This window comes from Acinetobacter sp. P8-3-8 (assembly GCF_000214135.1).
Classification (GTDB): domain Bacteria; phylum Pseudomonadota; class Gammaproteobacteria; order Pseudomonadales; family Moraxellaceae; genus Acinetobacter.
The window spans coordinates 1-57,671 of the sequence record NZ_AFIE01000006.1; the positions used below are offsets into that span (position 1 = coordinate 1).

Consider the following 57,671-nt stretch of genomic DNA (forward strand, 5'->3'; position numbering starts at 1 on the left):
AAAACCGCAACTCTCTGACGAGTTGCGGTTTTTTATAGAAATTTTACAATTTCTAGATGAAACGATTACATACCACGAGCAGCACGTTTACGATCATTTTCAGTTAAGAATTTTTTACGAATACGAACTGACTTAGGTGTTACTTCAACTAACTCATCATCTTCAATAAATTCTAAAGCTTGTTCAAGCGTGAATTTAATTGCAGGTGTCAATGTTAAAGCTTCATCTGTACCAGATGCACGCATGTTGGTTAACTGTTTCGCTTTTGTTGGGTTCACAGTCATGTCGTCTGAACGTGAGTTCATACCAACAATCATACCTTCATACACTTCTAATTGTGGTTCAGCAAATAGACGACCACGATCTTGTAGAGTGAACAAAGCGAAAGCTAAACATGTACCGTTTACCATTGAAACAAGTACACCGTTTTGACGCTTCGCAACAGCACCTTGTTTAGCAGGGCCATAATGCGAGAAGCTTGAAGTCATAATACCAGTACCAGAAGTAATGGTTAAGAATTCAGAACGGAAACCAATCAAGCCACGTGAAGGTACAGTTGCTTCAATACGCATACGACCTTTACCGTCGACTTCCATATTGGTTAACTCGCCTTTACGGTTACCCATTTGTTCCATTACAGAACCTTGATGCTGCTCTTCAACGTCAAAAGTTACGTTTTCGTAAGGCTCTTGAGTTTCACCATCAACTTCTTTCATGATGACTTGCGGACGAGAAACACCCATCTCGAAGCCTTCACGACGCATTGTTTCGATCAATACTGAAAGGTGAAGCTCACCACGACCAGAAACTTTGAAACGGTCTGGACTGTCAGTATCTTCAACACGTAATGCTACGTTATGGATCAATTCACGATCTAAACGTTCGCGGATATTACGTGAAGTTACAAACTTACCTTCTTTACCAGCAAACGGAGAGTTGTTTACTTGGAAAGTCATCGAAACTGTAGGTTCATCTACAGACAATGGCGGTAAAGCTTCAACATTTTTAGGATCACAGATGGTGTCAGAAATGTTCAACGCATCTAAACCAGTGATACATACGATATCACCCGCTTGTGCAGTATCAACATCAACACGCTCTAAACCGTGGTAACCCATAATTTTTAAGATACGACCGTTACGAGTCTTACCATCTTTATCGATTACTGTTACAGGTGTATTTGTTTTGATTGAACCACGTTGAATACGACCAACACCGATTACACCAACGAAACTATTATAGTCAAGTGATGAAATTTGCATTTGGAATGGGCCATCAGCATCAACAGATGGTGGCTCAACGATGTCTACAATCGTTTCGAACAACGGCGTCATATCTTCCGCTAGTTCTTCTGGAGATGGACCAGCAACACCACGTAAACCTGATGCATAAACGATTGGGAAGTCTAACTGTTCGTCAGTACCGCCAAGGTTATCAAATAAATCAAATACTTGATCGATAACCCAATCTGGACGAGCACTTGGCTTATCTACTTTGTTAATGATCACGATTGGTTTCAAACCACGCGCGAACGCTTTTTGCGTTACGAAACGAGTTTGTGGCATTGGACCTTCTTGAGAATCTACAAGAAGAAGTACGCAATCAACCATAGACATAACACGTTCAACCTCACCACCGAAATCAGCATGTCCCGGGGTGTCAACAATGTTGATGCGGTATTCAGTGTCAGTACGTTTGTCTAACCATTTAATTGCAGTGTTTTTTGCAAGAATGGTAATACCACGCTCAGATTCTAACGCATTCGAATCCATGACACGCTCGATCTCACCCGCGCGATCACCGAGAGCACCAGATTGTTGCAGAAGTTTGTCTACCAGAGTGGTTTTACCATGATCGACGTGCGCAATGATGGCAATGTTACGGAGAGTTTTAATATCAGACATGTAAATTCGATACGCTTTAAATTTGAGGGCAAATTATACAGAAAAATCTTAACTTTTAGTAGTGACAGTTTATTGACAGTTACAAGTTTTTTTCACAAGGACCTGTTTTTTGTTTTGTAATGGCATGTAAAGCGATTAGAATAGCGCCATCTTGCTGCTTCTCCCATTGTGGTCATGTCTGATTTTAATACCCCTCCCAAACAAACTCAGGGTCAAATCGACCTTGTTTATGATCTAAATGATCGTCCAAAACCACTTATCGCTTTTTTTGCGGCCTTACAACATTTATTAGCGATTATTGTTCCAATTGTAACACCAGGTTTACTGATCTGTTTAGCTTTAGGTGTTTCGCCACAAGATACCAACATGATTCTTTCAATGTCATTGGTTATTTCTGGTGTTGCAACGTATTTACAATGTAAAAAAATTGGGCCATTTGGTGCAGGTCTACTGATTGTTCAGGGAACAAGTTTTAACTTTATTGGGCCAATGATCGGTATCGGTTCAGCCATGGTCGCAGCTGGTACACCTGTTGAAGCTGTAATGGCTTCTATTTTTGGTGTGGTCATTGCTGGCTCATTTATTGAAATGGGTGTATCTCGCATTTTACCTTGGGTTAAAAAGCTCATTACACCTTTGGTGACGGGTATTGTTGTTCTGTTAATTGGCTTGACCTTAATTAAAGAAGGTCTGATCAGCATGGGTGGTGGTTATCAAGCCATGTCAGATAAGACCTTTGCCAGTGCCGACAACCTCATTATGTCATGCACTGTACTTGCAATTATCATCCTACTGAATCGTGTAAAAGTTGTTTGGGTAAAAAGCTCAGCAATTTTAATTGCCTTAGTGGTGGGTTATGTTCTTGCAGGCTTTATGGGTTATTTAAACTTTTCTGGTTTAAAAGACGCACCTTTAATTCAAATCCCATCACCGATGCATTTTGGAATTAGCTTTTCTTGGAGCTTATTTATTCCAATGGCTTTTATTTACTTGGTTACCTCTTTAGAAGCGATTGGTGATGTAACAGCAACATCTAAGATTTCTAATCAACCTGTTGATGGTCCTGTTTGGATGGAACGTATCAAAGGTGGTGTTTTAGTGAATGGTGCCAACTCTTTCTTAGCTGGTATTTTCAATACATTCCCAAGTTCTGTATTTGCACAAAATAATGGTGTTATTCAGCTCACGGGTGTTGCAAGTCGCTATGTCGGCATTTGGATTGCCGTATTATTGATCATTCTTGGCTTATTCCCTGCTGTTGCAGGTGTTATTCAAGCCGTTCCTCAAGCTGTGCTTGGTGGTGCTGTAATGGTCATGTTTGGTGCTGTTGCTGCATCTGGAATTAACATTTTATCGGGAATTCAATTAGATCGTCGCGCTCTTCTGATCATTGCAATTTCTTTGGGTCTAGGTTTGGGTGTTGCACAAGTACCTCAAATCTTGGAACATTTACCAGAATTAGTCCGCAATATTTTTAGCTCAGGTGTTGCCACAGGTGGCCTAGCAGCTTTGATTTTAAATTTAGTTTTACCTGAAACTAAAAAATAGTAAATCTATTCTTTATAATGCCCAGCTTAGACTGGGCATTATTGCTCTAACTTTTTATGATGGATGGTGAATATGGAGCCAAGAAGTGAAGTTGTCATTCGACAGCATGACTATCTTTCTGGACGAGTATTATTGGTCAATGCGCCAACGGATGATTTACTTTCAAATTTAGCTCATGACATCGAAGCAAGCGTTTGGACGTGGAACTACAACGAATTACAGTATTTCCAGAATCTAAAAGCAGATGTACATTTTGGTACAGATCTTCCTGAATCTAGCTTTGATCAAGCTGTGATTTTTGTTCCAAAATCAAAAGAGCTCTTGAACTATATTCTGCATAATTTAGTCAGTCGTCTACCTGTCGGTGCTTCTATTTTCCTCGTTGGAGAAAAGAAAGGTGGCGTTGAACGTGCATCAAAACAGCTACAACCTTATGGTCAAGCAACTAAATTGGACAGCGCTCGGCATTGCCAAATGTGGCAATTGACCACCAATACCACAGTTACAGCAAAACCATTACAACAATGGGCTCAACAATACAATGTGGAAACACCTGCTGGTGAACTGACGATTTGCGCTCTTCCTGGTGTATTTAGTCAAAATCATTTAGATATTGGTACTGCTGTTTTACTCCCTTATTTAAAACAAGTGACTTCTGGAAAAATTGCAGATTTTGGTTGTGGTGCAGGAGTAATCAGTGCTTATTTATCTAAATTGAATCCTAAAAATCGTATTTTTGCTTTAGATGTTGATGCTTTTGCATTGGCATCTACACAAATGACTTTTGAAAAAAATAATTTACCTTTAGAACAACTCGAAATAAAAGCAGTAACAGGCATCGAAGATGCACCTTTATTTTTACATGCGATTGTCAGCAACCCTCCATTTCACCAAGGTATTCAGACTGATTACAATGCCAGTGAGACTTTGTGCAAAACTGCACGACGCCATTTAAAATCTGGTGGTGAACTATGGATTGTGGCAAACCGTTTCCTAAATTACCCATTACTCATTGAGCAGAGCTTTAGTCAATGTACGACTAAGGCCGATCAACAAGGCTTTAAAGTGCTGTTCGCCAACACTCAAAAAAATCTTAAGGAAGAACGATGAGCGAAACAGGTCATCCAGAACTCAAGCGAAAACTTGGGGCTCGACATTTAAATATGATCGCCATCGGCGGTTCTATTGGTACAGGTTTATTCCTTGCCTCAGGTCAAACCATTGCAACCGCTGGTCCGGGTGGTGCATTGCTCGCTTATGCACTCATTGGAATCATGATTTATTTCTTGATGACCAGTTTAGGTGAGTTAGCAACACACAATCCGACATCTGGTGCATTCTTTACCTATGGTAATAAATATGTTGAAGAAGGCTTCGGTTTCGCACTCGGTTGGAACTATTGGTATAACTGGGCGATTACAGTCGCATTTGAACTTGTTGCCGTCCAATTCATCATGAAATTTTGGTTCCCCGATATCCCAGGATTTTGGTGGAGTGCCCTATTCCTTGCCATTATCTTCTTTATCAATGCCTTAACAGTTAAAGGTTTTGGTGAAAGTGAATTCCTATTCTCATTGGTCAAAGTCGTTGCAATCATCTTCTTTATTGTGATTGGTTTATTCATGATTGGAAAAATCATGCTTGATCCAACTCAATCTGTAATGACAAACTGGACGCTTGGTGAAGCACCTTTTGTCGGTGGTTTCCAAGCATTGGTTGGTGTAGCCATGATTGCAGGATTCTCATTCCAAGGTACTGAAATGGTTGGGGTTGCTGCAGGTGAATCTAAAGATCCGAAAAAGACCATTCCAATTGCGATCAAACAAATCTTTTGGCGTATTCTTTTATTCTATATCTTGTGTATTTTCATTATCGGAACATTGATTGCGTATACAGATCCAAACCTTGCTTTAGCTGCTGAGGGTGACGGTAATATTACCCTTTCACCATTTACCTTGTTGTATGAAAAAGCAGGTTTAGCTTTCGCTGCAGGTTTGATGAATGCTGTGATTTTAACTGCGATTCTTTCAGCAGGTAATTCAGGCATGTATTCATCTACCCGTATGCTTTTTGGTATGGCTCGTGAAGGTCGTGCGCCGAAATGCTTTGGTAAATTAGACCTACGTGGCGTTCCAATGAATGCTTTGTATGCCACCACTGCGATTGCAGCACTTTGTTTTTTAACCACATTTATTGGTGAAAACCAAGTATTTACGTGGTTACTCAACATGTCTGGTATGTGTGGATTCATTGTTTGGTTGGGTATTGCGATTTCACATTACCGTTTCCGTAAAGGCTATTTAGCTCAAGGTTATAAGCTTGAGGATTTAGCTTATCGTGCCAAATTTTTCCCATTTGCACCTTGGTTTGCCTTCATCCTCTGTACAATCGTTGTGCTTGGTCAAAACTATCAAGCCGTACTCGATGGTAACTGGATGAGTGTCATCTCTACTTATATCAGTATTCCATTATTCCTTGCAATTTGGTTAGGTTATAAATGGAAACATCGTAGCAAACTCATTTCATACAAAGAAATGGATGTACAACCTTTTGATGTTGATAAAGAATAATTTTTAAAATTGATGTAATAAAAGCAGCTTTCGAGCTGCTTTTTTATTGAATTTTCACAGTATCATTATTTAAAAATAAACAACGCCGTTTTAAAAATATTTTTAAATCATTTGACAAACTCTTTTTTATTTATAAAATAGCCGCCATTGGTTCATTTACAACCAAAAGATTTTCATTCACTGTGGTTTAAGCAAACCCCAAAATATAAGGAGTATGACATGCCGAAACAAGAGAGAAATTTTAAATAAGATTAAGCAGTCGTCTACTCACGGGCACTGAATTAATCCCAAGTGTCCGAATGTCAGTTTCAACCTAGCATTCGCTAGGTTTTTTTATGGTCTAAAATTTGAATTTAGTATTCAAATGAAGCCCTTTTAAAACAATATCGGACAATAAAAATAATTTGCTTTGAGAAAGAAAATGAGCATACAAATGATTTTAAACGCCAAAGCGGAATATGGCGTTCCTGTAAAAATTTATACTCAAGATGTGGATGAAGAAAGCTTAACTCAATTGCGTAAAATGGCACAATTGCAATTTATTCACTCCCATATTGCAGTCATGCCTGATGTGCATTTGGGTAAAGGTGCAACGGTTGGCAGTGTGATTCCAACTAAAAATGCCATTATTCCTGCTGCTGTAGGTGTGGATATTGGCTGCGGAATGAATGCTTTACGCATTAGTCTAAAAGCAGGGCAATTACCTGATAATTTAAGCGCTTTACGCAATGCGATTGAAAGAAAAGTACCTGTTGGTTTTGAAATGCATAAACAAGTCAAAGCCAAAGCATCCACCCTTTCACCTTTAGATAAAAAGCTAAAATTAATTACAGATAAACATCCCGCACTTAAACGTATGTTGCGAAGCTTTGATTCAACATGGCAAAAACAACTGGGTACATTGGGCGGTGGTAATCACTTTATCGAACTGTGTATTGATGAAAATGATGATATTTGGGTGATGTTACACTCAGGTAGTCGCGGTCTTGGCAATGTAATTGGTACTTATTTTATCGAACGTGCTAAGAAAGAGGCTCAACATCGTTTTGGGCATGTCCCTGACAAAGATTTAAGTTACTTTGCGGAAGGCTCTACCAACTTTGATGATTATGTTGAAGCTGTAGAATGGGCACAAGAGTATGCTTTTGAAAATAGACGTGAAATGATGCGTTTAATTTTAGAAGCTATTCGCCCTTTACTACCTAGCTTCCAAATGACAAAAGAAGCGATTAATTGTCATCATAACTATGTACAAAAAGAGCTTCATTTTGGTGAGGAGGTTTTTGTAACACGTAAAGGTGCAATTCGAGCAGGATTGGATGAATACGGTATTATTCCTGGCTCAATGGGTGCGCAATCTTTTATCGTCAAAGGTAAAGGAAACCCTGAATCTTTTTGCTCATGTTCACATGGTGCAGGCAGAAAAATGAGTCGAACTAAAGCCAAAAACCTATTTAATCAGCAAGACTTAATTGAGCAAACTCAAGGTATTGAATGTCGTAAGGACAAAGGTGTTGTTGATGAAATACCAAGTGCTTATAAAGATATTCACCAAGTTATGGCCAATCAAAGTGATCTGATTGAAGTGGTGCATACGCTTAAACAAGTATTATGCATTAAAGGTTAATTTCAAATTCATCTCACTTTTCAATGATTTCACTTGAATTGTAGCAACTTAACCCAGACAACTTAACTCAGACTTCATCTCAGTCAATGTTGATTTACTGAGATGAATCATCAATCAACTATATCGAATAGGTTGATGATAATCACCAATGATAATGACTTGTTGGCAAATTCCCTCAGCTTTACGCTGTTGTTCAAATACAGTTACAGACATCGCATCAAAACTATCAAAGAAACAAATTTCCTTTTCATCTATTGAATATACCAAAGAATGGTTACCAACACCGTCCAAAGTATCGTAATAAACAATTGCAAAAAGCCCTTGTTCAACCATTTTTTGAATACCTGAATAAGGCAATGTTTTATGAATTGGAATATTTAAAGAACGAGCTTCAGCATAACAACTGATTTCCTTTTCATGAATATTTAGATCATTATCTGTATAAAAAGTAATATCAAAGCCTAACTTTTTCAATCCTACAGCCAATCCAATACTAAAAGTTCCATCCTCAAGATCATAATGGCAAAGTTTGGTAAGTTGCTCTATTTCAATTTGGATTGAATAATGCTGTAACACCACCCACACAGCAAACATCCCACAATTCGCTTCGAGATCAACCAATTGTTTGGGAAGTTGCAAGCTCATATTTTAGACTAAAACGAAGAAAAAGAAGCATTCATTATAATACGTTTAGGCTTATAGCTTTATATCAAAGTTATTCAAATTACTTTAGCCATCAAATTACTGGATTTTTAAGGTTACAGTCACTCTTCTGTTTTTTGCTCGCCCATCTGCCGTACTATTATTTGCGATTGGTTTTGTTGGCCCTAAGCCTGTTGCAATGAGTTGATCAGGATTCACATGATATTCATTCAGAATAAAGTCTCTCACTCTATTTGCACGAATGATAGATACCTTATTATTCGCTGCTAATGAGCCTGAACTGTCAGTATGCCCTTCTATTTGTAGAATAAAATTTTTATTATTTTTCAATAGCTGTGAAGCAATAGATAAAGTCGGTCGATACTGTTCATCTATTTCAGTCGATTTATTTTTAAAGTAAATTTCTAAACCTTTTTTTAAAGCCGTTGTTTCTTTCGGATATTCTATTTGGATCGAATTCATAGATGGATTGGAAACAGTATTGCTACAGCCATTTAAGCTGATAAAGGCTAAAACGATACAAAGTTTACTTACGATACTGATCAATAAATTTTCATTCATTACTTTTAATTCATTCTTTATTTAGATATTTTAACTATTATATTTGATTTATAAAAAAAAGCGACTCTGACGAGTCGCTTTTTTATTCTCAATAAATTATTGAGTTACAGTACGGCTACCAGTGATCGTCGCGAATACACGACGGTTCATAGCACGACCTTCTTTAGTTTTGTTGTCAGCAATCGGTTGATCCCAAGCGAAACCTTGAGTAGACAAACGAGATGCATCGATGTTGTATTCGCTTACTAGCGCTGATTTAACAGAGTTAGCACGAGCTAAAGATAAACGTTCGTTTAACTTACGTGGACCAGTATTATCTGTGTGACCTTCAATACGAGCAGTCGCATTCGGGAATTCAGTTAATTTTTCAGCTACTTTCGCAACTTCTGGCTTGTATTGGTCTTTGATGTTTGATTTGTTTGTATCAAAGAACACACGAAGTTCCATGTTCAAGTCTTCAGTCAACTGTTGTGGCTCAGGAGCTACTGGAACTGGAGCTGGAACAACTGGAGCAACTTCTACTACAGGAGCAGCAGGCTTCAAGTGACCACCTAGAACTACGTTAAGACCTGCAAGAGCAGTATAGTTCCAGAATTTTTCATCAAAGTTATAAGTACTACGAGCTTCTGTACGAAGAGATAAAGCATCGTTTAAGCGCCAGAAAGCACCAAAACCAGCGTTACCCAAAGTACCTTCTTCATCACTATGGTAAGACATGTCGTCTAATTCATATTTATAATGACCAGCACCTAATAAAACGTAAGGTTTGATTTTGCTATCATAGTCTTTAGTGATCAAATCAGAAGTAACATAGAAGTTACCATTGATTTGTTTTTGCTTATATTCAGAACCAGCAACGCCAGTACCGTCTAAGTCACCTTTAACTTGGTTATATTCAGCTTCAAAACCTAACCATGGAGTAAGCTCAACACCAACAGCAGCACCAACGAATAAATCGTTTTGTAGCTCAGGACCGTTAGTTAACTCGCCCTTGTCACCACCGTTATTGTGTTGAGAATCTTGGAAAGTGTAACCAAGCATTAAAGGTGTAATAGTTACACCAGCGTTAGCAGCAGCGAATGGCGCAGCAACAAGCATTGCAAGTGCGATACGACTCAATTTCATGGATATCCTCCAGAGATAACAATTGTTTTGTTCAAGCTTAGCCTAAAATTTATTGGCTATCCTGAGATAGATTTTAATACCCCAGTATTATTTTTAAGCTATTCATGTTGAATCATACAAGCACTTGATTCTTTTTCCAAGTGCTTGATAACTTTAATCAAGTAAATTATTGACAAAATTACTTACAATTTCCGTTGTAATTCGGTAAATTTTTACTCAATTTTTCTTCATGAATCGCTTATCTTTTTGCTACTTTTATTTTAACAGCAAAAGAATACGATAGTAATAAATATTTTACTACAATTACCTTTGAGACAAATTTAAAAGAAAAAACATTATTTATCAAATAAAAACACACAACAACAGAAGATTTTATTATGTACTTTTATTGTAAAGATAACGGGTTTACCCTGTTTGAACTGATTGTAACTATTTCAATAATCTCAATTTTAAGTTTAATTTGCTTTCCTTATTACCATAATTTAATGCAAAAGCAAGAACTTAACTCGATCAAACCTTTGACTCAACAATATTTATCATTTGCAAAAAGTCAAGCCTTGCTACTGCATCTGCCTGTCGTAATCTGTTCATCGGAAAATTTAATACAATGCCAAGATAACCAATGGAATAACGGTGTTGTGATCTTTACCGATAAAAATCGGAATAAATCAGTCGATGCGGATGAGCATATACTCTTTAAAACTGAACATAACATTAAATATGGACGCTTGACTTGGGTCGGTAGTTCAAGCAGCACCTATGTACTCACATTACAAGGTGATACAGGATTACCCAGAGGCGCACCGGGAAGTTTTTATTATTGCGGTGCAGCTCATCCAGAAAATAATCTAAAACTAAATATCGGTAGAATGGGAAATATCCGCCCTGAGCCAAATCGTAATTGTTAAAAACTGGTCACTACAGTCTACTTATATTCAATATTGCTACTTTCTTCTGAATCAGTTTTTTATATACTGCTAAGGTTTTTGAAAAATCATAGAATACTGATTGGAGAATAGAACAATGACTGACATCGTAATTGTGAATGGTGCACGTACCGCAATGGGCGGATTTCAAGGAAGTCTTGCGGACGTAACTGCTCCTGATTTAGGTGCTGTGACGATTAAAGAAGCCGTTGCTCGTGCGGGTTTACAACCGAGTGATGTACAAGAAGTCATTATGGGTTGCGTACTTCCAGCAGGTTTAAAACAAGGCCCAGCTCGCCAAGCAATGCGTAAAGCAGGTCTTCCTGATTCTACTGGTGCTGTAACCATTAATAAATTATGTGGTTCTGGCATGAAAGCAGTAATGCAAGCGGCTGATGCAATCAAAGCAGGTTCTGCTGAGGTGGTAGTTGCTGGTGGTATGGAATCGATGACCAATGCACCTTATTTATTGCCTAAAGCTCGTGGTGGTTACCGCATGGGTCATGGCGAAATCAAAGATCACATGTTTTTTGATGGTTTAGAAGATGCTGAAACAGGTCGTTTAATGGGTTCATTTGCCCAAGATATGGCAAATACTCGTGGTTATACACGTGAACAAATGGATGATTTTGCAATTCGCTCACTACAGCGTGCTCAAAAAGCCATTACAGAAGGTTATTTCGCGGACGAAATCACGCCTGTGACTGTGTCTACGCGTAAAGGCGATGTCGTTGTTGACAAAGATGAACAACCTTTTAATGCCAATATTGCAAAAATTCCAACTTTGCGTCCAGCTTTTGCTAAAGACGGTACGATTACTGCTGCAAATGCAAGTTCGATTTCAGATGGCGCATCAGCACTAGTCCTAACATCTTCAGATTATGCTACTGAAAAGGGCTTAAAACCACTGGCTAAAATTGTTGCTTATGCATCAAATTCACAACACCCTTCTGAGTTTACCATTGCTCCTGTTGGCGCAATCCAAAAAGTTTTAAACAAAACAGGTTGGGATGCACAGGACGTTGACCTTTGGGAAATCAATGAAGCCTTTGCAATGGTGACCATGTGTCCGGTTGACGATTTTAAACTTGACATCGAAAAAGTTAACATCAACGGTGGTGCATGTGCATTAGGTCATCCAGTTGGTTCAACAGGTTCTCGTATCATTTTAACTTTGATTCATGCACTTAAACGTACAGGTGGCAAGAAAGGTATTGCTGCACTTTGTATCGGTGGTGGTGAAGCAACTGCTGTTGCGATTGAACTTTTATAATAGGTTAGCAATATCGCCGTAATCTTTGTTAAAGCTTTTAATTTTAATAAACTTAGGCAACAAAAATCCTCCATTGATTGGAGGATTTTTTATTTCCGATTACAAAATATTCATCAAATTTTAAGCATCTAACTGCTAGATTAATCTCCTCAAAACAACAAAATGGATTTCTAGTATGCAACTGAATCACTATTTAAATTTTCAGGGTGAAACCGAAGCGGCTTTTAATTTTTATAAGTCAGTATTTGGCGGAGATTTTTCTTTTATTAAACGCTATTCAGAACTGCCCGATGCACAAGTTTCTGAAAAAGAGAAAGATTATATTCTCCATGTTTCTTTACCCATTAATGATTTTACGGTTTTAATGGGCTCAGATACTTCTGAACAGTTTTGTGCTCAAAATAGTGCTCCTTTCAACAAAGGAAATAACCATTATATTTCTATCAATTTAGAAGCCCATGAAGAAGATGAAGCTCAGCGTCTTTTCAATGCATTGTCTGTAAATGGTGACATTGAAATGCCTTTAGACAAGACATTTTGGGGCGCTTTATATGGTGCTTTTACCGATCAATTTGGTGTGAAATGGATGATTAACTGCCAGTTAATCACTGAATAATTTTTATTCACATACAATATAGCCTATTGATTTGAAATCATTTAGGTTATATTGCATCACATATTTCAACATAATTTATAACAAGATGATGACTGGTCTTACACATACTATTCTGATTATTATCATTACGATTTTGACTTCTATTGCTGCTTGGCAACATCGTAATATCATGAATCGTTTGATTTTTAATATTTCAGCGATTAAACAGGGTCAATATGATCGCTTTTTGACTCATGGTTTTATTCATAATGATGGTATGCATCTTTTCTTTAATATGTTCACACTTTATTTCTTCGGAAGAAGTATTGAATGGTTTTTTCGTGACTATTTAAGTGGTATGGGTTTTGTACTGTTTTATTGTAGCGCCATTATTGTGGCTGCAATTCCCAGTTATATTCAGTATCGCAACTTAAATTCTTATCGTAGCTTAGGTGCATCCGGCGCAGTCAATGCTGTACTTTTTAGTGCTATTTTATTTGATCCATGGGGAATGATTTATATCTATTTTATTCCTATTCCTGCCATTATTTTTGGAACAATTTATCTGTGTTATAGCATGTATGCGATTCGCTCAGGGCATTCTCCACTGATTGATCATCGAGCTCATATCACTGGTGCAGTTTATGGTTTCTTATTTCCACTGCTCCTTGCACCATCGCTTGGTACAGCTTTCTTCTATAAGTTTATTGATACGCCTTTCTTTTAAATATCGCTGAATACAACAACCAATCTCTACATGTAAAAAAGCTGGACTTTGGTCCAGCTTTTTATGCTTTAAAAAAATTAAGCGCCAGTTTGATAATGTGCCTGAGCAACACCTGTCGAAGCTTGATATGGATTTTTAAAATCATTTAAACCCGCAGCAGCTTCAGTAATATCTTTGCCTTCTTTCACCACAAAAGTGTCAAAACCAGAACGTTTTAAATAGTTTAAAACATCTTTAAAAATATCACCTGTTGCACGAAGTTCACCTTGATAACCCTGACGGCGTAACAACGCTGCAAAAGAATAACCACGACCATCATTAAAACCAGCAAACTCAATAAAGATTGCATCAAGTTGGTCTAATGGAAATTGATTCACTTCAGGTGAAGCATCAACAGTGATATACAACGCTTTTTTACCTGAAATATTGGCAATCTGATCTAATTGATCAACCAATAAAACCACGTCACCTTGCGGTAAAACACCCTCTTCACTCATCATTTGATAAGTATTATCTGCAATTTCGCCATCTTTAGAGAGGACTTGAAGTGCTGTATTAAGCATATGCACGCTCCTTAAATGGCTGAATGCCGACACGGCGATACGTTTCGATAAATTCCTCACCCTCAGTACGTAAATCAAGGTAAGTATTTAAAATTTCATCAATCACATCAGGTACAACTTCCGCTGCAAATGAAGGCCCTAAGATGTCACCAATTGAGGCATCATGGTCTGCATTTCCGCCCAAAGTAATTTGGTAGAATTCAGCACCTTTTTTATCTACACCTAAAATACCAATATTACCGACATGGTGATGACCGCAAGCATTCATACAACCTGAAATATTCAAATCGATATGACCTAAATTATAAACCGTGTCTAAATCATCAAAACGACGTGTGATTGCTTCTGAAATTGGAATTGATTTTGCATTTGCCAAAGAACAGAAATCACCACCTGGACAGCAAATAATATCGGTAATAAAACCAATATGTGCTCGTGCCATGTTGTTATTTTCAAGGATTTTCCACAATTCAAATAAATCTTTTTGCGGAATATCAACCAATGAAATATTTTGTTCATGCGTAGTACGCAATTCACCAAATGTATATTTGTCAGCAAGATCTGCGATCAAATTCATTTCTTCAACAGACATATCACCCGGTGCGATACCTGCACGTTTAAGCGAAATCGTGACGATACGATAGCCTTTCACTTTATGTGCATTGGTGTTGATGTTGAACCAGTGTTTGAATTTTGGATGCGCTGCAAATAAAGCATCAAAGTTTTCATCTGGTAAATCTTGATAATCGAATGGTGTGAATTCTTCATCCAATTTTTTCAAAATTTCAGGCTGGATTTTTAAAGTTTGAATCGTATGAGCAAATTCCGCTTCTACTTTCTCAGCAAATACCGCAGGTGTTAATGCTTTCACCAGAATTTTAATACGTGCTTTATATTTATTGTCACGGCGACCATGTAAGTTATATACACGAAGAACCGCTTCAAGATAAGCAATCAAATCTTCACGTGGCAAGAATTCACGAATGAAACTACCAATCACAGGTGTACGACCTAAGCCACCACCGACTTTAATTTTATAACCAATTTCACCCGCTTCATTTTTAACGATATATACACCGATATCGTGGAATGAAGTTGCAGCACGATCCGTTTCTTCAAGTGCAGAAACTGCAATTTTGAATTTACGTGGTAAAAATGCAAACTCAGGATGGAATGTTGACCATTGACGAATCAATTCACACGTAGGACGTGGGTCTGCAATCTCGCCAGCAACCACACCTGCATATTGGTCAGTTGTGGTATTACGAATACAATTACCTGAAGTTTGAATGGCATGCATTTGAACTGTCGCAAGCTCTGCAAGCATGTCAGGTACATTTTCCAAAGCAGGCCAGTTAAATTGAATATTCTGACGTGTAGAAACGTGTGCATAACCACGGTCAAATTCTTTTGCCAATTCTGCAATTTTGCGCAATTGGTTTGAATTCATTAGACCATAAGGTACAGCGATACGTAACATTGGCGCATAGCGTTGTACGTATAAACCATTTTGTAGACGTAATGGACGATACTCATCTTCAGTGAGTTTACCCGCTAAATAACGTTCCGTTTGATCACGGAATTGTGCAACACGTTCATTGATCAGTTGCTGATCGAAATCAGTATATAAATACATGGCGTACAGCTAGTAGTTTCATTATAACGACGGACAATATAACGAGATTTAATCTATCGACTAAATGTGTTTTTTACATATTTAATAGCGATTTTATTGATAAGCATCATATAACGATTGAATTTGCAGTGCTTTAAGCAAAATTACTGTTTTTATTCGTGTATTGATGTATTTATTCATTACTTATACATTTATGTGATAAGAAGTTTAATACCAATACCCCATAAAATCGAGCTTCCCATTTTCAACCCATGGTTTTGTGCCAACTTGCTTATACATCAAGCAATCATCAAAAAAACCTTCTTTCATGCCATAGTTAATATGTTCTTCCGTCACTAACCATCGTGCATGTTGAGCAGTTAATTCAAAACCAAATTTTCGATAAAAATCATGTTGATCTGCAACTAAAAATAGAAAATCGATATTTGTCTGAAACTTTTGTGCCAATTGATCAAGTTCATTGAGTAAAAGCCTTGCCATACCTTGTTTTTGATACTGAGGAAAGATTGCAAATTCCATCACACCGAGTACCTTGATCGGTTCACCATTTAAAGTCATGACACGATAATCCAAACCTAGCTGCCCAATCAGTTGGTTTTTATTTTTAAGCAATAATCGATAATGCGGTAGTTGTTTAAAATAATGCCGACCATGAAAGTCTTCTTCTGGGAAACACGCTTTCATTAAATCCGCAATTTGTAATTTTGTTTCGGTATCTAATGCAAGCTCATCAATAAATTGAACATTCATTCTGATTCTTTCCTCCTTAAATCTTATTCTTGATCAGTATTTTTTCCTTTATTAAATTCTTAATCGCATTCAATCCATTGCTTTAACAAAAGATAATCACAACTTTGCTTTTTAAATCTGTAAATAGGTATTTTCCCAAATACCTTCTGCAAATTCACCCTCAACCAACTGTACATAACGTCCATGCACTTGATCAATTGCAATACAATCATCCACGTCTAAAACACGATCAGTATGTTGCTTCTGCCAATGCGCTGCAAAATACTGTTTACCCTTTTCTTTTGCAACCATAGAGTTTTGAGCAACAACCAGTACATAGCGATGCAACTCGCCAAATTCACGTGCATCATAACCACCGAGATTGATCAACCACAGTTTTTGATCAGCTTGATTCGGTTGAGCATCGGTAAAATGAATTTGATAATTTTTATTCTCAAAAGTTAAACCATGTAACTTTGCCCATGCATCAATATGTAAACCTTGTGGCTCAGCAAACCATGCATTTTTGAGTTGAGGATAAATGTCTTCAAGCGTATCACCTACCGCAAGGACAACATCGTGAACTTCTGTATTGGCACGTGCATGACGACCACCGAGCATGGCGATAAATAAACTAGACATTTTAAGCTCAATCAATTGAATCTTGTTGATTAGAAATCTTTTTAAATAATGACTTAGATGGAATGATAATAAAAAACTTGTTATCCATCTAAATCTTGGGCTTCCATCCTTTTCTACAGAGAGGTAGGGAGAGATTAATAGATACCTAAAAATTCTAGGTCTCCTCCCTTTTTTGAAGGGAGGCTGGGAGGGATTTGCATTTAAATGATTGATACTCAAAAATATCAATCTCCCCCCTCCAAAACAATTACATCTCAACCATTTCCACGCCATCAATACGTGCCACAGTCATCAAGTCTTTATCACCACGACCAGAAACTGTCGCAATAATAATTTGATCCTTAGACATCGTTGGCGCAAGTTTAGTGACATAAGCCATAGCATGAGAGCTTTCTAATGCAGGAATAATCCCTTCAATATGGGTTAAATCACGGAAACCTTGTAAAGCTTCATTGTCATTGATCGGTACATATTCAACACGATGCATATCTTTCAAGAAGCTATGTTCAGGGCCTACACCTGGATAATCCAAACCTGCTGAAATCGAATGTGTTTCAATGATCTGACCTTGTTCATCAGACATCAAATAAGTACGGTTACCATGTAAAACACCGACATGACCTGCGTTTAATGGCGCAGAATGTTTACCTGTTTCAATGCCATAGCCTGCTGCTTCAACACCGTACATTTTAACATCTTGGTCATTTAAGAATGGATAGAACAAGCCCATTGCATTTGAACCACCGCCTACACATGCTACCAAGGCATCAGGTAAACGCCCTGCTTGTTCCTGAATTTGCTTACGTGCTTCACGACCAATAATCGATTGGAAATCACGTACCAATTGTGGGTACGGATGCGGCCCTGCAACCGTACCAATTACATAATAGGTTGAATCAACATTGGTGACCCAATCACGCATTGCTTCGTTCATCGCATCTTTCAATGTTTTAGAACCGCTCTCCACAGGAACAACTGTAGCACCCAATAAACGCATACGATAAACGTTCATGGCTTGACGTTTTACATCTTCTGCACCCATGAAAACGACACATTCAAGACCTAAACGTGCTGCGATGGTTGCAGTTGCAACGCCATGTTGCCCTGCACCTGTCTCTGCGATAATACGTTTTTTTCCAGAAATCTTTGCAAGCAGTGCCTGACCAATGGTGTTATTTACTTTATGCGAGCCTGTATGATTCAGATCTTCACGTTTTAAATAAATTTGCGCACCACCCAACTCTTTTGACCATCGCTCAGCATAATACAAAGGACTAGGACGACCTACATAGTAGGCAAGATCACGGTCGAATTCTGCCAAAAACTGAGCATCATCTTTCATACGGAAATAGAGTTTTTCTAAATCCTCTAAAGCAGCCATAAGAGTTTCTGACACAAAACGTCCGCCATGGATACCGAAATGTCCGTTTTGATCTGGAAATTGGGTATAGTCAATCACTTGATCTTGTAAATTATCTTGTTGATTACTTTGCTGATCCACGTTGGACTCCTTGCATAAATTTTTCAATGAGTTGTTGGTCTTTAATACCTTTTGCGGATTCTACGCCTCCGCTGACATCAACCGCATACGCTTGAGTCGTTTGTATTGCTTCTTCAATATTTTCAGGTTTTAAACCACCTGCCAATATCAAAGGAATATCCAGTTTGGGAAATTGTGACCAGTCAAAACTGTGTCCAGTTCCACCTTTAAGTTCAGGATGCCATGCATCTAAGAGCATAGCACTCGCACCAGCCTGTTGATATTGCCGAATTGTCGTAATGATTTCTGAATTGTCTAAATCAGGTTTGATCTGAATCGCTTTATACCAACGACGTTTATTATATTGTGCAATCTGTTGGCATTGCTCAGCCGTTTCATCACCATGAAACTGAAGAATATCCAAAGGAACATCTTCTAAAACTTGTGCAATCTCTTCTGCGCTGGCATTTACAAACAATCCGACAATATTGACATAGGGTGGAATATGTTGCGCCAATTGTTTTGCCAATTCAATCGATACATTGCGTGGACTAGGTTCATAAAACACTAGACCAATTGCATCTGCACCTGCTTCAACAGCGGCTTGAATATCTTGTGGTCGTGTAATTCCACAGATTTTGGCACGAGTACGCATATTCATCACTCTAATTCAGTGTTATTCACTAAGGTCGTTTAAGCGAATCATTGTAATGCAATTTAAAGCGCTTGCGTTAAAGTTCAATATGATTATCTGTTCAACATTGTTTAATTCCTAGTCTGACTTTATACTGCGCGCAAATGCAACAAGTCTATAGCTTAGGCTTAGGGAAGTTGGTGCAAATCCAACACTGCCCCCGCAACGGTAAAATGAACGATTATTCTTTATAAATCTTAGGGTTTACACCACTGCAATATTTTGTGGGAAGGTGGAATAATTTGAATCGATATCGATTCTATATTTGAGTCCGGATACCTGCTTGTTGTGCCCTTTAACTCAATCATTCACGGGGAGTGAATGTATGGAGCATATCATGTCTGGTTTTTATAAACTTTCAACTTTTAAACCTACGACACTTGTAGGTGCTATCGCTATTGCGATGGGGTTATCTTCTACTACTTTTGCTGAAACAATATCTTCAAATTCAGAAATCAACTCTCAGCTTGACACCATTGTGGTCACAGCTACGCGTTCTGAAGAAAAAATTGAAAATATTCCTGCACGTATTTCAATTATCGATCCTCATATTTTAGAACAGTCACCGATTGCTGAATTACCACATTTACTCATGAGTGATGCATCGATTGATATGATGCAATATGGTGGTTATGGACAAGCGGCGTCTATATTCACACGTGGTACAAATTCAACGCATACACTGGTATTACGTGATGGTGTTCGTTTGAATACAGGTTCTGCGGGTTCTGCTTCACTTGCATTTATTGATACAACCGATATTAAACAAATTGAAGTGCTGAAAGGCCCTGCATCTGTTTTATATGGAACAGATGCGATTGGTGGTGTGGTTCAACTCATTTCAAAAACACCTGAAAAAACAGGTGCATTTGTGACTGGAGAAATGGGTGAACACAATACTTACAAGTCTGTAGTCGGTGCTGATTTAGCTGAAAATGGTGTATATGCACAAGTTCGTGGACAACGACTTGAATCAGATGGCACACAAGTGACAGATTTTAAAGATGCCAATGTAAAAGCAGGTTCATATGACCAAAAAGGTTTTAGTGCTAAATTTGGTATTGAAAAAGAACAATATGCTGCATCTGTAGACTATTCACAAAACCAAGGTACGTCGACTTATGTGGATGGTGTGAATGATGCCAACTGGAACTTGATTGGTTTAAAAAATGTCTCTCAAGATTTTAAGAATGAAATCATTAATGTAAAAGGTCGTGTCAATGTTAATGACAGCCTTTCAATCAATGCGCGCTTGTCACAATTTAAAGATGACTTAGAGCAAAATGATTCACATGATGCGATTTACAACACCACCAAAGAAGCTGAATTGTATAGCAAATGGCAATTCACACCGACTCAAAATATTTTAGCGGGTGTAGCGACTAAAAATATCAAATCTGATGTGCTTTCAGGCAGTGGTTTTTATGGCGTAGACTACAACAAAGATGTTGATAGCACAGGATATTTTGTACAACACCAATACCAAGCTGATAAATTACATACGCAGTTGGGTTTACGTGTAGAAGATCATGAAACTTTTGGTACGCATACCGTAGGACAAGCTGCTGCTCGCTATCAAATTTTACCAATGACCAGTATTTATACCAATATTGGTACAGCGTTCCGTGCACCATCCAATAATGACCTTTATGCACTCAGTTGGGGTGGTAATCCAGACTTAAAACCTGAAGAAAGTGTTTCGTATGAAGTTGGTCTTGACCAAAAAATTACAGACAATTTAAGCATGGGACTGTCTGCTTATCGTAATGAAGTAGATGATCTGATTACTTATGTGACTGATCCAGTGACTTATGAAGGTCGTTTGTACAATGTTAAAAAAGCGACCTTTACAGGTGGTGAATTTAATCTAGATTGGACAAGTGATGAGCTATATAGCAATCTTTCTTATGCTTATGTACAACCTAAAGACAAAGAAACTGATCAAGATTTACCACGTCGTTCACGTCAAAGCCTAACTTTGACCACAGGTATCCAAAACGAAGTTTATGGCATTAGCACTTCACTCTCGGCTAAATCTAGACCGAAAAATAGTAAAGTTTCAGGCTATGCTACAGTCGATGTGAATGCTTTTTGGAATGTGAATCCAAATGTAAAACTCTTCACCAATATTCAAAACATCGGTGATGTTGAATATAAAACCACGTCATATAGCAATGGTTACTATTACATCAATGGTGGTCGTCTTGCTTCAGCTGGGGTAACTTTCCGTTACTAAGCTTTTCGTAGGTTTAGATTCATAGTTTTAGATTTATAGTTCTGGGCACATAATAACGATAACAGCCTAAACAGAGGGTTATTGATATGGATAATGATACTCCAGCATTATCCATTTTTTTATGCATATTTTTACAGATGAAATGATGAAGGAAAAACCATGGGACACAGACTGAGCAAGATTTACACACGTACAGGCGATGCTGGCACAACTGGATTAGGTGATGGTTCACGTGTCGCTAAAGATGATTTACGCATCGCAGCCTTAGGTGATGTTGATGAACTCAATGCGATCATTGGCATACTTCGTTCGCAAATTACCGCAAGTACAATCGATGACGTAGAAAAAAATGCATGGGATAAATCATTAAGCTTGATTCAACATTGGCTTTTCGATTTGGGTGGTGAGGTTTGTATTCCAAACTACAACTTATTACAGCCTGTCTGTGTTGAATTTCTTGAAAAAGACATTGACCGTATGAATGAAAACTTACCAATGCTTAAAGAGTTCATCTTACCTTCAGGCACATTGATTTGTAGTTATGCACATCAAGCACGTGCTGTTTGTCGTCGTGCAGAACGCAGTTTGATGACTGTTCATACTCGAGATCAAAACATCCAAGCAACTGCCTTGCAACTACTCAATCGTTTATCCGATTGGCTTTTCGTTGCTTCACGTACTTTACAACGTGCAGAAGGCGGCAATGAAGTTTTGTGGCAAAAAAACATCAACGATACGATTTAGCTTTAAATCATGATCAAGAACTGAATTTTTATCTGTATCATAAAATTCAGTTCTACTCGAAATAGAACCTAAACAAGATTTGTTTTGAAAAGATAAACTTCTGGTGAATCGCATGAGCTAAATCTAAAGTTTAGACCGCATCGTTTGGGTTTTAGTTCAAGTGATCGCAGACATTCAATTGGCATTTGAGTTCATTATGAAAATTATCGGACATCGTGGCGCACGTGGTGAAGCACCTGAAAATACCCTTGGTGGATTTCAATATATTCATGATTTAGGTATTCGAGCAGTTGAATTTGATGTGCGTCAGCTTAAAGATGATGAACTCATTATCATGCATGATGATAATTTCCTCAGAACGACCAGCATAGATCAACCACTTTACGAATTAAGCAGCACAGAACTTGAACCTTATAACCAAGCCAATATTTGGATGGATTGGGAAAAGCAGATCACGCCGACACTTCGCCAAAGTTTGAAAATCATGCATGATTTTGAGCATATTGAAGTTGAAGTTAAAGCAGTTGAAACAGCGCAACATGCTGAAAAACTGGTGATTGAATTACAAAAACAACTACAGGGTTTTGAGAATACAGCGATCATTACCAGTTTTGACCTCAAAATTCACCAAGCCTTAATTCAACAGCATAGCCATTTCAAACATGGATTGTTAATCGAAGACGATATTGGAGAAAAAGCCATCGAACAAGCTTTAGAATTAGGATGTTGCCAAATTGGATGGATGAATCAATTGGCGACTGATGAACTCATTCAAGCGACTCAAAAAGCCAATTTAAAAGTGAGTATATGGACTGTAAATGACTTACAACGTGCGCAACATTTACGTGATTTAGCAATTAATGGTTTGATTACCGATTTTCCTAAAATGATGCAAGTAGGATTAGGTCAAATTAAATAACAAAATGTTTTGTGAGCACTTTAAGTCTAATAATTTATTTTCATTGATAATCAATAAGTTAAATTTAAATACACTATAGAGTGTAGGGCTTAATTTTTTTACACTATTTTGACAACTCAATACGACTTTTTAACCATTCTTTTTTTCCGATCAAATCGATAAAATTCATGTTTTATTCTGTTACTGTTTTATACAATACAGATGTACACTAATACTAGTGAACACATGTTCGCTCATGCTAATATCCACGAACGTATAGCCTAGAAAAATACTGAAGCTATGCTTTCGATTTTTACCTAATTAAGGTTCTTAGGAGTGCTGTTGGAGATGAATGCTCCCCTACCCAAAGCCCCAATAAATTGGATCGGTGTCTTTGCATTGGTATTACTACCAATCATTGCCGTGATTGCGATCCCTTTATATGCCTACCATCATGATTTTAGTATGGCGGCTTGGATTAGTTTATTCGTTTTACTTGGTTTAAGCAGTTTAGGTATTACTGCTGGCTATCATCGTTTATGGGCACATCGTGCTTATGAAGCGACATTGCCACTCAAAATTATTTTGATGATTATGGGTACATTCGCAGTACAGAACAGTATTTTGTTTTGGGCTTCAGGTCACCGTACTCATCACCGCCATGTTGATGATGTGGATCAAGATCCGTATTCAATCAACAATGGATTTTGGTTTGCACATATTGGTTGGATGTTACGTAACTATCCTTCTTCGGAAAAAAACTATAAAAATGCACCAGATCTGCTAAATGACAAAGTCGTGATGTTTCAAGACAAGTACTACATCCCACTGGTGATTGCAGTACATGCAGCGATCCTAGTTCCGATCGGTTGGGCTGTTGGCGACATGTGGGGCGTATTATTATTAGGTGGATTATTACGCTTAATTTTCAGCCACCACGTCACGTTCTTCATTAACTCGCTTTGTCATATGTGGGGCAAACGTCCTTATACAGACGAAAATACAGCACGTGATAACTTTGTACTCGCTATCGCGACTTGGGGCGAGGGTTATCATAACTATCATCATATTTTCCAGTACGACTATCGTAATGGGGTGAAATGGTGGCAATATGATCCTACTAAATGGCTAATTTGGTCTTGTTCTAAAGTTGGCTTAGCTAAAAATTTGCGTCGTATTCCAAACTTCAATATTAAAAAAGCTGAATTAGCAATGCGATTTAAATATGCAGAACAAGATCTTGCGATTTATGGGCATAATGTCAGTGATGATATTATGGCAATGAAACAAAAGGTTGCTCAAGAATATGAAGCATTTACCCATACCTTAAACGATTGGGCTTCATTGAAAGAGCAAGAGCTTCAAGCAAAAAAAGCTTCTGTTGCTGAAAAGATTCACCAAATGGACGTGAAATTAAAAGTTGATTTCCAACTGGTTGAACAAAAACTTGCTTTCCATCGTGAACGTTTAGAAACATTGATGCGTGGTATTAAAAAGAACGTGGTTTCTTAATCGTCAACTTTTAAAGTTTGGGTGATTTTAAACAATAATGAAAAGCTCCGAAATGGGGCTTTTCTTTTGTCTATTCCCTTAAAAATAACGAGTAAAATAAAATGCTAATGAACAATATCCCCTTCGGTATCACCAATTGGACAGACATCCCTACCACACGCCATGAGGGTGAACAGGGTTATGCCCTTTGGCGCACTCAGCAATTTGATGATATACGAGTCCGAATTGTTGAATATTCAAAGGATTACTTATCCGACCATTGGTGTAGTAAGGGACATATTCTTTTCTGCTTAGAAGGTGAATTACACACTGAACTTGAGGATGGACGTACATTTACATTAAGTGCAGGAATGAGTTACCAAGTTGCAGACCATGCCGAAGCACATCGTTCTTCTACAACCGTGGGGGCAAAGTTGTTTATTGTTGACTGAAACAGTTGGAATTATCCATAGAGATAAAACTTTGTTATATTGATCAGGTCATGCCTCATCCCTTGTGATCAATTGCTATGTATTTCAATTCACGTTATCCATCTCTCAATCCAAAACTCTACCATGAGCAAATGCCAGTTCCACTCAAAGGTGCAAAAGCAGGACATTTTAATGTTGCTTTAGCAGATGAATTGCAATGGTCAGCTGAGGATAAAGCTCAATGGGTTGAAATCTGTAGCGGACAAAAAACATTCCCCGAGTTTCATCCATTGGCAATGGTTTATGCAGGACATCAGTTTGGACAATGGGCAGGTCAGCTCGGTGACGGTCGTGGTTTGCTGATTGCTCAGATTGTAGATATTCATGGGAAAACCATTGACCTACATTTAAAAGGTGCTGGCTCAACGCCCTACTCTCGCATGGGTGATGGTCGTGCGGTACTGCGTTCAGTAATTCGTGAATACTTGGCAGGACATGCGCTCAATTCATTGGGTGTGCCTTCTAGTAATTCAGTTGGTTTCACATCTTCTACGCAAGGCGTACAACGTGAAACGCTCGAATTGGGTGCAATGATGTTACGCACCTCAGATTGCCACATACGCTTAGGACATTTTGAATGGGTTAATCAATATCAACCTGATTTACTGGCTGAATTTACGCAAAAATGTATCGAATGGCACTATCCAGAATGTTTAGAAGCCGAAAAACCACTGCTCGCATTTGCTACGAAGGTTATTGAAAATACAGCGATCATGATCGCCAAATGGCAATTGGTTGGCTTTGCCCATGGTGTGATGAATACCGATAATTTAAATATCACAGGCTCAACTTTAGATTTTGGCCCTTATGGATTTATGGAGCGTTTCCGCCCGAATTGGATCAATAATCATAGCGATTACAACGGTCGTTATACCTATCAAAATCAACCGAGTATTGCACATTGGAATCTTTGGAATTGGTTAAACAATTTGATTCCTTTAGCAAAAGCAGATGATAAAGAACAATTTAAACAAGACTTAGTTGAATGTTTAGAGCATTTTGAGCCTACATTTTTAGAGCATTATACTTTAGGGTTGTGTCAGAAAATGGGGCTACCAAGTTTCCATAAAGACAGCTTTGATTGTGCTATGACCTTTTTAAGAGTGATGCAATCTGAACAGTTAGATTACACTGACAGTTTTATCCGTTTACAGAATAAACAATATGAAGCGATCAAAGATGATTGTTTGGATCGTCGCCAGTTCGAAGTATTTTTAACGCAATATCAAAGTATTCGTGAAAACCAAGATATTGATGCGCTTGATGCTGAAATGGCGAAAGCCAACCCTGTCTACATCCTTCGTAATCATATGGCACAGAAAGCGATTGAACTGGCAGAGCGTGATGATTTCTCAGAAGTAGAGCGTTTATTTAAATTGCTGAGTCAACCTTTCACGAAACAAGTGGATTTAGAAAAAGCTGAAGATTTAGCACCTTTACCAAGTGATGTACCTGAAATATCGGTGAGCTGTTCTTCTTAATAGATTGCGGGCGAATAACCTAATGCCAGTCAGTTAAGAGCAATTTACGACTTACTCATCTAAGAATCTCCCCTAACCCTGAGCCATTTATGGCGTAAGGAAAAAGAGGGAACCCATTGAGAATTTAAAATAATTTTAGATTATTGATACCCCCTCCTTTGAAAAAGGTGAGGAGCATGCTCCGCAAGGGGGAGGATTTAAAAAGACTTAACTGATCAGCATTAGGGCGACAAGCCCGTATTTTTCTAGAGCTTATTCATTTTAAAATCAGTTTTTAAAAGCCCCTATTACCAGAAATATTGAGCATATAAATACGTACTAAAACGATGTGCATCGTTGGTTGCTAAATCATCTGTCAAATATTTCAAACCAAAGTTTTTATGCTGTACAGATACACCTAAAGAATGTGTCTGAGGTTCTATATGTATGCCGTATTTAAGTGGAGCAGTTTGCCAAAAGCCATTCAATTGCGCCAAAGTTAAATACTGATTTGAAAAACTACTCAGACTGATACTCCAAGGATTTGCATCGGATGTATAAGTGATTTCAGAACTGATTTTAAATGGTAATTTTTGTTTATATTGCTTGGTTTTACTCAACTGCCCAGACAAATCCATACGTGGACGACTGCTCTGATCATAAGTAATACTATATTTGGTAAATGGCGCATTATCCCAGTATAAATAACTGAAAAGATCTTCTGCCTGAAAATAAAGATCCCAATTTTTGCCTATTTTACCTTTTAAGCCCAAATCCAAGGCATAACCATAGCCCTTATCCGTTTTGCCATCCCAACCCAGTTCATCTTCTTTTAATGCAGGTTCATCATAACTATAGTCCAAATGACCGTTTAACCAACTGACTCGATCCATCAGTTCAGTCATATTGGTGGTTTGACCACGCGCCTGAAATGAACCATCAACATAATGACGTCCAATCAATGCAGTCACCCCAGTGATCACTTTCCAATTGGGGTGAATATCCCAATCATAGCCAAAGCGTGCTCCAACGGTATCGACATGTTGAGCTTCCAATTCTAGTGCATAGCTTGAATTGGCATCGATAAGCTGATCATTTTGAATTTGATAATATAATTTCGCCATGTCTTCACTAAAACGTAATTGGTAGTCATAAGACCATACCCAACCCATCGTCCAATGATCTTGTTGCGTTTCGAGTTTCATTTTGCCCGAAGCAAACGCATTCTTCCCCTTTTCCAAATGTGGCGTATCCCAATCATTCAAAAAAGCATGGACTGAAACAGGATCGCTATACAATTCTGCATTCAATGAAAATTGTGCTGATTTTTCCGCAAAACATACTGTAGGAAACAGCGTTAGAAATATAATTTTTTTATTCATTTAATATAAAAGAAGACAGCGCATGCTGTCCTCTTCTCACGAGTCTAAATTATGGAGTGATATAAACAATGGTATTATCAATAAATTTCACAGCATATTGCTCTGAAGAGTTTTTGGTAATTGTTCCATAACTTGTTGTTCCAACTTTTACATCAGCCGTACTAAAGTTTTTAATATCAGCAATTTGAACAAATGCGCCATTTTTATGCTTGATCACACTGCTCACCACTGGTTTTTCTTGCTTAATATCTTGTGAAGTAAACTCAATGTCCAATGCATTTTTATCAACCGAAACTGCAACATTTGCAGTCCCTTTTAAATAATCAGCACGCTTTGCAGTCACATCAATGCTAAACGGCGTTGGGGTTGCATGAGCACCTTTTAATTTACCTGACAATTTAACGGCTAAATCTGCATTAATAAAATTAAGCGCAGTTTCTTGACCTGCACTAATATCAATGACTTTGGTTAAATCATTATTGAGTTTAATACTTGCATCAAGATCTAAGACTTCTTGTAAATATGCAACCTGACCTTTTAAAACCAACTCAGATGGTATTAATTGTTCAAACGTTGACTGACCATTAGAGAATTTCACATTTTTTGCTGAAGATGAAACTTCACTCAATGTTGCTTTTACATCTGCACTTTCAAAGACTAAACCTTTTAATTGTAATGATACTTGATTTGGCAAAGTCTCTTGATTTTCCAAAGTATTAGCGGCTGGGTACACCAACTTAGCCGTACTGTCTGCAGTAAAGCTGAATTTAGCTTTTTGCTGTGCAGCATTGGTGATGTCAATCGCACCACCATTTGCAATTTTAAAGTTATAGGTGCTTTGATTTGCGATAAAAGGAGCTTCAAGCACAAGATTGGTCACGTTTACTTTAGCTTGGTTCGCATAGACAAAGTTTTCTTTATTGGTTAACCAATCTGGGTTATCCCAATCCCATGTATTTGGTTCTTTAAATTCATCCCAGTACGCAACATCGGCAGCACCCGTTACTTTGACTGAATTACCTGTTACCTGAATTTGCAATGTATTATTTTTTATGTCATATCCTAGAGGATATTGACTTTTAATCGCATCATTTTTTAACAATAGCTCTAATTCAGCCGCACTATATTGCTTAGTTTTGCCTTGCGCATCTTCCATAGCAAGCCCTGCAAGCGTAAGCACGATGTCAGCTGCACGACTTAAATCAGAAGCAGTATTATTGATCACTTCGACAGGTGTTTTATAATTATCAGCAATATCTTGAAAACCATCATAATATGAAATAATTGCTTTAGTCGTTTCAACCAATTGTTTCGCTTTGTCCAAATCTGAAACAGGTGTAGTTACATCACCTCCCCCTGTGCTTCCTCCATTTGAACCACCGCCACTTGATGAGCCACCCCCACCTCCGCAAGCAACCAAAGCTGTACTACACATAATCACAAGTAATGTTTTTTTAAATAACATGAGATACCCTTTTGTTATATATAAATGAATAAAAGTAATTTTTCGTAAATATAAAGCATGTTAAAAATATATCGTAATTCACATGTTTTCAATAAAAATATGTATAAATCAATTAAATTATTTTAATAATAAACACTTATGTAAACCAATCAATTAAAAAGTATAAAATTAATTCAATATTTTTCACAGAGAATGAATTACATAAATAAATACTGAATTCATAAAAAATACATATTCTATAATATTTCAATCTAATCAATATCATTCAAACATCGACCATAGTTACCCACAATTTCTGTGGATAAGCATGTGTTTATCCACAGGATAAATCCAAAATCACAAATCAACTACAGCTTTCACATTTAAAATGAATAAAATTTATACAGCACACAAATTTTACAATTCAAAAATTTAAATGAATAAGAAATATAGTTTTGTATTCGCCATCATCTTTGCAATCGCATTGATGGGCGTATTTGCCTATCAAAAATATAACCAGTTTATTCCGACTGCAAAGGCTTCAATTCACGTACAAAATTTTTCTGACCATGACATCGATAGAATTCGCCAAACAACACCAATTACCGCTGTCGAAGTATTCAAAGCAGACCGTGTCATTAAGTTAATGCATCATCAGCAAACCATTCAAAGCTACCCGATGCGTTTAGGTTTTGATCCCATTGGACACAAAGTCAAAGAAGGTGATGGCAAAACACCTGAAGGGCACTATATTTTAGATTGGCGCAATCCTAAAAGCGCTTTTTATAAATCGCTGCATGTGTCTTATCCAAATGCTCACGATCAAAACAAGGCGCAACAGCTTGGTGTTTCTGCTGGTGGTGATATTATGATTCACGGGTCAGCTACCACTGCACAAATCGAAAAATTACCCAGTTTAATGCGTTATTTGCCACGAAATGATTGGACTTGGGGCTGTATTGCTGTAAGAAATATCGATATGGATGAGATATGGAAATTAGTCGATGATGGGGCAACCATTACGATTTACCCATAAACGATTTTTATCCGTCAACGTTTTACAAGTGAGAAGAAGAAAATGAACGGCGATGAAATCCAAAAATTTGCTTTTGAAGTAGCAGCGCAACTGCCTAAGGCTGAACTAGATTATCCTTTTGGCGAAGATATCTCTGTCTATAAGGTCATGGATAAAATGTTTCTGCTCAGCTCTACATTACAGGGCAATAAAATCATTAATTTAAAAGTTCAGCCTGAGCATGGTGAAATGTTACGAGATACTTATCCATCTATTCGTACGGGTTACCACATGAATAAAAGACATTGGATTACAGTTTATGCAGGAGATCTCATTACTCCTGAATTAATTGAAGATTTAGTAAAAAGCTCTTATGAATTGGTTGTGAATAAACTGACCAAAGCACAAAAACAGGTCTTAGAAATCCACCGTCAAATTAAATAAAATGATTGAGAATAAAATGATCTTAAATAGGTTTCTTACGTAAATCGAGTTGTGATGAACGTTGTTAATCTAAAATCGCTTTTATAACATAAACAATTAGGCGAAATGGATAAGTGATCAGATTGAAAAAACCTGTAATTAACCAATCATCAAATAAAAAAATATCCCAACTGTCAGATATGCGACTTTTTCGCCCTTGTGCATAAGGTGCAATAAAGTAAGTAAGTATAAAAAATATAACCATCAAAATCAGTAAAATATAATGCGTCATTCCAGTCACAAAGAAACTGATACCAGAAGCAAAACCTGCAATAAAACACAAGATGGCTAAAAAGCGGCGGGTATAATAATAATCTGGAGAGTTTGACATATTGGATACTATTCTTATTTTATGCACGGATTGTATATCGACTTTTTACTGCTATTCATCCATTTTTTCAAGTGAGTCCAATATTTAACAATGGCTTTTTGCTATTTTCCTTATGCATTTATTTTAAAAATCATATTTACATAAGCACATAAACAATCATTTTAAACAAGCCATGAATTATTACCAAATGGAATAATTATAAAAATGATTTTCTATATGTCCATTTATTCAACAATAAATTTTAAAGTTATTCACTTTTACCCACAAATTCTGTGGATAAACCTGTGTTTATCCACAATTCAAAATAGATTATGTCGAAAAGTTAATCTTCTGGATATTCAAAACGGTAACCTACACCATAAACCGCTTGCACCCATTCATGGCGATTTCCTGTTTCCGCTGCCTCTGATATTTTACGTCTTAAGTTCTTGATATGACTATCAATAACACGGTCAGCAACATCAAAACTATCCGGGTTAATATGGTCTAAAAGTTGCGCACGAGAATAGACTTGGCCTAAATGTTCGAGGAAAAGCTCTAATAAGCGGAATTCAGTTGGCGTTAAATTCAACGACTTTTGTTGATACCAGATTCGTTGTTGTGCTTTATCAATGCGGAATAAGTCATTATTTTCAGGTTCAGCTTTGCGCTCTAAACGGCGCAGTACCGCTTGAACACGAGCAACCAATTCTTTTGGACTGAATGGTTTACACACATAATCATCTGCCCCCATATTTAAGCCCAGAACACGATCAATCTCTTCAGTACGTGCAGTTACCATAATAATCGGTAGATCTGTCTGTTCACGTACTTTACGGCAAATGGTGAGACCATCCATACGCGGAACCATCAAGTCTAAGACCATTAAGCTCGGTTTACGCTGTAAAAAGCTATCATATGCGTCCTGACCATCATGGAACATACTCACTTCAAAGCCTGCGGCTTCAAGATAATCTCGTACCAATTGCGCAAGTTCAACTTCATCTTCTACCAGCATGATATGTTTCATGTTGTGCTTTTCCTTTTAACTCTTTGTATGTTTTGAAAATGTCAGTTTGCAACGCAAACCACCTAAAGGTGAATGATCAAACGTGAGTTGACCACCTAAAGCCTGTGCAATTTTACCTGATAATGCTAAACCTAAACCTGTACCACCAGTGCTACGGGTTCGTGAGTCATCTACACGATAAAAACGTTCACCTAAACGTGCAATTTGTTCATCGGTTAAACCAAATGGGCTATCGTCAACAATCACACTCCACGAGTGTTCATCTTGTTCAGTATGCACTCGAACCTCACCATCCGCTTCAGTATAACGAATACTATTGCCCAACAAGTTGACCATAATTTGCTTAAAACGATCTATATCTAATTGTAATTTTGCACCTTGACCAGATGCTGAGATCGATAAATTTGCCTGTTCAAATTTAGGTTTAAAATTTTCAATCTCTTGTAAAACCACAGTCCATGGGTCAATTTCAGCAAAATAGCATTTCAATTGCTGTGCCTCAGCTTGTGCTAAATCGGCAAGATCCTGTGTTAATTTTTTCAAACTGGTGACCTGTCTGAGCATCGCATCGAAATGTTCAGGTGTAGGCTTACGAATCCCATCTTGCATGGCTTCAATTTGAGCTTGTAGTACAGCCAAAGGTGTTTTTAACTCATGTGAAGTATCCGCAACCCATTGACGGCGTGAGGTTTCATGCTGATCCAAGATCGTTGCAAGTTGATTAATTTCTGTTGATAAATCACCTAATTCATCATTACGTTTAATCATGACTTGATGTTGAAAATTACCTTTGGTCAATTCACGGGTAGCATTTAATAAGCGTTGAATCGGTTGTTTAAAATAAGTTGCCAATAACAATGCTGCAACTAAACTGCTTAAAAAGCTTAGAATATAAATTAATACTAAATAACGTTTTTGATTACTAAAGAAATTGATACTCAGTGCATCATCCTGATCTAAAACTGGTTTTAATCCGAGATAACCGACAATTTTGTCATTCACCAAAATCGGTCGATAAGACACCTGATCATCGGAAGGTTCACCCAATACGAATTGATGTTTAACGTCGTACAAAGACAGACGTGAACTTAAACCCAAACGATCTGGCATAGAAATGAAACGTTTCTTTCCATCTTTTTGCTCAGCAGATACCATCGTTGAGCTTTTATTCTTAGCATTTTTATCAGGTGGCTTAAACATGCTCTGATTTGAACTTAATGGAAATTTTAACCCTTCGAATGGCTGATACGCAGAAGGAAGGTTTTCTTCTAAAATTTTTAATTCAGCTTGATCAATCTGCTTTTTAGCTGGCGCTCCCATATCCTGCGCTACAGGATTAAGCATGGTATGTTCTTTAAAATAGCGTTGTTGCAAGGCAATATCGTACTGACGACGTAACCACCAGCGTGATAATTTATCATAATCATCAGGTGCAGCCTGCCCTTCAATTTGAAGAATTTGCGCTTGAACTGCATTGCCCCAGTCGTGATAAACACCATAAACATCTGCCAAATTTTCAATCAAATGATCGAGTTTTTGCATTTCTACATCTGCAACATATTTGGCAAAGTTTTTTTGCATCGTCCAATGTAAAACGCTCAAACTGACTGTGGTAATTAACAACGTGGTTAATAACACGGTCAGAAAGAGACGCAGTGCAATGGGGACTCGGCGTATTTTCAAAACAGATCTCTCATTTTTCTTCTCATTTCAACATTGTACTCAACACTCGCTCAAAATACTCTCCATTGTTTCTACATCATTATTATTTAATCTTTAACGCATAGACAGCATCTACAAAAATCTTGGAGAAATACAATGAAAGCAATGACAAAAATCGCTTTGGTGACAGCAAGTCTTTTAAGCATGGGGGCATTAACTGCCTGTCAATCGACTCAAGGTCCTAAAGAAGAACATCAAGGTCGTATGATGGGTGGTCATCACCACGATCATAAAAAAATGTCACCTGAAGAGCGTGAGCAAATGAAACAAATGCGTGCGCAACATAAAGAAATGCGTAAGCAAATGAAAAACGCTTGTGACGGCAAAACCATTGGACAAGCTGTTCAAGTAAAAGCGGGTGATAAAACCATAGATGGCACATGTAATATCGTATTCAAAGCAGATCGCAAAACAAAAGACGAAATGAAAAGTCGCTTTGGTCAGGATAAAGAACATCGCATGATGCGTCACGATGGTTCACGTATGAAAGATATGACTGAAGAACAACGTGCTCAAATTCAACAACAATTTGAACAAAAGCGTGCTGAACGTAAAGCGCAATGGGACGCTGTACAAAAAGCGTGTGTAGGACAGCCTGCGGATAAAGCGATCCAAGTAAAATTAGGTGACAAACTTTTAGACGGTAAATGTGTTGTGAAATTCCAACCACAATTCAAAGCAGACGGCAAAATACCAACTGTAGCGCCTATGCCACCAAAAGCTTAATCTCATATTTTCTTACAAAGGTGCTTTTTAGCACCTTTTTTATTGGACATATATTTTTACGATTTTGACTATGTGTGCGCTTATTTTTTCCTTAAAACTGTTTACACTCAAAGCACTTACAATATTCAAGCTATTTTTCTTTGACTTTACAGTCACAGAGAATTAACCATCAAATACTTGTACGTGACTACAAGATGTAGCACGATGTAATAGAGCAAGTATGTGTCACCGAAGACACGCATCGTATTTATTAGGATTATAAATCTGGTCTAACCAGTATTGAGGAAACCGATATGCCACAATACAAAGCACCCTTACGTGATATGCAATTCGTTTTGCATGAATTATTAAATGCTGAAGAACATTACGCAAAACTCCCTGCATACAAAGATGTCGTAAGCCGTGAATTGGTCGATCAATACTTAGAAGCTGGTGCTGATTTCTGCGAAAATGAATTATCTCCACTGAACCAAGTGGGCGACCGTGAAGGTTGTACATGGAATGACGGTGTTGTAACGACACCTACAGGCTTTAAAGCAGCCTATGACAAATATGTAGAATTAGGCTTCCCATCTTTATCTGTTGCTGAAGAACATGGTGGTCAAGGCTTACCAGGTTCATTAGGTACAGCTATTTCTGAAATGGTTGGTGCTGCGAACTGGGCTTGGGGTATGTATCCTGGTCTTTCTCATGGTGCGGTACGTACCATTGAGCATCACGGTTCTGCTGAACAAAAAGCGCTTTATTTACCGAAACTTGTTTCAGGTGAATGGACAGGTACCATGTGTTTAACAGAATCTCATGCAGGTTCTGACTTAGGTATTATCCGTACTAAAGCTGAACCAAATGCTGATGGTAGCTTTGCAATCTCTGGCGAGAAAATCTTTATCTCTGCTGGTGAACACGACATGGCGGATAACATTATCCACATCGTTCTTGCACGTTTACCGGGTGCGCCAAAAGGTACTAAAGGTATTTCTTTATTCATCGTACCTAAATTCAACGTAAATGCTGACGGTTCTATTTCAGACCGTAATGGCGTACGTTGTGGTTCGATTGAACACAAAATGGGTATCCACGGTAACTCAACATGTGTAATCAACTTTGATCGTGCTAAAGGTTTCTTGATCGGACCTGAGAACAAAGGTTTACATGCAATGTTCACGTTCATGAACACTGCACGTATTGGTACTGCTGTTCAAGGTTTGACTGCTTCTGAAGCATCTTTCCAAGGCGCGCTTGCATATGCAAAAGATCGTTTAGCAATGCGTTCACTTTCTGGCCCTAAAGCACCAGAGAAAGAAGCTGATCCAATTATTGTTCACCCTGCTGTACGTAACATGCTTATGACTCAAAAAGCATTTGCTGAAGGTGGTCGTGCACTTGTTTACTTCTTGTCTCAATATGCAGATGTTGTTGAGCAAGGTGCAACTGAAGAAGAACGTAAATCAGCGGACAACATGTTGTCACTTCTTACACCAATCGCTAAAGCATTCTTAACTGAAACTGGTTCAGAATCTGCGAAACACGGTGTTCAAGTGTTCGGTGGTCACGGCTTTATTTCTGAGCACGGTATGGAGCAAATTGTACGTGATACACGTATCTCTTGCTTATACGAAGGTACAACTGAAATTCAAGCACTTGATTTGTTAGGTCGTAAAGTCCTTCAAACTCAAGGCGCAATGTTGAAAGACTTCACAAAAGTTATTCATAAATTTGTAGAGTCAAACAAAGACAATGCGGACATGAAAGCATTTGTTGAACCACTTGCTGCTCTAAACAAAGAGTGGGGCGATTTGACGATGCAAATTGGTATGCGAGCAATGCAAAACCCTGATGAAGTGGGTGCTGCAGCTGTAGATTACCTATACTTCTCTGGTTATGTAACACTTGCATACCTATGGGCTCGTATGGCACTTGTTGCTCAGCAAAAACTTGCTGAAGGCACTACAGATGCTGCTTTCTACAACGCTAAACTTAAAACAGCAAACTTCTACTTCAAGAAAATCTTACCGCGCGTACGTTCACATGTAGACGTGATCGCTGGTGGTTTAGATCCATTGATGGCATTAGATGCTGAAGATTTTGCTTTCTAAGATTAGATTTTAGTCAGTAATATTAAAAAACTGTACCCTTGAGTGCAGAAATTGAGAAAGGACAGTCATAGCTTTGATTGTCCTTTTTCTTTATAAATAGAACATCCTTTGTCTTTGGTCATCTAACAACTTTCACAATGGTTGCTTAAACTGACCTCGTACTACAGATTCAAACAAAATCAGGTGAACCAACATGCCAATTTATAATGCACCACTTGCAGATATGAAATTCATTCTTAATGATGTATTTAATGCAGAGCAATTCTGGCAATCGAATGAAAACCTAGCGCACATTGATGCTGCTACGGCTGAAGCGATTCTTGAAGAAATGGCTAAATTCTCTCAAAACGTTACCCTTCCATTAAACCGTAGTGGTGATGAAGAAGGTGCTCATTTTGAAAATGGCGCTGTGACGACACCTGCTGGTTTTAAAGAAGCATTCAAACAATATGCTGAAGGCGGCTGGATCGGTCTAGGTGCAGACGAAGAATGGGGCGGTCAAGGCATGCCTAAAATGCTGACTGTACTTGCTGACGAAATGTTATTTGCAACTAACCCATCATTTATGCTCTACCCGCTACTTTCTGTAGGCGCAGGTATGGCGTTAAACAGTTATGCGTCACAAGAACAAAAAGAGACTTATTTACCTAAAATCTATTCAGGTGAATGGTCTGGAACGATGTGTCTTACTGAACCACATGCAGGTACAGATTTAGGCATTATCAAAACCAAAGCTGAACGTAACGAAGATGGTACTTATAATATTACAGGTACTAAAATCTTCATCACTGGTGGCGACCATGATCTTGCTGAAAACATTATCCACCTTGTTTTAGCAAAAACACCTGATGCACCTGCGGGCTCACGTGGTATCTCATTATTCATCGTACCTAAATTCATGGTTAATGCGGATGGTTCATTAGGTGAACGTAATGCTGCTGGTCCTGGTTCAATTGAACATAAAATGGGCATCAAAGCATCTGCAACATGTGTAATGAACTTTGATGCTGCCAAAGGTTTCCTTGTTGGTAAAGAAAACGAAGGCTTAGCAGCAATGTTCGTGATGATGAACTATGAACGTTTATCTATGGGTATCCAAGGTCTTGGCGCTTCTGAATATGCATACCAAAATGCTGCACAATATGCGACTGATCGTTTACAAGGTCGTAGCGCTTCTGGTGTTCAATCGCCAAACAAACCTGCGGATAGCATCTTAGTTCATGGTGATGTGCGTCGTATGTTATTAAACGCACGTGCTAACAATGAAGCATCTCGTGCATTTGCAGTGTATGTCGGTCAGCAATTAGACATTACTAAATTCTCAACTGATCCTGAAGCTGTTGCTAAAGCCAATAACCGTGTTGCATTACTTACACCTATCGCAAAAGCATATTTAACTGATACTGCTTTCAATGCAGCGATTGATGCACAAATGGTATTTGGTGGTCACGGTTATATTCGTGAATGGGGTATGGAACAGTGTGTACGTGATTTACGTATTGCACAGATCTATGAAGGCACCAACGGTGTTCAATCTCAAGATTTAATCGGTCGTAAAACGATTAAATGTAATGGTGAATTTATTGCTGAATATATTTCAGAAATTCGTGATTTTGCCAATGGTTTAGACACTGACCTTAACTTCATTAAAGATGCGACTTTAGACGTTGCAACTGAAGTGGACATGATCACTCAACACGTTTTAGAACGTGCTAAAGAAAATGTTGAGTTCTCAAATGCTGCGGCTGTTGATTACTTACATGCTGTAGGCTTATTAAGCTTCGCTTATATGTTTGCACGTATTGCCAATGCTGCACAGTCTAAAGATGGTCAATTCTATCAAGACAAATTGGCACTTACACATTTCTTCATTCAACGTATCTTGCCTGATTTACATGCACGTATTGCAAAAATCAAAGCAGGTTCAGAAGTGATTATGAATTTCAGCGAAGATTACTTTACAACTCAAGCTTAATCTTTGATGTTGAAAAAACGCCTGATCATCAGGCGTTTTTTTATGGCTTAAGCGAATATTTTTGAATAGATTCAGCCATTTCAGGGTTTGTATTTTCTAAAGCTTTTGCAATATTTGTCGCATCAACCTGAGATTTATTTTGACTGACTTTAAATTTTCCAATGATCGATTCGATTTCAATTTCAATCGCAACAATTTTCTCTAATTGCGCTTCAATAAAGTCTGCTGGCGCATCCCCCATTTTCCATGGAGTTTTTTGATTTTCTTCATGAATTCTAGTCAATCGTGCCAAAATACCACGTAGATATTTCTCATCCTCTATTTTTCGAATCGTTCCTTGAACATGCACTACACGATAATTCCACGTCGGTACAACACGATGATGTTCTTGCTTTCCTTCATACCAACTTGGTGAAATATACGCTTGATCAGCGTGAAAAATTACATAAGCAGACAAAGGTTGATTGATCATGTCTGTTAATGGATTGGATTTAGCAATATGTCCTTTCAATATACCCAACTCACCATGTAAATGATCTAATTCAAAAGGAATATGATTGGCTTCAATCACACCATCATGAATTACCATAAGACTTCCTAATGGATTCTTTAAAATTAAATCAAATAATTCAGAATGATTTTCTTGTTTAAAATGAGTCGGTAGATACATCGTTCTTCCTAAAAAATTCCATCAATCACTTTTAACATAGCATCAATAAAGATCAAAAACAGTTTTCACAATTCTTCATTTTTCAGTCATGTGCATGAAACTTGCATAGTTTTTACTGGCTTTAAAATGAGAGAAATGGAGGCTGTTATGCATAAAGACCCGCGTATAGAGAAAGTTGAAAACCTCCTTGATAAGTTTGGCAACATTGCTGTCGAAGCCTTTCACTATGTCGCCTTATTTATTATCGGTTGTATGATTGCTTGGTCTGCGGTACATACCATCATAGAAATATTAACCGTAAAACAATATGCGAGTATTGACGATATTTTATTGCTTTTCATTTATTTAGAATTGGGTGCTATGGTTGGAATTTACTTTAAAACCAATCATATGCCAGTACGCTTTTTAATTTATATTGCAATTACAGCACTAACTCGGCTATTGATTTCAGATATTCAACATGACCATAAAGCGGATATAGACCTGATTATTATCACAGGTTCAGTGTTGATTTTAGCGATAGCCATTTTGATTGTTCGCTATGCCTCTTGGACATATCCATCGGTCATTCGAGATAAACATACTGAACAAACTTTGCCTCATGGCAAAACGCCACGTCCTGAAGATGACGAATTGGCTTAATATTCTTCATCCACATCCTTCTCTGACCAAGAGCAGGATGTGGATGAGTGAACAAAAACTCAAATTTAGAATAATTTTTTGAATCAATATTGATATGAATAAATCACTTAGCGATCATTCGGTATTTGTAAATAACGCCCATTTTCATAAATCCAATGCATACCTACTTGTGGAGCAGGTAATCCATAACGTCGCCAATCACTGATCAAGGTATATTCTGAACTAGAAATACTGCCACCCTGCCCATTCACATAACCATAGCTGTCTGAATGATATTCAGTTTGCGTTGGAAATTGATGATTATAAATAATGGTTACACCATTTTGTGGTGGATAAATAGGATAAGGGCGGTTTGGATAGCCTTGATTTGGATAATGAGGATAACCTTGGTTCGGATAATTTGGATAATGTGGGTACGGACGATGATACTGCGGTGGTCGAACAGGAATCTCCTGTGACATTGGGCGCCCGTATTGATCTTGATATTTATACGTTGTTGTTGGGTATCGCTTCTGTGGTCGCTCCACACTGCGGTAATTGCCCCAGTCTTTACCATCCGCATAAGCGGCAATAGTCGCTCCTGAAAGCATCAATGCCAACGCACTTAAACCGAGTACTTGTTTCATCTCTACCTCCAAACGCTTACTGTCTATCTCGTAATTATTTTAACGCCTAATTCAAGACAAATAATGGATAAATGATAGGCAAATTTTAACCTCACCCCTATGTTTATACAGCAAGTCGAGTCAATTCTGTGATCAATCTGATAAGATATAATTTTAATCTGATGAGTGCTGTATTGTGGCTGAACTGAGTTTTGACCGTTTACATCAATTCTTTTGCAAAGTGCCAAGTGTGCAAGAAAGCTTTATTGATAGCTATGGCTCAGATGGCAAACAAGCATGGTGGTTTAAATTTCAAATTAATATTGAACATCCTTTGGCTTGGCAAACTGTGCAAGAGCTTGGACATGTGCTGAATTATATTTCTAAAAATGAACGTTTGCCGACGCAATTTTTACCTGTTTCCCCACCACCGTATATGAATGGTGAAGCTAAACAATTTCTAGCTTGGGTTATTCAATGCAATCACGTAGATTTTCCGCCAGACGTGGTGTGTGATTGGTTAGAGGCACGTTTACCTCAACCTGTTGAAGATGAAAGTCAGTGGAAAATTAAAACAGATTTGCATGAATTGGATAATATTTCTGATAAAGATTTGGATCAGATGATTCCACCGAATCCTGAACCATAAAACTTGGACGATTAAATCAATAAAAACCCTTCTTTTTAAAGAAGGGTCTATCCATTCCTCATATTAAATTAAAGAGAGATTCGACATTAGAATGTCGACAAACCACTCCATTCCATAAAACGATATAAGCCATATTTCAACTTAGAATCATCCGCATATTGAGCATAATCCACACTCATTTGGCGTCCATTTAAGTTTGACCAAGCTGAGTTAAAATATTGTTCCGCATCCATAAAGACTTGTTGCTGTGGTTTACCAACAACTCTTAAATCAGTTTCTAAATTATAATTTTTCAAATTACGTGCGGTAAAATTCGCTGAACCCAAAATCATTTCCGCAGATTGTGTATTGCGTTTAATGATCATTTTGCTATGACACTGCTCACCCTGCGTATTACACCAACGAACATCGATACCTGCATCGTGTAATTCTGAAGCCACTTGACGATTTGGAATACCATTCTTTTGACGACCAAACGCATCCTTATTGGGATCGAGTAAAATACGCAATTTTGCACCACGTTGCTTGGCAGCAAGCAGTTCTTTAATAATTTTTCGCTCTGACAAATAGAACATCGCTAAATTAATTTGATCATTGGCTTTTGCGGTTTCAAGCATTTTCAAAACTGCTTTATAAATTGCAGCTTCTGTCAGTACCTGAACTTGTGGATCATTTGGATTTTCAGGTAATTTTCCAACGACGACAAAAGGTGTATCACCACCTGACATATGTGCCACTGGTTGTTCAGATTTCAAAATATCAACCGCTGTTGCACCATCGACCATCAATGCAATATTGGAGTGACGTGAACTACCATCATGCGGATTGGCTGAAGTGACAATCGCTTTCCAGCCTTGATCTGTATCTACAACTATGGTTTTACGATGATTGGCTTTAAAATTAAATAGATTTAAATAACTGCGAATGGTGATCGGTTGTTTGCCAAAAGGATTGCTTAACCACCCTTTTTCAGCATTGTTACCAATATTCTGACAGCACAAATACCAAAATCCAGACCATGTCGGATTTGAAGCACGTAACGGTGTTAAATTGGTTTCAATCACATCAATACCATTTTGACGTAATTCACGATACTGATCAGGTGCAATGCCACCATATACCGAATTGATTGGATCGGTAATGAATTTAATTTCTAAAGTCGGATTCACCACTTTTTGGTTAATCAATGCTTGGGTTAATTGTTCTGTGAGCGCGCGATGTTGCAGCTTGGAATCACCGACCTCTTTGTTAAATAAAAACATATCAATCACAATGGTGGTTTTGGCTTCTTTAATCAATTGTAGAACTTGATCGAAGATATGCTGATCTAAATGTTGTCTGCCTTGCGCATCTATATAGGTTTGATCTGCAATGAATTTCACGTTGCTATGTTGAAGCTTCCCCGTAAAATCTAATCCTTGAGGCATGGGTTTATAAGTATGGTATATCGCTGAAGATAAATAACCCAAAGCCAATACACCCACAATAATGCCAAAATAGCGCCGTGGCGACCAACTAAGTTTGTTGTGAATTTTATTAAAGATACGCATAAGAAAAGACCTAATCCAATACACTCAGACTAGGTCTAATCTCTTTATTTTTCAATGATGATTTCGTGAATAAACGCAACCAAACTAGAATTTATAATCAACACCAAATACAAAATTGCGTCCCATTTGAGGGATATTGGATAAGAATGAACTATGTTCATATACCGTTTCATCTAACAAGTTATTCGCGCTCAAGTAAACTTTGGCTTCTTGCTTATCTGTAATTGGGTATTTATACGCAATTCCAAGATTCACCATGTTATAGCCTTGGGTTTCCGTTTCATACGCTGCAAATTTATCTTGATTAAACACATGCGAATATTCTGCCGAACCTGACCAATGATCATCAAAATCTGCATTGATTCGTGTCCCTAAACGCCCGGCTGGAACACGTGGCGCATTTTCATTGTCAATTTTTCCACGTACATAATCACCAAATAAACTTGCTTTGTAGACATCATTCAATTGATAAGCAACTTCGGCTTCTGTGCCATAAAATTTCGCACTGTCTTGTGAATATTGAATTAAGCGGAAATTTTCATACTGATCTAAAGTTCTAGCATAAATATAATTATCGAACCAATTGTGATACAGATGCACGTGGTAACTGAGTTTGTCACCCTCATAATGCAATCCCAACTCTACATTATTGGATTTTTCTTTATCTAATTGATCATTACCTAACTCATACGTATTTGTCGCATAATGCTTTCCATCTGCATAGAGCTCTTGCGCTAAAGGTAAACGTTCTTGATGGGAACCAAGCAATGATAATTTATAGTTTGGCGCAAACTCCCAATTGACTGCACCTGAATAAGAAAATGCATTGCCATCAAAATCTTTCTGCGTAGAATCAACATCAATGTTCTGATGATCTAAACGTGAACCAAGTTCAAAATGGAAATCTTTCCATTGACGATGTTCCAAAGCAAATAGGCTATATTTTTGGGTTTTATTCGGTGCAAGCACCGCTTCTTCACCTGTAATATCGAGTTTTTGCTGACTGGCTTGAATGCCTATCACGCCTTCCCACTGAGCTACTGGACTGTGCACCAACTCGACGCGACCTTCATAACCTTTGCTTTTAAAGGTCGTCATAGCTTCGCTACCTTCAATTTCATCATGCTGATAGTCGGTATAGCTTGCTTGAGCGCGTAACTTTTTAAATCCTACAAAAGGATCGTTTAATTCAGAACGAAAATCATAACGTTCTGTTTTCATATCAATCCATGGGCCACTTTCATGATCGTGAGCTGCATGATCATCCTCATTTTCGTGCTCATGATCATCATGTCCGCCACAATGCAAATGATCACCATGTAAATGGCATGATTCATATTCATGGCTATGCCCCGGCAAACCATACTGGTCTTGACGATGACTATAAGAAAGCCCAGCAAAACCACGCTCACCAATCCAAGACAAACCGAGATTAATATTTTCAGATTCGGAGAATGTATTGTCTACACGACGTTGTTTAGTGGTGTGAGCATGATCGCCATGATCTTCGGTTACACTATAGTTAGGGCTAATATAATCATTTGCATCACGTTTTAATCCCTCTACACGTAATGCAACATTTGAACCCAAAGCAACCGTTGCACCTGCATGTGCAAGTTTTTCATCATTTCCAGTGTTATAGCGAATCCCTACATTACCGTCATAACCCTGTTCTGGCATTTCTGTCGGAATTTTTGTATCAATGACATTGACCAAACCACCGACTGATCCAGCGCCATAAAGTAATGTAGATGGGCCACGAATCACTTCTATTTTTTGCGCGAGTTGAGGGTCTACAGTCACTGCATGATCTGGTGATAAGCTTGAAACATCCATCGTTTCAGTTGCATTTTGTGTGACTTTAACTCGTGCACCTTCTTGCCCACGAATCACAGGGCGGCTCGATCCAGCACCAAAAGTATTTGAATATACACCTAGTTCATCTTTTAGCGCTTCACCTAAAGTCGTACCACCTTGCTGCAATTTTTCACGTGAAACAGTTTGGTCTGCAACAGCAAAGTCAGCACTTGAAGCAACCAGTGGATGCCCCACTACCCTTATCGTTTCTAATTGCTGAACAGGCTGTTCAGCTGTATTGCTAATACTCGTATCTGCCCAAGTTAAAGTAGAAAAAATGGTTGAAATAGAAAGTGTCAGAGCACTTTTTGTAAAAGTCATGTACTGGCTCTCAAAGCTCGATATTTTGAATAATTGTTATATTATAACATTTCATCAATTTTGCAATAGCATCACTCCTTTTGTTTTTTGTGTTGCTTTAAGATCAAGTTCCTCAGCTATGTTAAAATTGATCTCTGTGATTCTCGTTATTTAAATATTCTGAAAATATCGAGAATTAAAATTAAGATCGATCACAGAGTTCCATGGTATGCCACCGCTTCAAAAAGATATTTCAAAACCGATCATTTTCTATGGATTGCTGTTTTTTTATTTTAATTTTTTTATTAACTTAATCACTGACGATCGTGCAAGTTGGTCATTGGTTTATATTCCTTTGGCTTTATTCATCTTATATTTATTTAAAAATAGAACACTCTATATTCACCCGCTCATCTTGATTATTGGTTTTTCTTCTGCGCTCTGCATCAGCCTAAATGAATATATTTTCCATGCCAATCAAGCTTCGACAGACCTTGAATTTAACAAGCAAGCAGATAAATATCTTTCTCAATTTTTGTATATCATCCCGCTGATTTTTCTCGGAACTTTATTCAAATTTTCAAACTTTACATCTGAAACATTTAAAAAAATAATCTTCATAACGATCGTTTTTTCAATCATTTTTAATAGTTATTTAAATATTCAATTTGGTTTTGATCGAGGTTTATTAATTTCAGAATTTAAGTCGATCATACTCTATGATTATTGCGTAATCGCCCTAAGTCTAATCGGATTGGTGTTTAGCTTCAGACTCAAAGGAAAATTCGCTTTTTTATTTATCAGTTTATGTCTGGTCAATATCACACTCATCGTATTGCACGGAAGTCGTGGCGCTTGGCTAGGTATTCCTATTGCACTGCTGATGATCTCACTTTATTTTTATAAAACGCATTTAAAACAAGTACTTTATATGCTATCCGCATCGCTTGTACTCAGCGTAGGTATCTGCTTGATGCCTCATTCTCCGATAATCGAGCGAATTGACTTGCTAAAAAGTGATGCTTCTTTAATGGAGCAGAATAATTATGATACCAGTGTCGGTACACGATTTGCACTATGGCATTTCGCAATTGAACAATTTCAACAATCGCCCTATGTTGGACAGGGTTTTATCAATTTTAAAAATAAAATCTGTACACCTAATGCGGAAAATGAAGTTCCAAATTGCCAACCACATGCACACAATATTGTATTTCAAGAGCTCGCTGCACATGGTTTGTTAGGGTTTTTGAATATCTTAATATTGGCATTCGCGACACTTTATTATTTTACAAAAAATATGATTCAGAAAAACAATCCATCAACGCAACTTCTCGCATTTTCAGGTTTAATCAGTAGCGTCTATCTCATCATTTGTAGTATGAGTGATTACTTATTGTTTTATTCTTTCCCAACCATGTTTCTTTTCTTAATCACATTAAGCTTAATGAACATTATTTATATTGAAAATATAAACACCACTCACAACAATGGCGTTTGATTTTTATTTTTACTATTCAAAGAAACTGAGCATGCCTTTTACCCTTTCTCATGCTGTACTTGCACCACCCATTGCTAAACTGACTGGTAATCGCTTACCGATTGCTGCTTTAGCGATTGGTACAATGACACCTGATCTTTATCGTTTATTGGTCGATACTGAAATTCTGTTAAATCATCAATGGAAAGGCATTATTTATCCTGATTTATTGGTGGGTTTACTCTTCTGTTTTCTTTGGTATTGCTTATACCGCCCGATGTTATTTAAATTTTTTAGCATTGCTAAACCTTTAAATATTCACTCATTTTCAACATTTTGTCAGTTTTTACTTTCAATGGTGATTGCCATTCTGATTGGTACAGCAACACACATTATTTGGGATGGTTTAACTCATTTAGATTTCAGAACCTTTGCATTTCATGAGTTTTTGGCACAACCCGTAATCATTTTGAACCATGAATATCCAATGCATAAGGTTCTGCAAATCGGCTGTTCTGCGCTTGCTTTGCCTTTTTTAATTTGGATGGCTGTACATTACTTTTTTAAATATAGGATAAAACAAGATTTAAATACCTTAAATCACAAAGCATCATCATTTGCTTGGCTTTTATTCATCAGCACACTCTTTAGTGGTTGTATTTATTATGTTTATTTTGCACAACAAACAGCTTTCTCAGCACAAGATACCGATCTATATCATTTGATTGGCTTTTCTATAAAAGCATTTACTCGTGGTGCGATCCTCTGTCTTACTTTAGGTTGCATCATCTTTGCCTTTTTGAATCATCGAAAATATTTCGATTAATAGCGTTATTGCCGATTTAATCACTCATTTTTGATGAGATTGAGCTTAAATTTATTTGAGAATATGCTGCTTTTGGACTCAAGTCCTTGTGACTCATCGCTCAAAGAGGCATAATCTCACATTACATTTTTAGGCGATGCGCTGTTTACGTATTCGCTTCCTTAACCCATATAGTTGGATTTTTAACGCCATGATGCGAACTCATTATTGCGGTTCTTTAACCGAAGCTCAAATTGACCAAACCGTAACCCTTTGTGGTTGGGTACACCGTCGTCGTGACCACGGTGGTGTGATTTTCCTTGATATGCGTGACCGTGATGGTCTCGTTCAAGTGGTTATCGACCCAGATACCCCAGAAGCATTTGCAACTGCGGACAAAGCACGTTCAGAATTTGTATTAAAAATCGTTGGTCGTGTACGTCGTCGCTATGAAGGTACTGAAAATGCCAATATGGTGAGCGGTCAAATCGAAGTTTTAGGTAAAGAAATTGAAGTTCTTGCTGCGTCTGAAACTCCACCATTCCCATTGAATGATGAAAATTCAAATATTTCTGAAGAAATCCGTTTGAAATATCGTTTCCTTGATATTCGTCGTCCAGAAATGTTAGATCGTTTACGTTTCCGTTCTAAACTCACCAACTTAATTCGTAACTATTTCGAAGAAAATGGTTTCTTAGACGTTGAAACACCAATTTTGACACGTGCGACCCCAGAAGGTGCACGTGACTATTTAGTGCCAAGCCGTGTTTCAAATGGTAGTTTCTATGCACTTCCACAATCACCACAATTGTTCAAACAATTGCTCATGGTGGGTGGTATTGATCGTTATTACCAAATTGCTAAATGTTTCCGTGATGAAGATTTACGTGCGGATCGTCAGCCTGAATTTACCCAAATCGACGTTGAAACATCGTTCATGAGTGACGATGACATTATGGATTTGATGGAAACTTTGACAGTTAAAATGTTCAAAGAACTTCTAAACGTAAACTTCGATAAATTCCCACGTATGACCTATGCAGATGCAATGCGTGATTATGCATCGGATAAACCAGACTTACGTATTCCTTTGAAATTGGTTGACGTCGCAGACATGATGCAAGACGTTGAATTCAAAGTATTCGCTGGTCCTGCTAAAGATCCTAAAGGCCGTATTGTTGCACTTCGTGTACCGGGCGCTGGTTCACTTCCACGTAGCCAAATTGACGAATATACAAAATTCGTGGGTATTTACGGTGCAAAAGGCTTGGCTTATATCAAAGTCAACGAACTTGAAAAAGGTATTGAAGGTCTTCAATCTCCTATCGTTAAATTCATCGAGCCGATCGTGCTTGATTTGTTGAAACGTGTTGGTGCTGAGAATGGCGATATCGTGTTCTTTGGTGCAGATAAAGCGAAAATTGTGAATGATGCAATGGGTGCTTTACGTATCAAAGTTGGCCATGACATGAAGATGGCAACTTGTGAGTGGGCGCCTCTTTGGGTTGTTGACTTCCCAATGTTTGAAGAAACTGATGATGGCAAATGGACATCTGTTCACCACCCATTCACACTACCAAAATCAAGTGTTGAAGAAGTGAAGAACAACCCAGGTGCTGCACTTTCAGTTGCTTATGACATGGTATTGAACGGTACTGAAATCGGTGGTGGTTCTTTACGTATCTTCAACTTAGAAATGCAAAAAGCAATTTTTGAAGCTTTAGGAATCAATGAAGAAGAAGCAGAAGAGAAATTTAGCTTCTTGTTAAATGCATTGAAATTCGGTGCACCTCCACACGGTGGTTTAGCATTCGGTCTTGACCGTTTAGTGATGTTGATGACAGGTTCATCTTCAATCCGTGATGTGATTGCATTCCCTAAAACCAAAACTGCTGAATGTCCATTGACTCAAGCACCTGCACCAGTTGAACCAAATCAATTGCGTGACTTAGGTATTCGTCTACGTGAAAAAGCAAAAGCTGAAGAAACTAAATAATTTTTAATGATTTAAGTCAAACCCTGCTCTGCGCAGGGTTTTTCTCTTTTTATACATGAATTGAGATAATTCCTCATCAATGGCATAATATTCAAGTTAATTTATAAGGTGAAAACCGATGGCTATGCGTCCTGCTGTTCTTCGTCATACAATTATTATCATTGTATTTTCAGTGGTCCAATGGGGATTTATGCGCTATATCTTAAGCCATCAACTTTTTAATTTGGATACTTATCAACGTATTGTCTATTTCAGTACGAGTAGTTTTATCGCTGGGTTTTGTATCATTTCAGCACTGATTTACATGGTCTTAAAAGGTAATGCAGATCGAGATTAAGCCTAAATAAACCTATGTATTCCTTACTTAAAAATTTTTCGCGTTTGCCTTTAAGGGTCATCCAGACTCTTGCAAGCGCTATTGGTACGTTATTATATATCAGTAATTCTTCTGCAAAACGTACGACTGAACTGAATATAAAAGCAGTTTATCCCAAACTTGATGATCATCAACAACAGCAGTTAATTAAATCAAGTTTAAAAAGTCAAAGTATGACTTATGCAGAATCGATCAAAATTTGGGGTTCATCTCCTGATTTTGCACTGGCACAAATCAAAGAGGTTCATCACCCAGAGATTTTTCTGAATGCCTTAAAGAATCCCAATGGTACTTTAGGCGTTGTTCCTCATTTTGGAACTTGGGAACTGATGAATGCATGGGTGAATCAACATACTAACCCTGTGATTATGTATAAACCAAGTAAAAATAAAGATTTAGATCGTTTCATGCTGGAATCACGACAACAGTTGAATGCAACACTTGTACCTACAGATGATTCAGGTGTGCGGGCTTTGTTTAAACATTTAAAACAAGGAGGCTTCTCAGCCATTCTGCCTGATCATAATCCTAAAGCGTCTGGCGGAATTTATTCACCCTTTTTTGGATTGAATGCATTTTCATCAACCTTACTTTCTAAACTTGCTGCAAAGACACAATGTTCTGTTGTAGGATTAACATGTATTCGTCGCCCAGACTTATCTGGTTTTGATCTGCATTTCACCGAGTTATCTGCAGATATTAATTCCAAAGATTTGCAACTTTCTGTCGATACCTTAAATAAAGAAATGGAACGAATGATTGATGTCGCCCCAGAACAATACCTATGGGCATATAAACGATTTCGGAAATTGGAAGGTGGGAAGAATTTGTATAAATAATACAAAACTGAAGATAAAACTAATTGCCTTCTTACTACATTTATATATGCTTCTATAAAATTTTGAGTGACATTCGCCTAACATCTAGGATTGATAACACTACTTCTTTAAACTATATTTCTTTTAAATTCAGGGGTTAACGTTTGGATAAAATCAAAATTGTGTTAGCAATGCCAAGTCATAGTAACTTCGCCACACCGATTCAAAAGAATCTCAAGTATCATAATTTCGATATTGAGTTTATAGATAGCTCTCCTGAACATTTAAAACGGATAAAACTTCCTTTATTTCATTCAATTTATCATTACTTTCGTCAATTTTTTTTCGCAGATTCCACTTATAAAGCTAAATTAAAAAGAAATTTAAAAAATGAGATCATAAACCATAGAATTCAAAAAGCTATCATTAATAATCAATCAGATTATACTTTAGTGATTCGCCCTGATTTATTTTCTCTAGAACATTTAAATTTACTGAAAACAAAAAGTAATCACAACTTTATTGGCTATCAATGGAATGGTTTAGGCCGCTTTCCAGATACCTTGTTGTCCATTAATAAATTTAATCGTTTTTTTGTTTTTGATAATATGGATTTATCAAATTCTGAATATAGAAAATACAACTTAATAGGTACAACAAATTTCTATTTCGATATGTATCATCCACAACCTATTGCACATCAAGGAACAATTGCTTATTTCGTAGGATTACATTTTGATGAACGATCTAAATCGTTAGATTGTTGTGCAAAAGCATTAATTAAACATGGAATTCAATTGGATTTTAATATCCGAGCACTCAAGAATATTAAAAAAGCGCATGCTCAATATAAAACCACAGAAATTAAATTTCTCAAAAGAAATATTGAATTTGATGAAAATATAACTCGTATTAATCAGGCGGACATATTAGTCGATGTGGTTAATCCAGTACATCATGGTTTATCTTTTCGTACATTCGAAGCTTTATACTATGGGAAAAAACTAATTACTAACAATAGTGCAGTTCAATATTACGACTTTTACCATCCAAATAATATTCTTATATGGGATGGTCAAGATCTTTCAAATATTTCTACTTTTTTAACTAGCCCATATGTGCCAATAGATAAAAAAATTGTAGAAAAATATAGTTTTGGTAATTGGATCAAAAATATATTAGATCTCCCCCCTTATCAAACGATTGAATTACCAGATATTAATTCAATTAACACCTAGATTAGCAAAAAATTGAGTAACAATCCTTGAAGACAAAAAGTTCAAAACGATTTTTATTGTTGATAAGAATTGATAAGATATGAGTATTGAACATCCATTGTTGCCGGTGAATCTATATGACACATGATACCATTAAAATTTTTGTAGGTTGCGATCCGAATAACTGCGACCTTGAACAAATGATGGTTCTGGACTATAGCATCAGAAAAAATACTCAACATCCTGTAGAAATTACATGGATGCAGTTAAGTCATGATCAAAATAGCCCTTGGTACTCTGATCAAATCAAACACACTGGTTGGTGTACAGAAAAATGGGCAACACCTTTTTCAGGCTTTCGCTGGGCTATTCCTGAACTATGTAATTTTCAAGGTCGTGCAATTTATATGGATGCAGATGTTATTGTTTTAACTGATATCGCAGAATTATGGAATACTGCTTTTGATCAAAATACAATGGTCATCGCAAAGGGTGGAAAAAGTACGGCTCGTTTATGTACTTGCATATGGAACTGTGCAGTTGCTGAAAATTATTTACCCAAATTACAGCAATTAAAACAAGACCCTAATGCTCATAAAAAATTAATGAAACTGATTAAAGAACAATCAAATTTGGTACAAAATTATACAGATAACTATAATTGTATTGATGGTGAAGAACTTCCTATAAATGAGATTAAAATCCTTCATTATTCAGATATGGGGACTCAATTTAGTCATAAGTATTCTATACCAAGGCTTAAATTGGATGGCCAGAAACATTGGTTCGATGGTGAAATAATGCTTCATCCTCGACCAGATTTGACAGCACTTTTTGACCAATATTACCAAGAAGCAATCGCCGCTGGATATAAGTTGAAAGATTACAAAATTTCTGCTTATGGCGATTTCTTAAAAGCAACCCAGATTAATTATCATGGAAATAAAATCACTCGCCCCGATAGTCAAGATAATTGGTTTAACCGAACGATTGGTAAAATAAAATCAAAAATTAAAGGCAATAAGTTTTCCTTAGATGATTAGTTATTCAACGTCATCCCTCTAACTATAAATTTTTATTAAGTTAATGTTACCTATTAATATAGAATTAGATACATTAACTTAATTCATTAATGGCAATTAAACTATTTTAAATAGGTATGTTTCATGAGTAATTTTTTTACAGATACGCTATTAAGAAACATATTTAAATATTTATACAAAATATCCCATCATAAATCATTTAACCATAATCGTAGATATTGGCCATACTTTAAAGTTATAAGAGATCAAAATGGTTACTTAAATCAAGTATTTTATAAAAATAAAAAATTGCAGACAATACAACACAATATAAATCTGATAATGATACCTGCATTATTGTTGCAACTGGACCATCTGTTAAAACTCTAGATTCCGCATTATTCCAAAAGAATGAATATGACTATATCGGACTTAATGGAGCAATAAGTTTAAAAAACACTCCTTTCAAATATTATATAATTATTGATCATAATTTTATTGAAAATAAATTTGACCTTGTATTAATAATTATTAATAATCCTCAGTGTACATTTTTTACAACAGCACGATGTTTAGAACTTATTTTGAGACAATATGATGCTAATCAAATCCAATGTACTTTAAAAATTATAGAAATTATTACAGAAAATAAAATTGAGCACTTCATGGGTATTAAAACAACACTAACTGAACACCTTCCTCATGCATACGTAGAAAATGATATTGGTTTTTCAACAAAAATTTTTGATGCTATTTATGATTATTATACTGTCGCATATGTTGCTTTACAAATTGCTTATGCTTTAAATTATAAACACATTCTTATTGCTGGATTAGATATGAACAATTTTAATCAGCCACGATTTTATGAATCGAGTGAAAACAAACAGCCTACTCGGCTTGAACAAGACTTTGTAAAAATTTCAAATGCCTTTCATACCGCTGCAACTTTTTTGGACAAACAACATGTTCAGGTCATTAACCTTTCTGCGCAAAGTGCTGTTCAAGCTTTCATAAAACTAGATAGTCAGAATTTTATTTAAAATATTAGAAATCTATAAAGGACCCTTTAAAATACATACCTTTATTATAATATCGGCATAAATAGTTACGCTCTTTACCGGCAAGCTTTATCAATTTAGGATATTCATCCGCAGGATAATTAATAGCCATATCAATCAAAAATTTTTCTTTCACCCAACGATTTTTCACTTGATAATAGAAAGCATTTTCATCACAATCAATTAAAGTAATACTTGGGAAAGAACGTCTTAGTACTTTTTGACATGCAACATAAGCAACTAAATACTCCAAGTTACCAATTCTTTGAAAAATATCTTTTGTATTAGACTCTGTAACTTTTATATTTTGTATATAATTTTTTGGACTCTGCTGAATCGCTAGATATAACTCATCAAACCAATATTTAAAGAAAATATTATGCTTAATACTAGCCAACAGCCAGTTTTCTAAAACTGGATAATTTAGATTTGTAGTATTTTTCTTCCGATAATAAGAAAAACTTTCTGTTTTATTCTTTTTCATAAGCTCAGGAATCCAATCTAAGCTTTCATACACAATAATACTGGCATCTAACCAAATACCACCGTGATGATATAAAAGATCAAACCTTAATAAATCTGCTTTTTGCTGAGGTGTTGCATCTACCAATTGTGAAAAATCAATTTGACTATATTGCCTTACATTTTCGGGACTTAATACATAAACTTCATAATTTGGATTTTTATTACGAATATTATCGACACATTTTTCAACAAATTCAGGAAAATGACCTTCCCAATATAGCCAAATTTTCTTTGGCAATTCAATATTTTTTTGTACTGGATTAAAAATCAACAGACCAGCATAATTATCAATTTTATTGTTTTTATATCGAACTTTATAATAATACATCATATTAAATTTAGCCCAATAATATAATTTCTTAAAAAACTTCATATCAACAACCTACTTTTTAAATCAAAATTAATTAGCTAAAATAGCCAAATAGAATATTCACAATAGGCTTTACTAAATAACCTTCGCTTTTAAATAAAAATATATTATTTTTAAAAATATAGGTGCTTACACGCATACATCCGATCTCGCCACATACGCTTCTGTTTTTTAAACCCATAAGAAGCATCACGATTTTCTTTCTCTTTTCGAGAAATTCCCTGCGTTGCAACAGTGCCTAAGATATCACTGTCCAAACCTGCTGGCTTAACAAAAGGCGGCCAAACAGCTAAACCTTTACCATTTTTACTAAGCCATGTTTGGAAAAAAATATCCACGGGCATGGTCATGGTTTTACCCATTGCAATAAATTCTTCAGCACCCTTTCTAGACCAAATTAGACCTAAGCCCCGGATCGGGAAATAATAGGCATGCCATAAAGCAAAATCATTAAATTTCATAATATCTTTAGAAAGTTTTTTCTTTTTTGCTGCTAAATTAATCAGATACCAATCTAAATTTTGATGTGTATTTAAATATTCTAAAACATCATCTACAGACTTTTTAAAATCTTCTGTTATTTTCATATCATCTTCTAAGACAACTAAATAATCTGCATCACTTTGTAAAAACTTTTCCACACATCCGTAATGACTTAAATAACAGCCTAATTCAGAATTGAGTAAACGGCGTCCCAAAGCTTGTTGTGTTGCTTGATCATCATAATTTTCAAAAGATGACAGTTCTTTGCCACGACCATCGTATGCTGAAAAACGTTCAAACGGCCAATTCACAGCCTGTAATTGCGCAGTTGCTCTCGCAAGTCGCTCATCACTACCCTCTAAATTAATAAGATAAGTTTCAACTTTCATGCGTTACTTCCAATTACAAACTTTATTAAGATGAAGAAATTATAGAGTGAGGTAAATAACCCTGTAATTTTTCGATCATTGCGTTTCGAACCTGCTCGGCATGCTCAGAATCAAGCTGATCAAGGCTTTGAATACAACCAAATTTAATGTTTTCATCTTTTAATTCATTTAAAAATTTGACCATACCATTGGCATTTTTTAAGTATGCAATCTTGATATCATCACTGAGTTCGGCTTGATTGATTCTGATTTTTAAATGATTGGCTAAGCCCACAGGTAAAAATTGAAAAGCACTTCGAAAACGGTGTTGAATTTGTGCCTTTAAAATATCAGGTTGCTTTTCAAAAAAGCCACTGAACACTCTTTTATCCAATAAATGAGGGCGATGATGTATTTCATAATATTTATTAAAATCAAGCATATCAGCGCTTAGCATTTGTGCAATCGTATATTTCGGCTGAAGTTTTTTTCCAAAATATTGATTTAACATTTGACGAAATTTAAACTTGGTTTTTACGATGGCATTACTCTGCCAATGACCATAAATTTTGACTTGATCTGCATTTAGAAAATCTTTCAACTCAGATGTGCCATTAAAGAAAAAATCATCATTTAAATAAATAAAATAGTCAGACAACTGTGGGATTTTCCACAACATGGTTTCAATCGTCAGTGAATTAAACGTCGGTAAACATTCTTCAAATCCCTCGAACAACACATGATGATCAATGATTTGAATTTGACCAAGCTCACAGAGATTTTCCTTTTCAAAATCATCAATAAACTCAGGTCGCTGTTGATCCGTCACGATGTAAATATTACCGCAATATGGAACATATTTTAAAATAGAGGCAATAGAAAAATAAATTTCATCATCGCTAGCAAAACGGGTGTCGGCAACGGCATCCTGAGCAGGACATTCACCAAGATATTGCTGTCGTTTCAACCGATGCTGTTCATCATTCCCATCAACCCAAGCAATGACAAAATCTATTTTCTGCATTCCATCGTTTTCCTTCAGATCGCTTTCAATATATTTAAACCACTATTGCCAAGCATCTTTAATCCATTGAGAAGGCAATACATAACGATACCATTTCCCGCCACCGCCATTGACCGCATCGGGTGGATTGATTTCACCATGAAAAATAATAATTTTGGCATTTTGTGGTTTCACAGGTGGCTTAAAATAAGCCAAAGGTACGTTCTGCAAACAATGATACTTATAACTCTTGCACCACTCTTTCGGCCAGTAGCTTAATTTTTTCTGCTGATCAACATACCATGACAAATATTCTTGTTCATTTCTAAATTTATGCTGAATTTCAGCAAAATTCTCACGAAAATAGGAGAGAATTTTTGGCAATGAGCCTAATGTAAAGCGATAGACTGAACTATTCCCTGTGACACGCCATGGTCGTTTCCAATCATGAATAATCAGAAAATCACCAGGATGAGTGAAAAAATCATCAATATTATCAACAATTACGACATCTAGATCTAAAAATAAAGCATTGCCTTCTAAACCATATAAATTGGGTTCAAAAGTTGAAAGCTTATTCCATCCACGTTCAGGACTCCCTTCAGGTAATGCCAAAGGGGGGATCGGAAAACATTGAACTGCCGAATCGATTCCTTCTGTACGATCAGTCAGACAAACCATTTGGAAGTCTACAGTGCTATGACGTTTCACCATGTTATACAGGCGATTAACGTATTCAGCACCATATTTCGTGCCCCATTTCATACACAAAACAATATTTTGATGTGATGTCACAGCCTTATTTTGCTGAAGACTTTCATTACTCATAATGGTTAGACCCTAAATGACTTCTCTCTGCGCGCTCATCAGTCTCAGATTAAGTAAATGCTATCGCTGTTGAATAGGTTGTTTTTACAATTTAGAAAATTCAAATGATTCTAAATGTGTAAATTTCAGACCTCGCTTTAAGCTCACCAGTTTAACATAAAAGTTGATATTCAATGCGCAGTATCCCGTTAAAACGCCTCAATTTACAGTACAGCAATCGTAATCTTGAGTAGCAAGTAATAAAAAATAAATGGTGTTTTATCGCCTTAATCTGATCAAA

51 protein-coding genes, 1 pseudogene and 1 riboswitch are annotated in these 57,671 nt (G+C 37.0%); of the genes and pseudogenes, 29 read left to right on the forward strand and 23 right to left on the reverse strand.

The window, feature by feature from the left end; translation table 11 throughout:
* Window positions 1-65: 65 nt before the first annotated feature.
* The gene (gene typA, locus GGG_RS0104345; protein WP_010112583.1) at window positions 66-1,904 is read right to left on the reverse strand and encodes a translational GTPase TypA; all 1,839 of its coding nucleotides are present in this window, start codon (window positions 1,902-1,904) and stop codon (window positions 66-68) included.
* 174 nt (window positions 1,905-2,078) lie between these two features.
* Here typA and GGG_RS0104350 point away from each other — a divergent pair, with 174 nt between their 5' ends.
* The 4 genes from GGG_RS0104350 (at window position 2,079) to GGG_RS0104365 (ending at window position 7,649) form a co-directional block, all read left to right on the forward strand.
* Entirely contained in the window at window positions 2,079-3,452 is a 1,374-nt protein-coding gene (locus tag GGG_RS0104350) for a uracil-xanthine permease family protein (protein ID WP_010112585.1), read from the forward strand.
* 72 nt (window positions 3,453-3,524) lie between these two features.
* Window positions 3,525-4,562, forward strand: a complete 1,038-nt coding sequence (locus GGG_RS0104355; protein ID WP_010112587.1) for a class I SAM-dependent methyltransferase — start codon at window positions 3,525-3,527, stop codon at window positions 4,560-4,562.
* Window positions 4,559-6,022: an amino acid permease gene (locus tag GGG_RS0104360; protein WP_010112588.1), complete on the forward strand. Its 1,464-nt coding sequence runs from the start codon at window positions 4,559-4,561 to the stop codon at window positions 6,020-6,022. The genes GGG_RS0104355 and GGG_RS0104360 overlap by 4 nt, the downstream gene beginning before the upstream one ends.
* 421 nt (window positions 6,023-6,443) lie before the next feature.
* Window positions 6,444-7,649: an RtcB family protein gene (locus tag GGG_RS0104365; protein ID WP_010112589.1), complete on the forward strand. Its 1,206-nt coding sequence runs from the start codon at window positions 6,444-6,446 to the stop codon at window positions 7,647-7,649.
* 114 nt (window positions 7,650-7,763) lie between these two features.
* Here the strand turns inward: GGG_RS0104365 and GGG_RS0104370 are convergent, their stop codons facing one another.
* The 3 genes from GGG_RS0104370 to omp38 form a co-directional block, all read right to left on the reverse strand.
* Window positions 7,764-8,294 carry a cysteine peptidase family C39 domain-containing protein gene (locus tag GGG_RS0104370; protein ID WP_010112590.1) on the reverse strand — a complete coding sequence of 177 codons (531 nt, stop codon included), beginning with the start codon at window positions 8,292-8,294 and terminating at the stop codon, window positions 7,764-7,766.
* A 96-nt stretch (window positions 8,295-8,390) separates the two neighbouring features.
* Complete coding sequence (locus tag GGG_RS0104375) at window positions 8,391-8,873, reverse strand: OmpA family protein (protein ID WP_010112591.1); 483 nt, start codon at window positions 8,871-8,873, stop codon at window positions 8,391-8,393.
* 96 nt (window positions 8,874-8,969) lie between these two features.
* Window positions 8,970-9,998 (reverse strand): outer membrane protein Omp38, encoded by a 1,029-nt coding sequence (gene omp38, locus GGG_RS0104380; protein ID WP_010112592.1) that lies wholly within the window; start codon window positions 9,996-9,998, stop codon window positions 8,970-8,972.
* A gap of 377 nt (window positions 9,999-10,375) precedes the next feature.
* Here omp38 and GGG_RS0104385 point away from each other — a divergent pair, with 377 nt between their 5' ends.
* The 4 genes from GGG_RS0104385 to GGG_RS0104400 all read left to right on the forward strand — a co-directional run bounded on the left by GGG_RS0104385 (window position 10,376) and on the right by GGG_RS0104400 (window position 13,519).
* Window positions 10,376-10,906: a GspH/FimT family protein gene (locus GGG_RS0104385; protein WP_010112593.1), complete on the forward strand. Its 531-nt coding sequence runs from the start codon at window positions 10,376-10,378 to the stop codon at window positions 10,904-10,906.
* Window positions 10,907-11,021: 115 nt separating this feature from the next.
* Window positions 11,022-12,197 carry a thiolase family protein gene (locus GGG_RS0104390; protein WP_010112595.1) on the forward strand — a complete coding sequence of 392 codons (1,176 nt, stop codon included), beginning with the start codon at window positions 11,022-11,024 and terminating at the stop codon, window positions 12,195-12,197.
* 175 nt (window positions 12,198-12,372) lie between these two features.
* On the forward strand, window positions 12,373-12,813 hold the full coding sequence (locus GGG_RS0104395; RefSeq protein ID WP_010112596.1) for a VOC family protein: 441 nt from the start codon (window positions 12,373-12,375) through the stop codon (window positions 12,811-12,813).
* Window positions 12,814-12,898: 85 nt separating this feature from the next.
* On the forward strand, window positions 12,899-13,519 hold the full coding sequence (locus GGG_RS0104400) for a rhomboid family intramembrane serine protease (RefSeq protein ID WP_029574444.1): 621 nt from the start codon (window positions 12,899-12,901) through the stop codon (window positions 13,517-13,519).
* Window positions 13,520-13,596: 77 nt separating this feature from the next.
* On the opposite strand, the gene GGG_RS0104405 is transcribed toward GGG_RS0104400, so the two are convergent.
* From GGG_RS0104405 to GGG_RS0104430, 6 genes are all read right to left on the reverse strand, one after another.
* Entirely contained in the window at window positions 13,597-14,082 is a 486-nt protein-coding gene (locus tag GGG_RS0104405; RefSeq protein ID WP_010112598.1) for a DUF934 domain-containing protein, read from the reverse strand.
* Window positions 14,075-15,718 (reverse strand): nitrite/sulfite reductase, encoded by a 1,644-nt coding sequence (locus GGG_RS0104410; protein WP_010112600.1) that lies wholly within the window; start codon window positions 15,716-15,718, stop codon window positions 14,075-14,077. The genes GGG_RS0104405 and GGG_RS0104410 overlap by 8 nt, the downstream gene beginning before the upstream one ends.
* Before the next feature lie 207 nt (window positions 15,719-15,925).
* Window positions 15,926-16,468 carry a GNAT family N-acetyltransferase gene (locus tag GGG_RS0104415; protein ID WP_010112601.1) on the reverse strand — a complete coding sequence of 181 codons (543 nt, stop codon included), beginning with the start codon at window positions 16,466-16,468 and terminating at the stop codon, window positions 15,926-15,928.
* 111 nt (window positions 16,469-16,579) lie between these two features.
* Window positions 16,580-17,089: a DUF1543 domain-containing protein gene (locus tag GGG_RS0104420; RefSeq protein ID WP_010112603.1), complete on the reverse strand. Its 510-nt coding sequence runs from the start codon at window positions 17,087-17,089 to the stop codon at window positions 16,580-16,582.
* Between the two features lie 247 nt (window positions 17,090-17,336).
* Window positions 17,337-18,590 (reverse strand): tryptophan synthase subunit beta, encoded by a 1,254-nt coding sequence (trpB, locus tag GGG_RS0104425; RefSeq protein WP_010112604.1) that lies wholly within the window; start codon window positions 18,588-18,590, stop codon window positions 17,337-17,339.
* The gene (locus GGG_RS0104430; protein ID WP_010112605.1) at window positions 18,574-19,224 is read right to left on the reverse strand and encodes a phosphoribosylanthranilate isomerase; all 651 of its coding nucleotides are present in this window, start codon (window positions 19,222-19,224) and stop codon (window positions 18,574-18,576) included. Before GGG_RS0104430 ends, trpB begins: the two co-directional genes overlap by 17 nt.
* Before the next feature lie 133 nt (window positions 19,225-19,357).
* Window positions 19,358-19,565: riboswitch (cobalamin riboswitch) on the forward strand.
* Window positions 19,566-19,588: 23 nt separating this feature from the next.
* Between GGG_RS0104430 and GGG_RS0104435 the strand changes: the two genes are divergently transcribed.
* The 6 genes from GGG_RS0104435 to GGG_RS0104460 all read left to right on the forward strand — a co-directional run bounded on the left by GGG_RS0104435 (window position 19,589) and on the right by GGG_RS0104460 (window position 26,604).
* A complete protein-coding gene (locus GGG_RS0104435; protein WP_010112606.1) occupies window positions 19,589-21,499 on the forward strand; it encodes a TonB-dependent siderophore receptor in 1,911 nt (636 codons plus the stop codon).
* 159 nt (window positions 21,500-21,658) lie between these two features.
* Window positions 21,659-22,243, forward strand: coding sequence for a cob(I)yrinic acid a,c-diamide adenosyltransferase (locus tag GGG_RS0104440; protein ID WP_010112607.1), 585 nt, complete (start codon window positions 21,659-21,661; stop codon window positions 22,241-22,243).
* A 196-nt stretch (window positions 22,244-22,439) separates the two neighbouring features.
* Window positions 22,440-23,162, forward strand: a complete 723-nt coding sequence (locus GGG_RS0104445) for a glycerophosphodiester phosphodiesterase (RefSeq protein ID WP_029574445.1) — start codon at window positions 22,440-22,442, stop codon at window positions 23,160-23,162.
* A gap of 327 nt (window positions 23,163-23,489) precedes the next feature.
* On the forward strand, window positions 23,490-24,653 hold the full coding sequence (locus GGG_RS0104450) for an acyl-CoA desaturase (RefSeq protein ID WP_010112610.1): 1,164 nt from the start codon (window positions 23,490-23,492) through the stop codon (window positions 24,651-24,653).
* A 101-nt stretch (window positions 24,654-24,754) separates the two neighbouring features.
* A complete protein-coding gene (locus GGG_RS0104455; protein ID WP_010112611.1) occupies window positions 24,755-25,084 on the forward strand; it encodes a DHCW motif cupin fold protein in 330 nt (109 codons plus the stop codon).
* 77 nt (window positions 25,085-25,161) lie between these two features.
* Entirely contained in the window at window positions 25,162-26,604 is a 1,443-nt protein-coding gene (locus GGG_RS0104460) for a YdiU family protein (RefSeq protein WP_010112612.1), read from the forward strand.
* A gap of 287 nt (window positions 26,605-26,891) precedes the next feature.
* Here the strand turns inward: GGG_RS0104460 and GGG_RS21320 are convergent, their stop codons facing one another.
* The gene (locus GGG_RS21320) at window positions 26,892-27,965 is read right to left on the reverse strand and encodes a hypothetical protein (RefSeq protein WP_010112613.1); all 1,074 of its coding nucleotides are present in this window, start codon (window positions 27,963-27,965) and stop codon (window positions 26,892-26,894) included.
* Window positions 27,966-28,014: 49 nt separating this feature from the next.
* Complete coding sequence (locus tag GGG_RS0104470; RefSeq protein ID WP_010112614.1) at window positions 28,015-29,430, reverse strand: hypothetical protein; 1,416 nt, start codon at window positions 29,428-29,430, stop codon at window positions 28,015-28,017.
* Between the two features lie 415 nt (window positions 29,431-29,845).
* On the opposite strand from GGG_RS0104470, the gene GGG_RS0104475 reads away from it, so the two are divergent.
* Both GGG_RS0104475 and GGG_RS0104480 read left to right on the forward strand, forming a co-directional pair.
* Window positions 29,846-30,445 carry a murein L,D-transpeptidase family protein gene (locus GGG_RS0104475; protein WP_010112615.1) on the forward strand — a complete coding sequence of 200 codons (600 nt, stop codon included), beginning with the start codon at window positions 29,846-29,848 and terminating at the stop codon, window positions 30,443-30,445.
* Window positions 30,446-30,487: 42 nt separating this feature from the next.
* Entirely contained in the window at window positions 30,488-30,868 is a 381-nt protein-coding gene (locus GGG_RS0104480; RefSeq protein WP_010112617.1) for an MmcQ/YjbR family DNA-binding protein, read from the forward strand.
* A 64-nt stretch (window positions 30,869-30,932) separates the two neighbouring features.
* Here GGG_RS0104480 and GGG_RS0104485 read toward each other — a convergent pair whose 3' ends face one another.
* The 3 genes from GGG_RS0104485 to baeS all read right to left on the reverse strand — a co-directional run bounded on the left by GGG_RS0104485 (window position 30,933) and on the right by baeS (window position 33,930).
* Window positions 30,933-31,238, reverse strand: a complete 306-nt coding sequence (locus tag GGG_RS0104485; RefSeq protein ID WP_010112619.1) for a hypothetical protein — start codon at window positions 31,236-31,238, stop codon at window positions 30,933-30,935.
* A gap of 322 nt (window positions 31,239-31,560) precedes the next feature.
* Window positions 31,561-32,247, reverse strand: a complete 687-nt coding sequence (locus tag GGG_RS0104490; RefSeq protein WP_010112620.1) for a response regulator — start codon at window positions 32,245-32,247, stop codon at window positions 31,561-31,563.
* Between the two features lie 15 nt (window positions 32,248-32,262).
* Window positions 32,263-33,930: a sensor histidine kinase efflux regulator BaeS gene (gene baeS / locus GGG_RS0104495; RefSeq protein ID WP_010112621.1), complete on the reverse strand. Its 1,668-nt coding sequence runs from the start codon at window positions 33,928-33,930 to the stop codon at window positions 32,263-32,265.
* Window positions 33,931-34,065: 135 nt separating this feature from the next.
* Between baeS and GGG_RS0104500 the strand changes: the two genes are divergently transcribed.
* The 3 genes from GGG_RS0104500 (at window position 34,066) to GGG_RS0104510 (ending at window position 38,766) form a co-directional block, all read left to right on the forward strand.
* Complete coding sequence (locus tag GGG_RS0104500; RefSeq protein WP_010112622.1) at window positions 34,066-34,695, forward strand: hypothetical protein; 630 nt, start codon at window positions 34,066-34,068, stop codon at window positions 34,693-34,695.
* A 293-nt stretch (window positions 34,696-34,988) separates the two neighbouring features.
* Window positions 34,989-36,791, forward strand: a complete 1,803-nt coding sequence (locus tag GGG_RS0104505) for an acyl-CoA dehydrogenase C-terminal domain-containing protein (RefSeq protein ID WP_010112624.1) — start codon at window positions 34,989-34,991, stop codon at window positions 36,789-36,791.
* A gap of 193 nt (window positions 36,792-36,984) precedes the next feature.
* Window positions 36,985-38,766 carry an acyl-CoA dehydrogenase C-terminal domain-containing protein gene (locus tag GGG_RS0104510; protein WP_010112626.1) on the forward strand — a complete coding sequence of 594 codons (1,782 nt, stop codon included), beginning with the start codon at window positions 36,985-36,987 and terminating at the stop codon, window positions 38,764-38,766.
* A 40-nt stretch (window positions 38,767-38,806) separates the two neighbouring features.
* Here GGG_RS0104510 and GGG_RS0104515 read toward each other — a convergent pair whose 3' ends face one another.
* Window positions 38,807-39,436, reverse strand: coding sequence for an FMN-binding negative transcriptional regulator (locus GGG_RS0104515; RefSeq protein ID WP_010112628.1), 630 nt, complete (start codon window positions 39,434-39,436; stop codon window positions 38,807-38,809).
* Between the two features lie 147 nt (window positions 39,437-39,583).
* Here GGG_RS0104515 and GGG_RS0104520 point away from each other — a divergent pair, with 147 nt between their 5' ends.
* A complete protein-coding gene (locus GGG_RS0104520) occupies window positions 39,584-40,078 on the forward strand; it encodes a phosphate-starvation-inducible protein PsiE (RefSeq protein WP_010112630.1) in 495 nt (164 codons plus the stop codon).
* A 107-nt stretch (window positions 40,079-40,185) separates the two neighbouring features.
* Here GGG_RS0104520 and GGG_RS0104525 read toward each other — a convergent pair whose 3' ends face one another.
* Window positions 40,186-40,704 (reverse strand): RcnB family protein, encoded by a 519-nt coding sequence (locus GGG_RS0104525; RefSeq protein ID WP_029574446.1) that lies wholly within the window; start codon window positions 40,702-40,704, stop codon window positions 40,186-40,188.
* 175 nt (window positions 40,705-40,879) lie between these two features.
* Between GGG_RS0104525 and GGG_RS0104530 the strand changes: the two genes are divergently transcribed.
* Complete coding sequence (locus GGG_RS0104530) at window positions 40,880-41,332, forward strand: hypothetical protein (protein WP_010112634.1); 453 nt, start codon at window positions 40,880-40,882, stop codon at window positions 41,330-41,332.
* 86 nt (window positions 41,333-41,418) lie between these two features.
* Here the strand turns inward: GGG_RS0104530 and GGG_RS0104535 are convergent, their stop codons facing one another.
* Both GGG_RS0104535 and znuD read right to left on the reverse strand, forming a co-directional pair.
* Window positions 41,419-42,882, reverse strand: coding sequence for a phospholipase D family protein (locus tag GGG_RS0104535; protein WP_010112636.1), 1,464 nt, complete (start codon window positions 42,880-42,882; stop codon window positions 41,419-41,421).
* 84 nt (window positions 42,883-42,966) lie between these two features.
* Window positions 42,967-45,060 carry a zinc piracy TonB-dependent receptor ZnuD gene (gene znuD, locus GGG_RS0104540; protein WP_010112637.1) on the reverse strand — a complete coding sequence of 698 codons (2,094 nt, stop codon included), beginning with the start codon at window positions 45,058-45,060 and terminating at the stop codon, window positions 42,967-42,969.
* A gap of 208 nt (window positions 45,061-45,268) precedes the next feature.
* Between znuD and GGG_RS0104545 the strand changes: the two genes are divergently transcribed.
* The 8 genes and pseudogenes from GGG_RS0104545 (at window position 45,269) to GGG_RS19475 (ending at window position 53,796) form a co-directional block, all read left to right on the forward strand.
* Window positions 45,269-46,540 (forward strand): O-antigen ligase, encoded by a 1,272-nt coding sequence (locus GGG_RS0104545; protein ID WP_010112638.1) that lies wholly within the window; start codon window positions 45,269-45,271, stop codon window positions 46,538-46,540.
* 31 nt (window positions 46,541-46,571) lie between these two features.
* Window positions 46,572-47,345, forward strand: coding sequence for a DUF4184 family protein (locus GGG_RS0104550; protein WP_010112639.1), 774 nt, complete (start codon window positions 46,572-46,574; stop codon window positions 47,343-47,345).
* 190 nt (window positions 47,346-47,535) lie between these two features.
* Entirely contained in the window at window positions 47,536-49,320 is a 1,785-nt protein-coding gene (gene aspS, locus GGG_RS0104555; RefSeq protein ID WP_029574447.1) for an aspartate--tRNA ligase, read from the forward strand.
* A gap of 118 nt (window positions 49,321-49,438) precedes the next feature.
* The gene (locus tag GGG_RS0104560; protein ID WP_010112641.1) at window positions 49,439-49,657 is read left to right on the forward strand and encodes a hypothetical protein; all 219 of its coding nucleotides are present in this window, start codon (window positions 49,439-49,441) and stop codon (window positions 49,655-49,657) included.
* Between the two features lie 14 nt (window positions 49,658-49,671).
* Window positions 49,672-50,535 carry a lysophospholipid acyltransferase family protein gene (locus GGG_RS0104565; RefSeq protein ID WP_010112642.1) on the forward strand — a complete coding sequence of 288 codons (864 nt, stop codon included), beginning with the start codon at window positions 49,672-49,674 and terminating at the stop codon, window positions 50,533-50,535.
* Window positions 50,536-50,678: 143 nt separating this feature from the next.
* Window positions 50,679-51,752: a hypothetical protein gene (locus tag GGG_RS0104570; protein ID WP_010112644.1), complete on the forward strand. Its 1,074-nt coding sequence runs from the start codon at window positions 50,679-50,681 to the stop codon at window positions 51,750-51,752.
* Window positions 51,753-51,868: 116 nt separating this feature from the next.
* Window positions 51,869-52,774 (forward strand): glycosyltransferase, encoded by a 906-nt coding sequence (locus GGG_RS0104575; protein ID WP_010112646.1) that lies wholly within the window; start codon window positions 51,869-51,871, stop codon window positions 52,772-52,774.
* 123 nt (window positions 52,775-52,897) lie between these two features.
* A pseudogene (locus tag GGG_RS19475) lies at window positions 52,898-53,796 on the forward strand (lipopolysaccharide biosynthesis protein).
* Window positions 53,797-53,800: 4 nt separating this feature from the next.
* Here the strand turns inward: GGG_RS19475 and GGG_RS0104585 are convergent.
* The 4 genes from GGG_RS0104585 to GGG_RS0104600 all read right to left on the reverse strand — a co-directional run bounded on the left by GGG_RS0104585 (window position 53,801) and on the right by GGG_RS0104600 (window position 57,391).
* Window positions 53,801-54,712, reverse strand: a complete 912-nt coding sequence (locus GGG_RS0104585) for a glycosyltransferase family 32 protein (RefSeq protein ID WP_010112648.1) — start codon at window positions 54,710-54,712, stop codon at window positions 53,801-53,803.
* A 110-nt stretch (window positions 54,713-54,822) separates the two neighbouring features.
* Window positions 54,823-55,581 (reverse strand): glycosyltransferase family 25 protein, encoded by a 759-nt coding sequence (locus tag GGG_RS0104590; RefSeq protein ID WP_010112649.1) that lies wholly within the window; start codon window positions 55,579-55,581, stop codon window positions 54,823-54,825.
* 25 nt (window positions 55,582-55,606) lie between these two features.
* Window positions 55,607-56,584, reverse strand: coding sequence for a Stealth CR1 domain-containing protein (locus GGG_RS0104595; RefSeq protein WP_010112650.1), 978 nt, complete (start codon window positions 56,582-56,584; stop codon window positions 55,607-55,609).
* A gap of 42 nt (window positions 56,585-56,626) precedes the next feature.
* Window positions 56,627-57,391 (reverse strand): hypothetical protein, encoded by a 765-nt coding sequence (locus tag GGG_RS0104600; RefSeq protein WP_010112651.1) that lies wholly within the window; start codon window positions 57,389-57,391, stop codon window positions 56,627-56,629.
* Window positions 57,392-57,671 lie beyond the last annotated feature (280 nt).

Coding starts and splice junctions, on each gene's coding strand:
- GGG_RS0104600 (WP_010112651.1), bottom strand. CDS start 57,391: ATGAGTAATGAAAGTCTTCAGCAAAATAAGGCTGTGACATCACATCAA.
- GGG_RS0104370 (WP_010112590.1), bottom strand. CDS start 8,294: ATGAGCTTGCAACTTCCCAAACAATTGGTTGATCTCGAAGCGAATTGT.
- omp38 (WP_010112592.1), bottom strand. CDS start 9,998: ATGAAATTGAGTCGTATCGCACTTGCAATGCTTGTTGCTGCGCCATTC.
- GGG_RS0104385 (WP_010112593.1), top strand. CDS start 10,376: ATGTACTTTTATTGTAAAGATAACGGGTTTACCCTGTTTGAACTGATT.
- GGG_RS0104535 (WP_010112636.1), bottom strand. CDS start 42,882: ATGCGTATCTTTAATAAAATTCACAACAAACTTAGTTGGTCGCCACGG.
- GGG_RS0104565 (WP_010112642.1), top strand. CDS start 49,672: ATGTATTCCTTACTTAAAAATTTTTCGCGTTTGCCTTTAAGGGTCATC.
- GGG_RS0104510 (WP_010112626.1), top strand. CDS start 36,985: ATGCCAATTTATAATGCACCACTTGCAGATATGAAATTCATTCTTAAT.
- GGG_RS0104405 (WP_010112598.1), bottom strand. CDS start 14,082: ATGCTTAATACAGCACTTCAAGTCCTCTCTAAAGATGGCGAAATTGCA.
- GGG_RS0104350 (WP_010112585.1), top strand. CDS start 2,079: ATGTCTGATTTTAATACCCCTCCCAAACAAACTCAGGGTCAAATCGAC.
- GGG_RS0104400 (WP_029574444.1), top strand. CDS start 12,899: ATGATGACTGGTCTTACACATACTATTCTGATTATTATCATTACGATT.
- GGG_RS0104515 (WP_010112628.1), bottom strand. CDS start 39,436: ATGTATCTACCGACTCATTTTAAACAAGAAAATCATTCTGAATTATTT.
- GGG_RS0104590 (WP_010112649.1), bottom strand. CDS start 55,581: ATGAAAGTTGAAACTTATCTTATTAATTTAGAGGGTAGTGATGAGCGA.
- GGG_RS0104450 (WP_010112610.1), top strand. CDS start 23,490: ATGAATGCTCCCCTACCCAAAGCCCCAATAAATTGGATCGGTGTCTTT.
- GGG_RS0104375 (WP_010112591.1), bottom strand. CDS start 8,873: ATGAATGAAAATTTATTGATCAGTATCGTAAGTAAACTTTGTATCGTT.
- typA (WP_010112583.1), bottom strand. CDS start 1,904: ATGTCTGATATTAAAACTCTCCGTAACATTGCCATCATTGCGCACGTC.
- GGG_RS0104395 (WP_010112596.1), top strand. CDS start 12,373: ATGCAACTGAATCACTATTTAAATTTTCAGGGTGAAACCGAAGCGGCT.
- GGG_RS0104445 (WP_029574445.1), top strand. CDS start 22,440: ATGAAAATTATCGGACATCGTGGCGCACGTGGTGAAGCACCTGAAAAT.
- GGG_RS0104470 (WP_010112614.1), bottom strand. CDS start 29,430: ATGTTATTTAAAAAAACATTACTTGTGATTATGTGTAGTACAGCTTTG.
- GGG_RS0104475 (WP_010112615.1), top strand. CDS start 29,846: ATGAATAAGAAATATAGTTTTGTATTCGCCATCATCTTTGCAATCGCA.
- GGG_RS0104585 (WP_010112648.1), bottom strand. CDS start 54,712: ATGAAGTTTTTTAAGAAATTATATTATTGGGCTAAATTTAATATGATG.
- GGG_RS0104480 (WP_010112617.1), top strand. CDS start 30,488: ATGAACGGCGATGAAATCCAAAAATTTGCTTTTGAAGTAGCAGCGCAA.
- GGG_RS0104455 (WP_010112611.1), top strand. CDS start 24,755: ATGCTAATGAACAATATCCCCTTCGGTATCACCAATTGGACAGACATC.
- GGG_RS0104520 (WP_010112630.1), top strand. CDS start 39,584: ATGCATAAAGACCCGCGTATAGAGAAAGTTGAAAACCTCCTTGATAAG.
- GGG_RS0104500 (WP_010112622.1), top strand. CDS start 34,066: ATGAAAGCAATGACAAAAATCGCTTTGGTGACAGCAAGTCTTTTAAGC.
- GGG_RS0104460 (WP_010112612.1), top strand. CDS start 25,162: ATGTATTTCAATTCACGTTATCCATCTCTCAATCCAAAACTCTACCAT.
- GGG_RS0104410 (WP_010112600.1), bottom strand. CDS start 15,718: ATGTATTTATATACTGATTTCGATCAGCAACTGATCAATGAACGTGTT.
- GGG_RS0104545 (WP_010112638.1), top strand. CDS start 45,269: ATGCCACCGCTTCAAAAAGATATTTCAAAACCGATCATTTTCTATGGA.
- GGG_RS0104560 (WP_010112641.1), top strand. CDS start 49,439: ATGGCTATGCGTCCTGCTGTTCTTCGTCATACAATTATTATCATTGTA.
- GGG_RS0104505 (WP_010112624.1), top strand. CDS start 34,989: ATGCCACAATACAAAGCACCCTTACGTGATATGCAATTCGTTTTGCAT.
- GGG_RS0104355 (WP_010112587.1), top strand. CDS start 3,525: ATGGAGCCAAGAAGTGAAGTTGTCATTCGACAGCATGACTATCTTTCT.
- GGG_RS0104490 (WP_010112620.1), bottom strand. CDS start 32,247: ATGAAACATATCATGCTGGTAGAAGATGAAGTTGAACTTGCGCAATTG.
- GGG_RS0104435 (WP_010112606.1), top strand. CDS start 19,589: ATGGAGCATATCATGTCTGGTTTTTATAAACTTTCAACTTTTAAACCT.
- GGG_RS0104360 (WP_010112588.1), top strand. CDS start 4,559: ATGAGCGAAACAGGTCATCCAGAACTCAAGCGAAAACTTGGGGCTCGA.
- GGG_RS0104525 (WP_029574446.1), bottom strand. CDS start 40,704: ATGAAACAAGTACTCGGTTTAAGTGCGTTGGCATTGATGCTTTCAGGA.
- GGG_RS0104365 (WP_010112589.1), top strand. CDS start 6,444: ATGAGCATACAAATGATTTTAAACGCCAAAGCGGAATATGGCGTTCCT.
- znuD (WP_010112637.1), bottom strand. CDS start 45,060: ATGACTTTTACAAAAAGTGCTCTGACACTTTCTATTTCAACCATTTTT.
- GGG_RS0104390 (WP_010112595.1), top strand. CDS start 11,022: ATGACTGACATCGTAATTGTGAATGGTGCACGTACCGCAATGGGCGGA.
- GGG_RS0104550 (WP_010112639.1), top strand. CDS start 46,572: ATGCCTTTTACCCTTTCTCATGCTGTACTTGCACCACCCATTGCTAAA.
- GGG_RS0104420 (WP_010112603.1), bottom strand. CDS start 17,089: ATGTCTAGTTTATTTATCGCCATGCTCGGTGGTCGTCATGCACGTGCC.
- aspS (WP_029574447.1), top strand. CDS start 47,536: ATGATGCGAACTCATTATTGCGGTTCTTTAACCGAAGCTCAAATTGAC.
- GGG_RS0104595 (WP_010112650.1), bottom strand. CDS start 56,584: ATGCAGAAAATAGATTTTGTCATTGCTTGGGTTGATGGGAATGATGAA.
- GGG_RS0104485 (WP_010112619.1), bottom strand. CDS start 31,238: ATGTCAAACTCTCCAGATTATTATTATACCCGCCGCTTTTTAGCCATC.
- GGG_RS0104440 (WP_010112607.1), top strand. CDS start 21,659: ATGGGACACAGACTGAGCAAGATTTACACACGTACAGGCGATGCTGGC.
- GGG_RS21320 (WP_010112613.1), bottom strand. CDS start 27,965: ATGAATAAAAAAATTATATTTCTAACGCTGTTTCCTACAGTATGTTTT.
- GGG_RS0104575 (WP_010112646.1), top strand. CDS start 51,869: ATGACACATGATACCATTAAAATTTTTGTAGGTTGCGATCCGAATAAC.
- GGG_RS0104415 (WP_010112601.1), bottom strand. CDS start 16,468: ATGAATGTTCAATTTATTGATGAGCTTGCATTAGATACCGAAACAAAA.
- GGG_RS0104430 (WP_010112605.1), bottom strand. CDS start 19,224: ATGCGTACTCGTGCCAAAATCTGTGGAATTACACGACCACAAGATATT.